Here is a 41,154-nt window from a genome sequence, read left to right on the forward strand (position 1 = left end):
GCTTGTTTTAGGATGTTGACGATTTGGTTGTCGCTAAAGCGTGTCTTTTTCATAGGATTCTCCTGCTGGTGTATTTTAGCAGTTAATCTCTATTTGTAAGTGTTCTTATTTATTGGGGGGATTACCAATCCAGAATAAAAGAGATACAACCCATATCATGAAAGAGTTTAGGTAAATTATTCTCCATCCACCCTTGTCGTAGAAACTTAGCCTGTGCCCACTTTTTCTCGATAGGGTTTAAATCAGGACTGTAGGGTGGTAGCCATAGAATACGATGACCATGTCTATTCAGTAATCTCTGAATACGTTTATTTTTATGAAACTGAGCATTATCCATGACAATCACGCATTTAGTCTTGAGACTTGGAATTAGCGTGAACTTACACCAGTCATAAAATATATGGCTGTTGATATTCTGTTCAAAGTAATCAAGTGCAAACAGCATCTTTTCATACAGAGCACCGATAACGTTAGTTCGCTTTTTGGCTTGCCAGTTGTAGCGATCAATACAAGGGCTACCGATTGGTGCATAGCCATAAGGTCTGATAGTTTCAGCCTCAAAGCCGCTCTCATCCATATAAACAATGGGATAGCCTTCCTGCATTAAACTATCAAGCTTACTCTGATACTTAGCTCTTTTTATCGGGCAGGCTTTTGGATGTTCCAAGGTCTTTTTTTTGACTGATACCCAAACGCTTTAAGGCAATCTCAATGCCTGATTTGCTACAACCCAAACGCTGTGCTCGCTCGTACATGTAATCGTCTGGATACTGTTCAACGTCTTTTAATAATGCTTCATTCGGTATTTTACTGGGTGGTTTATCCCGCGTTTGTTTGATAGTTGGGTTTTTCAGCCAGCGTTGTAATGCAGTTTTGCTAACGTTATAGAACATACAAGCTTGACGGATAGTCATATCTTGGTTTTTGACGCTCTTAATCACTTGCGCTCGAAAGTCTGCTGAATAGGTCATGGATTCTTCTGCTACTTCGCTTATTTTAAAAGCATTGTATCTTATTTATAAAAGACTGACTATAATAGGCTTAAATTTTTATCCGTCTATCAGCAATTGCAAAGGCAACTTAGGTAAATAAGTTTCCGTTTGCGATGATGTATTATTTGCTTCAAGTGACAATACATTTTTTGCTAGTAGTAAAATCGTCCAAGGTAGCAACTGATGTTCAAGTTTCTGTACCCGTGACTTTAAGCTCTCTACGGTGTCGTTGATATCGACATCTAATACGGCTTGAGTCAATACCTGTCCTGCATCAAGCTCCGCTGTCACTTTATGAATACTACAACCGTGACGACGTTCACCCGCTTGTATGACTCGTTTGTGAGTATCTAAACCCTTATAAACTGGAAGTAGAGAAGGGTGAAGATTAATCATGGGCGCTGGTACATTATCGATAAATGAGCCACTTAATACACGCATAAACCCAGCCAAGACGATTAAGTCAGGTTGCCACGCTATTAGCTGCTCGTTGGCATGGGTTTCAAATGTTTTGATGCCCATACGTTTACCACTAGCAACGTGTGACAATACTGCAACTGGAATATTGGCATCTTTAGCACGTGTCAACGCATAAGCATCTTCACGGTTACTAATGACACCAACGGTTTCAATCGGTAGCGCCCCTGCTTGCATGGCATTGATTAATACTTGCAGGTTGCTACCACTTCCTGAGACTAGAACAGCAATGCGTAATGGTTTGATAGGCTGGCTTGCAATATCAATTGACATTAACGATACACCACTGCATCCGCCTGGTCATCAGTGCTGCGTTTGACCATTTCACCTATTTGCCAAGCTGTTTCGCCTGCATCAGTTAAAGTCTGGATAGCAGCTTCTGCTTTGTCTTTTGGCATAACGATGACAAAACCAACGCCGCAGTTAAAGGTACGGTACATCTCGCTCTGTGCGATATTACCTTGGGTCTGTAGCCAAGTGAATAGCTCTGAGAACTGCCAGCTATTGGTATCGATGCTAGCCGCTAGATTATCAGGTAGTACACGTGGCAGGTTGTCCGTTAGACCACCACCCGTGATGTGTGACATCGCATGTAAAGCTGAGCTACCAAGCGTATCTTGTAATGCTTTGATTGCTTTTACATAGATACGAGTAGGAGCCATTAAAGCGTCTTGAATAGGCTGACCGTCTAGTTGCTCATCGCTACTCGTAACATCCACACCGCTAACTTCGATGACTTTACGAACCAATGAGTAGCCATTTGAGTGTGCGCCACTTGAGGCAAGTGCAATCAGTACATCGCCTTCTGCGACATTTTCACCAGTGACAACTTCTGCTTCTTCAACCACGCCTACACAGAATCCAGCTAGATCGTAATCGTCATCTTGATACATGCCTGGCATTTCAGCAGTTTCACCACCGATAAGCGCACAGTTAGCTAGTTTACAACCATCACCAATACCAGTCACGACAGTCGCCGCTACATCAACATCCAGCTTACCAGTTGCATAGTAGTCTAAGAAGAATAGTGGCTCTGCGCCGCAAACCAATAGGTCATTGACGCACATCGCGACCAAATCAATACCAATCGTGTCATGACGGTTCAGCTGTAGCGCCAGTTTTAGTTTGGTGCCGACGCCATCAGTGCCAGAAACCAATAATGGTGAGGTATAACCTGTTGGTATGCGGCACAACGCACCAAAACCGCCAAGTCCACCCACGACTTCAGGACGAGTAGTGGCTTTTGCAACGGACTTGATTCGCTGAACCAAAGCATCGCCTGCATCGATATCAACACCGGCATCTTTGTAGCTTAAAGAAGGCTTGTCACTCATAGTCATCTCACAGTTGGGGATAGATAATTGGGATTAGAAGGTAAAGTAATTGAGCACGCAAAAATCAGCGTTATAAAGTTCAAAAGCAAAGTTTAAAGACAGTGCGCGCATTATACCCAAAAACAGACCGTACTCGCAAAGCAACTTGCCAATATTTGACTAAGATTTGCATTAAGTGGCAAATAAGCGGTTAAGAAACAAAAAATGACTGATTTTTTGTTGTACTCTGCGATAATAGAACGCTAAATTTATTGTCGATAATGGCTTTAATACAAGTCCAAATATGATTGACAGAATAAAAACTAATAAACATAAATTTATTAAAAATTAGACTTTTTAGGAATTTTAAGACGTCTCAGTTTAGCTAGCTAAAACTAATGAGAAAAGAAGGAAATTCGCCTAGTGACACATTGTGATGACTATAGTTATATCATTTAGAAATCGCTATTACTGACTGACTCACGGGCACTTTTTCAAACCTGTCACTTTTTTTAACCTCGTCCAACTATAGGATTATTTGCCATGATGAACCAACCAATAGATCCTTTTTTTCGGCGTTTATTTATTGTCGTGGCATTAGTTGTTGCTGTGTTTCTCTTGTATTTAATGATGCCAGTCATCGTACCTTTCGTTTTTGCCTTTATGCTGGCTTACCTATTTAATCCTCTAGTCAAGCGCCTATCGAAATACATTAAGCGCTGGGTCGCGATTATTATTGTCTACTCGACGATTACTCTGGGGATGGCGTTATTATTATGGTGGTTAGTACCGACACTATGGCATCAGCTGCAAGCGGCGTGGGATTATTTGCCAAAGATATTTAATTGGTATAACCAAGTCGTGCGAGAGTGGTTCAATAGTAATACTCGTATCAAACTGCCTGAACTAGAGTCGAAAGAATTTTCCGATACCCTCGTCGATTATATGCAAACGAACTATAAGTTCGCTGATGCTAGCACCATGATGAGCCAAATACTGACCTCAAGTATGAACTTCATCAATAATGCAGGTCTTATTGTATTAGTGCCTATTTTGACCTTTTACTTCCTCTTTAATTGGGATCAGCGTTTGCATAACTGGAAGATGGCGATACCAGGTGCTTACTGCCAAAAAGTGACTGAAATAGCTAAGGAATGTGATCTGGCATTAATGGCATTTATCAAAGGTCAATTGCTGGTGATGGTATTGCTAGGCGCTATTTATGCTGTACAGTTACAGCTCATTGGATTAGAGCTTGGGCTTATCATTGGTATGGTAGCAGGTATTGCCAGTTTTGTGCCGTACTTAGGGTTTGGTATTGGTTTTATCGCAGCTATTATCGCCTGCCTATTTCAGTTCGGATTGGACTGGACGTATTTGTCATTGGTCGTAGGTGCGTTCTTGATTGGACAAGCTGCAGAAGGTTATATCCTACAACCATTGCTGTTAGGTGATAAGATTGGTCTATCGCCATTGTGGGTCATATTTGCCGTATTGGCGGGTGCAAGTCTATTAGGTTTTGTCGGTATGCTTATTGCCTTACCAGTGTCCGCTGTCTTAAATGTGCTGTTCCGCCATTTATACAGCTATTATCGAACCACTGATTTTTATAAAGGCCGTAAACAACTGGCACTGTTTGAAAAAAGATAATTATCTTATTATTGAACATGCTAGATAAATATTGATATGCAATACTAGGATAGGAACGCAATGATTGATAAGGCTTAATGGGTAAAAGACTTGTCAGTCATTTTGTAAATATGTTATATATATAGGCGCAGTGTTGATAGTATCAACCGTTTTGGTACCAGTTTTGCTAACGTTGTTTTCGACAAAGTGACTGACCTATTTTTGCAAAGGATATAGGGCCATTAACTACAGTTGTATCGGCTAGTATTGATAATAATGAATACAGCTCAAAACAATCTATCTTTTTTATTATATTTTTCCATTGCACTACGTAACACGAGTTGATGATTCATGGCAGAAGCACAGCTAAGTCTCAATCTGGACATTAAGCACGATGCAAGTCTTAGCGACTTTGCCGGTCCCGGTTGGATGTCGATTATTGATGCAGTACGGCAGTTACATGTCGGCCTGATCGGTCAACTATATCTGTTTGGTAGCCCTGCTACAGGTAAGTCTCATTTGCTGTCTGCTATTTGCGAGTCATTTGTCGAGATGGACAAATCGGCTATCTGTTTGTCCCTTAATGAGCTGATTCATACAGATGTCCACGTACTATCATCTTTAGAAAACTTTGATCTTATCGCCATTGATGATTTGGAAGTGCTTGAGCAAAGCAGTCAGTGGCAAGAAGCTTTATTTCACCTGATCAATCGTAGTCGAGAAGGGCAACGCCAGTTGTTGTTTGCCGCTAATAAACCCGCTGATGATTTACCATTTCAGTTAAGAGATTTAATGACGCGTTTGGCACAAGCACCAACCTTTAAAGTGCCTACTGGTCATGATTTTGCAGATAGACAAGCACTATTACAGTCTATTTTGCGTCGGCGCGGATGGCAGTTTGACGATCGAATTATTGATCACTTACTAACTGATGGACCGCATCGTATCGGTGCGATGATGGAAGTACTTAATTATATTCAACCAATGTTCTCTAACCTTGGTCGCAGTAACATCTCAAAAGCAGTCATAAGTGATGCTCTGCGTACCATTGATGAGCAAACGCTTGCCGCAGAGTTGGCGGATATCGCTCAAGAGACGCAAGTAGATAACGACACGCCTGATCAAGACCAACATACGATGCCACTTGATTTTTAGCAGCAAAACTCTTAGCAGTAAGACCTTTAGCAGCAAAAAATGAATAGCCGTAAGAATACGAATCTTTTGTCCAACTCGCTTTTACTATTAATGGAATAACTTATGAAATCGAATGCTTCTTTGCTAAAAAAATTAACGATAGGCACGTTGTTGGTAGGTGCTGCCTCGGTCTCTATGTTGTCACAGGCAGCAGTGACTCTACAGGTTGATGACCATATCAAAGTAACCGCTATTAATGGGCAGGAAATTCAGCAGAGCGCTTTTCAGCCGCTGCAAAAAACATTTACGTTACAGCCTGGACAACATGCTATTACTGCTAAGTATGACCGTTTATATAACTTGCGTCGTGATGAGCATGATTATTTGCGTTCAGGTAATGTCAGTGTGACGGCACAATTGGCCGACAATCAAACATATCGTTTGACTATGCCTAATCAACCAGAAGATTATGAAGCTGCTAAAGACTATGCCAAGCAGCCTACGCTCGCTGTGCAACAAAACAATACTGTCATTGCTAGCCAGCAAAGTATGGCCGGTAACCAAGGTGGTCTATTTTCAGGCCTTGGCAAAGCGCTAGGCGGCGTGTTCGGCGGTGCAGGTGATGCAGAGTTACAGAACCAACGTGCTATCGCCTCTTTAGATCAACCAGTAGTAAATTCTACTAGCAACGTCAACACTGGCACGACCACTGTTAAGCAAACATCTAGCGTAAATACTTCTACTAGTACGTTAGATGCGTTTATGCAAGTATGGCTACAAGCCACGCCTGCTGAACGTGAAAAAATGCGTCAATGGATCAAAAAATAAAACAGTCTTTTCTAAAAGATAGACAATAAAAAAGCACCTAATTAGGTGCTTTTTTATTATTTAGTATTTGATGATCATTAGGCTTATTAAAATTTAGCCTAGTAAAATCTAACGATTCTTAACCCAAAAACGCGTTATACATCCATACCAGTTTTTCTTGCTCTTGTACGTAGGCATCGATTAGGTCAGCTGAACCTTGGTCTTCGCTCTCTTCTGCTAACGCTGATACTTGGCGTTGCTCTGCAATTAACGCTTGTAAGCCAGTGACTACGCCTTTGACACAGCTTGTGCCATCTTTGACGTTTTTGTCTTCGCTGATGCTAGTATGCTGTGTAAAATCACTGTAAGCGTGGAGTGGTGTACCACCCAAAGTCAAGATACGCTCAGCGATTTCATCAATTTGTAATTGTAGTGACGTATATAGCTCTTCAAATTGTGGATGCAAAGTAAAGAAATGCTCACCTTTTACATTCCAGTGATAGCCACGTACGTTTAGATAAAACACGTGATACGTCGATAGTAGGTTGTTTAACTTGGCGATGACTTCGCTCATGTCTGCTTTTTCTAGACCGATCTGGTTAGTAGCATTGTTAGAATTGCTCATAGTATTGTCCTTATAGTGTGAGTGTAGTTATATGATAATAAATAAAGAAGAATAAAGACTCTAATCAATTGAAATACAGCGAAAATACTTTAGTTTTTATCTGTACCTATCAATATAAACTCTATCTCTTCCTTTGATGCTTATAATAATAGCAAACTATTATTAATAAGTTAAATTTAATAAATACAATTTTACGATTGGTTTTATAAAACTAAAACCAAGTCTCTTTACTGTTTTTCTAAACGATAGAGAGACCTCATTACATTTACGCTGGTGGCTGCAAGTTTTCAGGATTTAAGCCTTTAACGGGAACCACTTCTTGTAAATGTTGACGTATCGTATCGATAGGAAACTTCTGTGCTTGCAAGCGTTTCGGTACGATTTGGCTACCTTGCTGACCTTTTAGCTCAAACATCATAAAGATATAGTCATCAGTCTCATCCCAACTCTTGATAGAGGTCCAAGGAATAATTGCTTGCTGAGTTGCGCCTGCACGCATTTGCATACCGCGCATTTGCGAGTTTTTCATCATATCAGGCTGGTTGCTTGGCATCGCCATGACTAGACCATGCTTTTGTACACCTAACTTCATTTGGCGCATTTCATCTGGCATCTCTTGGTCGGCCACTTGTTTGTCAAATTCTCTTTTTACGTACCATTTAAAACCTAAAGTACGTGCCAATAGATAAATCACCACACCAACCAGCATCAACCAAAATATAATGGTTGAATAGCCTGTCACAAAGATAAGTCCTGCAATAGCGAGTACCACAACCACTGCCATGATGATCCACTCTTTGGTCTTAAAGCTTGATAAACCAAAAGAAGGGCTGGCACTGGCAAACAGTTCATACTGTGCTTGGTGAAATTCAGCCTCAGTTAGGTTTAAGGCGACAGGTTGGAGCGTGTAGGGGTACAGGGCCATAAAGGTTTCTCAAATACTTATATTAAAAGCGTTGGATTAAAACTGCCAAAGCGAAGCAGCGATGCTGTACTTGGCTAGAAGTGAATAAAGGTATGCGCTTATCTTACCGAAAAGTACTCCTAAATGAAACATATAAGCAAGACTGTTCACGGATAGATGTCATATTAATGACGTAGTTCACGCTCTATACTCAGCTTACTAAGACTAGACGAAAGCAAAAGTGAGAAATTAGAATTAGAATAACTTGCGATAAGCGATTGGCATAATGAACAAAAGCTAGTGAAAGTCAGCCAAAAACAGGGAAAAGCAGTCAAAGGTATCCAAAACATGGTCAAATCTGCCGTGTCTTGGTATTATAGCGTCTACAAGATATGTTGATATAAAACATAACGTCATAGCCGGTTATCACAAAGACTGTGATAGCGATGCGCTAGGCAATTACTCTATAAATAATACTTTTAAACCTTTTACTCACCTTTAGTGTTACAGGCAACTACTATGATTGATCCGAAACTCTTACGCGGCGATTTAAGCGACCTACAACAGCAGCTAGCCACCCGTGGTTATGAGCTTGATATGGAGTTCTGGCAGACGATTGAAAACGAGCGTAAGTCTCTACAAGTCAAAACCGAAGAGTTGCAATCGCGCCGTAATGCTGGTGCAAAGCAAGTAGGTGCCCTAAAAAAATCAGGCGAAGATGCCAGTGAGCTATTGGCTGAGATGCAAAGCGTTAGCGGTGAGATTAAAGCTGCGGAAGACGAGCTACGTACGCTACAAGAGCGTATCACTCAAGCAGCCTTGCAAATTCCAAATATTCCTGCTGCAGATGTACCAGTCGGTACGTCAGAAGATGATAACGTAGAAGTGCGTAAGTGGGGCACGCCGCGTACGTTTGATTTTGAAATTCAAGATCATACTCATATCGGTGAGACACTTGGTATGCTGGACTTTGAGGCAGCGACTAAGTTGACTGGTAGCCGTTTTAACGTGCTTAAAGGACAATTGGCGCAATTGCATCGTGCACTAATTCAATTCATGTTGAACACGCACACGATGAAGTACGGCTATCTTGAGACCTATGTGCCTTATATCGTTAATAGCGATAGCTTGAAAGGTACGGGTCAGTTGCCTAAGTTTGAAGATGATTTATTTAAATTGAGCAATCACACGAATAACGATGAAATGGATTTTTATTTGATCCCAACTGCTGAAGTACCAATGACCAACTTGGTACGCGGCGAGCGTTTAGATATTAAAGAACTCCCATTAAAATTCACCGCGCATACACCATGTTTCCGTAGTGAAGCTGGTTCGCACGGGCGTGATACCCGTGGCTTGATTCGTCAGCATCAGTTTGAAAAAGTTGAAATGGTCAACATCGCTACCGCTGAGCAATCTGATGAGTTGCTTGAGGCAATGACAGGGCAGGCTGAATATATCTTGCAGCAGCTTGAGTTGCCATACCGCACAGTACAGCTATGTACTGGCGATATGGGTTTTGCCGCACAAAAGACTTATGACATCGAAGTATGGTTACCAAGCCAAGATACTTATCGTGAAATCTCTAGCTGCTCTAACTGTGGTGACTTCCAAGCGCGCCGTATGGGTACTCGTGTCAAAGATGGCAAGCAAACCAGCTTAGCTCATACTTTGAACGGTTCAGGTTTGGCGGTTGGTCGTACGCTACTAGCAGTGATGGAAAATCATCAAAACGCTGATGGCAGCATTACGATTCCAGAAGTATTACGTCCGTTTATGGGCGGTGCTGAGACTATTTCAGTTTAATAAATTGAATATAAGTAATGAGCTGCTTGTCACTTAGGTCACTCGCAGCTTATTATTTATAACTTAAATAAAAGTCCGTCAGTGTTTATCGTTTAACAAAACTGATGTGAGTCATTGCTAAATATAAACGGTCTTGTCATCGCATTTTTGGCTAGGCTCATAGCAAATATGTTAATATTGCATTTTTATTTTATAGCCTATCCATTGAGGACGCCTGTTGTGTTTTTGATGGATTATCCTCTGAGTAAACTCTCCTCTTATCTTTATACGACTCATTCGAATATTAGGACACTCTATGCCAGCTCCAATTAGCGAACGTAAACTAGCCAATGCCATCCGTGTACTGTCGTTTGACGCGGTTCAAAAAGCCAACTCTGGACATCCGGGTGCGCCAATGGGTATGGCTGATATTGCCGAAGTTTTGTGGCGCAAATTTTTGAAGCACAATCCAGCTGATCCTAATTGGCACAACCGTGATCGCTTTGTACTGTCAAACGGTCATGGCTCGATGCTTATTTATTCGTTGCTACATTTATCAGGTTACGATGTGAGCGTTGATGACCTAAAAGGTTTCCGTCAGCTGCATTCAAAAACCCCAGGGCATCCTGAACTTGGTTATACGCCTGGTGTAGAAACGACGACTGGTCCACTAGGACAAGGTATTGCTAATGCCGTTGGTTTTGCAATCGCAGAAAAAACCCTAGCCGCACAGTTCAACCGTGACGGTCATAACGTCGTCGATCATCATACCTATGCGTTCTTAGGTGATGGTTGCTTAATGGAAGGTATCAGTCATGAAGTTTGCTCATTGGCTGGCACGCTAGCTCTTGGCAAATTAGTATTCTTCTATGATGATAATGGCATCTCAATCGACGGTAATGTCGAAGGTTGGTTCACTGATGATACTGAAGCGCGCTTTGAGTCGTACGGCTGGCAAGTGATCAAAGTTGACGGTCACGATACTGATGCAATCACGCAAGCGACTGAGCAAGCGATTGCAGAGACTGCTAAGCCAAGTCTAATCATTTGTAAAACCACGATCGGTGCTGGTAGCCCGAATAAACAAGGTCTAGCAGCCAGTCATGGTGCACCACTTGGTGATGACGAAATTGCTCTAACCCGTGATGCGCTGTCTTGGAAGCATGCTCCATTTGAATTAGATGACGAAATCTATGAAGCGTGGGATGCCAAAGCCAAAGGCGACGTCCAGCAAAAGAATTGGGACGCAGACTTTGAAGCGTATAAAAAAGCCTACCCAGAGCTTGCAGCAGAATTATCACGCCGCCTAAATGGCGAATTGCCTGCTGACTTTGCTAGTCAAGCGCAAGCCTATATTCAGCAAACTCAAGAAGCGGGTGGGGATGTTGCTAGTCGTAAAGCCAGTCAAAACGCTATCAACAGCTTGCAGCCATTATTGCCAGAACTATTGGGTGGTTCAGCCGACCTAGCTGGCTCGAACCTGACGCTATTCAAAGGTGCTAAAGGCATCGAAAAAGATGCTGACGGCAACTATATCTATTACGGTGTACGCGAGTTTGGTATGACTGCGATTGCCAATGGTATCGCATTGCATGGCGGCTTTATCCCTTACGTAGCGACGTTCCTCATGTTTATGGAATACGCACGTAACGCAGTACGTATGGGCGCACTCATGAAGCAGCGCGTCATCCACGTCTATACCCATGACTCTATCGGTCTGGGTGAAGATGGCCCAACGCATCAGCCAGTTGAGCAATTAACTAGCCTACGTACCACGCCAAACCTACGTACATGGCGTCCGTGTGATGCGACTGAATCTGCGAGTGCTTGGGTAGAAGCAATCAAATCAGAAAACAACCCATCAGCATTGATCTTTAGCCGTCAGAGCTTGCCACATCAAGCACGTGATAGCGAGCAAGTCGCTAACATCACCAAAGGTGGCTATGTACTGGCAAAAGAGCAAGGCGAGCTACAAGCAATCATTATCGCCACTGGTTCAGAAGTTGGCTTAGCGATGGAAGCGTATGAAAAACTAAGCGCAAATGGTGTTGGCGTACGTGTAGTGTCTATGCCATGTGCTGAGATTTTTGTCGAGCAAGATGCTAGCTATCGCGAAGCGGTATTGCCTGCCAATATTCGTGCTCGCGTCGCAGTAGAAGCCGCGCATGTAGATTACTGGTATAAGTTCGTTGGTCTAGATGGCAAAGTCATCGGTATGACGACTTATGGCGAATCTGCTCCTGCTAGCGACTTGTATAAAGAGTTTGGTATCACGACGGATGCTGTGATTGAAGCGGTAAATAGTTTGGTGTGATAGACCTAACTTAGTTAGTGTTTAAAAAAAGAGTCATCAGAGAAATCTGGTGGCTTTTTTTATGGCTTAATCTTTGATTTTTCTTTTGGTCTGCTTTCATCAATATGGCTATCGGTAAAATAACTGCTGCAATCAGTACTAAATTCTGTGCCTCAACATGATGATTTAGTGGTAAATTAGAATAGACTGATTGCTCACGAAGCTAAGTTTCACGGCTTGTGCAGCTCTCATATAAAAATAAATTATATGACTACAGAACTGGAAAAATTAGATGGATAGTATCGAACTGGCAAATGCTATTACATGGCTAAAACAGATTGAACTAAGTGAAGGCTTGATAGCAGCCTGCATAATCGGAATATTTGGACTGTGCGGTATTCTCATTACTCAGAGAGCTGAACGCAAGAAGGAGTATGAAGCCTTTTTGAGAATAAAGTTTGAGGAAGTGGTTTTTAGACTGGTTGATTTTGCAGCCATTATTCAGGAAGTTCAATCCAAAAGTTTTTCAAGCAATTGCGATGAAGCTTTAGACGTTGATGAATTTTATAGAGAAGGTGGCAAGATAGAAATATTAATAGCTTTATATTTTCCAGAGCTTGAGAAAAAATATGAGTTGTTTTTAAATGCAGGGGGAAACCTGATAAATGCACAGCATGAACATGAAGTTAATCCTAGCGATAGTACTTTAGATGTACTTAAACAGCTTGATGAAGAATATGATCGGGTTTATAAGAGTTTTTATAAACATATCAAATCATGTTCTTCTGCCTATGCCAAGCCTTTAAAGCATCGTAAGAGAGTGCTGATTAATTAAATTTAAAGAGTTTTGGTATTACGCTTAGCACATTCTATAACCATTCTAAAGATCGCTATTATGTCCCTAAAATCCTCCTTCAAAGGCTTCTTAGGTGAGACCGTCATCAACGTCGCTATGTGGCTAAAGCTTGAAAAAGACGTCTACCACCGTTTAAACGGTATTACCTTGCCAAGAGCCAATGGTGGCAGTACCCAAATCGATCATATCATCGTTTCTGTATACGGCATCTTTGTGATTGAAACCAAAAACTATAAAGGGTGGATATATGGTAGCGAGAACCAAAGACAGTGCACGCAATCATTCCCGAATGGAAGTAAATTCAAATTCCAGAACCCACTGCGCCAAAATTATTTGCATATCAAGACGCTCGCAGATTTATTGGACTTGGAGCTGAGCTACTTTCATTCGATGATTGCTTTCATCGGTGAGTGTGAGCTGAAAACTCGTGATGAGTTGCCTGAACATGTATTGACGAGTGGGATAGTGTCTTATGTAAAGAAGAAACAAGATAAGCTACTGACTGAAGACGAGGTCATATCCATCGTTGAGCAGATTAACAGTAATAGATTTAGTAAATCTTGGCGCACTAATAGAGAGCATAAAGCCTATCTAAAAGACAAGCATAGCAATCCAAGCCAGAATACGAATAAGCAGCCTAGCGGTAACGCTAATGATAAACCAACTGCTAAAGTGGCTCATGAGTCTATACCAGAGCCGATAGTAAAAGAGACCGCTAAACGAGCTATTCTAAAAAGTAGGGAAGTGCATCGATGGTCGGGTCAGACTGACATTGAATCTAGCGATTTACCAATTGATAGTATGGACATTCAGCAGGCAGATATTCAGCATACAATTACATCGCACGATATTGCTGATAAGGTTTTTCTTACGCCGTTTGAGATCGTAGAATCTGAGCCAAAAGTTAATGAACCTGCGACAATTGAGGTGATAGACCATACAGCTGATTTAATTCAAACGCCAACCTGCCCGAGATGTAACGGTGAGATGATCAAGCGCGTGGCAAAAAAAGGCCTGAATCAAGGTCAGACCTTTTTTGGTTGTAGCAAATTTCCTAAGTGCCGCGGTGTGGTTAATATTGATTAGTCGTTAGTTACCTTAATCTTATTCACCTTAACCATATATTTCTTCTAAACGTAAACAAGCAACCAATCGACCGTCCCATTCGCGCAGTTGCGGCTCTATTTCGCTGCATTGCTGCTTGGCATAGGGACAGCGTTTATGTAGGGCGCAACCACTTGGTGGATTGAGCGGACTTGGCAGCTCACCTTGTAGGGTTAAATCATTCTTATGACCATTTACCGTTGGGGCAGCAGCCAATAGGGCGATGGTATAGGGGTGCTTTGGCGCATTATAAATCGCTTCTTTGGGGCCGTGTTCAACAGCTTGACCCAAATACATCACCATCACATCATCAGCGACGTGGCGCACGACCGACAAATTGTGCGAGATGAAAACGTAAGCGGTACGATACTCATCTTGCAAATCCATAAATAGATTTAAGACTTGCGCCTGAATAGATACATCGAGTGCGGAAGTTGGCTCATCAGCGACGACGATTTTAGGGTTGAGCATCATGGCGCGGGCGAGGGCAATACGTTGACGCTGACCACCCGAAAACATATGCGGATAACGACCAGCGTGTTCGGGACGTAGACCGACATGTCTCATCATCTCGTTGATTTTGTCGCGCTTTTCCTCTTTAGACAGTTTGGTATGGATATCCAATGGTTCTGTCAATTGATAGCCAATGGTATGACGCGGATTTAAGCTACCATAAGGATTTTGAAAGACCATTTGAATTTCGGTACGCAACTCTTTTAGTGCCTTTCTGCTATAGCCAGTGGTGCCTTCATCGTTGATAAATAGCTCACCATGTGTGGGCGCTTCAATCAGTGTCAACTGGCGGGCAAGGGTAGATTTTCCGCAGCCTGATTCACCAACGACGGCCAGTGTCTTGCCAGCTTCAAGTTCGAAAGAGACACCATTGAGCGCTTTCACGTACGCTTTTGCTTTGCCCAGACCTTGTGATACTGGGTAGTGCTTGTGTAGATTGTCTGCTTTTAGGACCACTTTATTACTCATACTTGTGACTCCAAGGTAGCAGCGTGAGAGGGGCGAGAAGTAATATTAGAATCAATACAACGCACCTTGCCATTGGGTGTATCTAAAATAGGTGGCGGTACTTCGCAAGCAGGTTCTTTATACGGGCAACGAGGAGACAGTAAGCAGCCGCTTGGGCGATCGTATTGACTTGGCACGACACCGGGCAAGCTGTTTAGACGGTCTTGACCGATAGCGAGCTCTGGGATGGCTTGCAGTAATGCCTCGGTATAAGGATGAGCAGGATTTTGGAAAATCTCCGGTACGGTACTGGTTTCTACCACTTGTCCCGCATACATGACCGCGACATCACGCGAGTTTTGTGCGACCAGTCCCAAGTCGTGGGTGATCAATACCATCGCCATTTGTTTTTCGCGTTGCAATCGGCTCAGCAAATCCATGATCTGCGCTTGTACCGTGACATCGAGCGCAGTGGTTGGCTCATCTGCGATAAGCAGTTTTGGCTCACAAGCAATGGCCATCGCAATCATAACCCGTTGACTCATACCGCCTGATAGCTGATGCGGATAGACTTTGAGACGGTTTTTGGCATCGGGCATTTCGACCAACTCTAGCAGTTCTAAGATGCGTGTTTGTACTGCTGCGCCTCGTAAACCAAGATGCTTGCGTAGAACTTCACCTAGCTGCATCTCAACCGTAAAGCTTGGATTTAGGCAAGACATCGCATTCTGAAAAATCATAGAGATGTCTTTACCAATGATGCCGCGTCTCTCTTTGGCTGACATACTGAGCATGTCTTTATTGTCAAAGACCACTCGCTGTGCGCGAACGGTCGCAGAAGGTGGCAACAGCCCCATCAGCGCCATCATAGTGACTGACTTACCTGAGCCAGATTCACCCACGACAGCGATGACCTCACCTTGGGTTATCTTTAACGATACATCATCGACTGCGCGAAAGGCACGCACTCCTTGTCCAAAAGTGACAGACAGGTTCTCAATATCTAACAACAATGGTGAGTCTTTTGTTGATGCACCATTCATAGACGTATGAGTGATAGGCGTATTAATTAATGGTTCAGTCATCTTAAGTCACCTGCTTTAATTTAGGATCTAGCGCATCGCGTAAGCCATCACCAGTCAGGTTAATCGATAGTGCAGCTAAGAAGATAGCGACACCCGGCCAGATTGCTAGCCAAACATTACTTTGAATATATTGACGTGCCGTACCTAGCATCGCGCCCCATTCGGCATCAGGTGGCTGTACGCCAAAGCCTAAGAAACCAATCGCACCCGCTTCTAAAATAGCAGACGAGAAAATCATCGTTGCCTGTACGATAAGCGGTGCCATACAGTTGGGCAAAATAGTAATGAACAACAATCTGAGCACGCCAGCGCCCATCACTTGTGAGGCAATAAAATACTCACGTTGTAGCTCTACCATTGCTGTGGCACGAGTCAGACGAATAAAAGGCGGTGTACAGACCAGTGCGATCGTAATAATCGTATTGGTCATAGATGGCCCTAAGATAGCGGCAATGATAATCGCCAATAGCAAGCTCGGATATGACATCAGAATATCATTGACCAACATGACCGCCTTGCCCCAGACCTTTGGCCAAAATGCTGCACTCAGACCTAAAGAAATACCAACCAACATCGCCAGAGTCGTTGCGCTTAGACCGATAAATAATGAATAACGCGCGCCATACATCACTCGAGACAATGTATCTCGGCCTGCATCATCAGTGCCTAGCCAAAACATCGCATTGCCGCCATCTAAAAAGGCAGGTGGCAATTGCTCTTGACCGGTGAACAGCTCGTAAGGATCGTGAGGGGCAATAGCAGGCGCAAGTATGGCAACTAGAACCATCAATGCCAATACAATAAAACCAAGTACCGCGCCTTTATTTCGGCAGAACGTCGATAAAAATAGCTGCCAAGACGATGGCGGTGTGGCGGCCATGAGGTTGACATCAGAGGGGAGAGCAGAAGGCTTCATGAGCATTTCCTATAGTGGCTAGCGCAGTGACATTTTTTAGAATCTTATTCCCAAAAAAGTACTAAGCATTGCTAAAACATCACTTGAGCGCCAATCATCACTATTTATAATGTGAGTATTTATTAATGTTAAATTAAGAAGTATGGCGAATACGTGGATTGATCAGACCATACAAAATATCAATAAATAAACTAACCAAAATCAGAGCGGTGGCGACCAATAAGATACCATTTTGTACAATAGGGTAGTCACGAGTGAAAAATCCATCGAGGAGCCAATTACCAACGCCCGGCCAGCTAAAGATAGTCTCAGTGATAATCGCGCCCGCAAGCAACGTCGCCATCTGTAGGCCGACGACCGTAACCACAGTAATCAAGGCGTTACGCATTACGTGGACCAGTATCACTCGGCGTGGAGATAAGCCTTTGGCTCGCGCTGTACGCACATAGTCCTCATCCAATACCTCTAGCATCGCAGAGCGTGTCATCCGCGCAATCATCGCCAACGGAATGGTCGATAAGGCGATAGAAGGTAAGATAAAGTGTTTGACCACGTTCCAAAACGCGCCAGGCTCTCCCGAGCTTAGTGAGCCAAGTAACCATGAGCCATACAGTGGCTGCACATCTAAAAACTGTGCGACAGATATCACCCCAGCGACGGGTAAAAGACCTAAATAATGAGCGAAGATACCAGTCAGGATGGGGCCCAATAAATAGATGGGCATAGAGTATCCTGCCAACGCGCCTGACATTAGGGTGTAATCAATCCATGTACCACGGCGCAAGGCAGCAAAGATGCCTAAGCTGACACCAGTGACACTAGCGATGACAATAGCGCATAATGCCAACTCTAAAGTCGGAACAAAGTGGGCAAAGAAGTCTTGTAATACGGGCGTACGAGTACGAAAGGACTGACCAAAATCACCCGTTAAGATACCAGTCAAATAATCCCAATACTGGGCAACAAGCGGTTTGTCTAATCCTAGCCTTTCTAACGCACGAGCATGTAGCTCGGGATCGACCATACGCTCGCCCATCATAATCTCGACGGCATCTCCGGGTACGAGACGAATCAGAGTGAAAGTCGATAGCGTTAGGCCAAGATAGACGGGTATTAAAATGGCAATACGACGCAGAATATAAAGTAGCATGGGCTGCTCAATAGTTGTGGTTCAATGATTAGAGTATTAGCGATGATGAAGAGATCCGTGACAAAGCGCTTAATTCATATTGTTCATATCATTTATATAAATTCGGCTGGAGCAGAGTATCTGACCCAGCCGAATTTATATAAATGAATAAAATGAATAAATCGCGAATGTCGTAACGGAATTAATCAGTCAAGGTTATTCAACTTTTACACCATCGAAGCGTATTGAGCCAAGTGGGCTGATTTTATAATCGACCACATTTGGTGCGGTGAATACCGTCACTACCGAATGCGCCATTGTCGTCCAAGGAAGCTGCTCTTTGAATATCTGCTGAGCTTGCTCGTATTCACTGACACGCTCATCTTGATTGTTAATCTGACGGGCGTTGGTCACCAAATTATCGAAGTCTTTGTTACACCAGCGCGAGTAGTTATTGCCACCGACTGCGTCACAAGACAGTAATGAGCCAAGCCAGTTGTCTGGATCACCATTATCGCCAGTCCAGCCGGCTAGAATGACATCAGGCTCGCCTTTAGCAGCGCGTTTTAGGTACTCGCCCCACTCATAAGTCACAAGCTTGGTATCGACGCCAATCTTCGCCCAATCTGCTTGTAGCATTTCAGCCATTAGCTTGGCATTTGGGTTGTACGGACGCTGAACTGGCATATACCATAGATTGATAGAAAGATTATCCGCGCCAGCTTCTTTGATTAGTGCTTTTGCTTTTTCGACGTCGTAAGGCGCATCTTTAAGTGACTCATCATAGCCCCACTGCGTTGGCGGCATTGGATTGGTTGCCTTGAGGCCTTCGCTCTGATAAACCGCATTGATAATAGCGTCTTTGTTGATCGCCATATCTAATGCTTGACGCACTTTAAGATCGCTCAGTTGAGGTTTTTCTACGTTATAACCGACATAGCCGACGTTGAAGCCAGGCTGATCGAGAACAGTGGCCTTACCTGATTTTTTGACAGATTCGATTTCGGCAGGTTTTGGATAAGCGGACACATGACATTCGCCAGCTTGCACTTTCTGTGCACGAACTGCCGAGTCTTTAGTGATGACAAACACTAGGTTGTCGATATAGATGTCGTCTTTATTCCAATAGTCTGGGTTTTTGGTATAACGAATTTGCGCGTCTTTTTGATATGAGGTAAAGACGAAAGGTCCAGTACCGACTGGCTTAGTATTGATATCAGCAGCATTGCCAGAGGCTAGCAATTGATCTGCGTACTCAGCAGAACCAATATAAGCAAAAGGCATCGCTAGGTTCTGTAGGAACGGCGCATTGGTTTCGCTAAGGGTAATTTTTACCGTATAGTCGTCAACCTTTTCGATATTAGAGATAATATCAGGTAGCCCCATGCCGACCGAATATGGGAATTCAGCAGGATAAGCTTTGTTAAATTCAAAGTCTGGGTCAGTGATACGTTCTAGCGTAAAGACAATGTCATCTGCGTTGAAATCGCGAGTTGGAGTAAAGTAGTCAGTTGTACCGAACTTAACCCCTTTGCGTAGATTAAAGGTATAAGTCTTGCCGTCTTCGCTAATATCCCAGCTCTCCGCAAGTCCTGGTTGAATCTCAGTTTCCGCTCTTTTGAATTCTACCAAGCCATTATAAATAGGGAAGGCACTCGCATCAAAATCCGTACCTGAAGTATATTGCGCTGGATCGAATCCAGCAGGGCTACCTTCTGAGCAATATAGCAATGTTTTGGCGGCTTTGGCATCTGAGCTAGCAGCAGAATCGTTGGTGGTTTTGTTGTCTCCACTACAGGCGCTGATACCTAAGACAAACGTCGCCAACATCGTAAGTTTGAAGAGTGATTTTTGCATTATTACATCCTATGTAATGGTAGGTAGGTACTCATGTATCCATATGTTCGTACTCGAGCATGAATACGATGAGAAAGCGTTTAGTGACCTCTAAAGTATCTATCTATGCAGTATTTTATATATACAAAATAAAACATATTAAAGGTTGTTATAACTTTAAATTATATAGATGGAAACTAAAAATATAAATAAGTCGTTCGAATATACTCTCTTAATCTGTGATAATGCAAGCTATAAATAGACTAATTTTGATAAAAAATGTACGGTTTTGCCGTATTTAGCATCAATAAGATATTAAATACTAGATTCTATGGCTTTATGTTTGTTAAATCTAAATAATTAAGAGACATACTTCTAGATTGCTAACCAGTTACAATTTTACTAAGTGTAAACAATTAGAAAGAATAAAGTTATGTCTCTTTAAAGCAATCAGCTATAAGCCGTTTACCCAATACAGTGTTAAACAGGGCTATGATTTGTTCTAATTAAATCGGCTATTTTTTCGGCAATCATGATAGTTGGCGCGTTGGTATTGGCGCTAATAAGCGTTGGCATCACTGAAGCGTCGATAACTCGCAATCCGCTCACACCTCGTACCTTTAATTCTAAATCGACCACAGAGCTGTCATCTGAGCCCATGCGGCAAGTACCTACTGGATGGTAAATGGTGTCAGATTTATTTCGGATATAACCGAGCATACCGTCTTTTTCGAGGTAAGGGGCAGGGTAGTCTTCAGTGATGTACTTAGCGAGTGCGGACTCTTGCATAATGGCTCGAGTGCGCTCGGCACCAGCTACCATGTACTCTACGTCTTTTGGATGCGACAGATAGTTTGGATCGATCAAGACAGCATCGGAGGGGTCGGCTGAGTCCAATCTGACAGTACCTCGACTTTCAGGCCGTAAGTAGCAACTGTGACAAGAGACAGCAAATCCGCGTCTGAGATCGCGACCGTGCTCTATCACGCGCGAGATGACAAAGTGCAGCTGTGTGTTTGGCCACTCTTTTGGGTCATCACCGACGCTAAAGAACGCACCCGCCTCTGCATAGTTGGTAGACAGTAACCCTGTACCGTCTTTTCTCCACTGCCGAATGCTTTTGGTCAATGTCGAAATCGATGCCATGCCAATACCGATGACGTCAGTAGTATTGACCTCGTAATCAAAGACGACGTCTAAGTGATCCTGCAAATTGCCACCGACTTCAGGTGCATTTACCACTACATCGATACCATGAGACTGCAAATGATCTGCAGGACCAATACCTGAGAGCATCAGGACTTTGGGTGAACCAAATGCGCCACCTGATAATAGGACTTCATGACGCGCCGTGACAGTATGTTCGACACCGTCTTTTTCGTAGACGACGCCTGTCGCTTGATTGTCTTCGATAATGACGCGGTTAGCCTGTGCATGAGTGATAACAGTCAGGTTGGCACGGTTTTGTACAGGATGTAGATAGGCGGCCGCAGCGGAGCAGCGTTGACCTTGTTTTTCACCATGGAAATGAGTGACTTGATACAACCCTGTACCGTCTTGCTTTTCGCTATTAAAGTCAGGGTTGTGATCTAGGCCGTTGGCAATCGCAGCTTCTACGAATGCTTTTGAGATGTCTCGTGGACTGAGTAGGTCGCTAACATGCAGCGGCCCGCTATCACCATGTAGGTCATCGCTACCACGAACGTTGTTTTCAGCTTTGATAAAGTAGGGCAGTACATCGTCAAATCCCCAGCCAGTACAGCCTTGCTCCACCCAGCGCTCATAATCTAGCTTACTACCACGTGTATAGATCATGGCATTGATAGCTGATGATCCGCCCAAACATTGTCCACGCGGCTGAAAACCTTTACGGTTATTAAGGTGCTCTTGCGGGGTGGTGTGAAAGCACCAGTTGTTCAGTTTGAGCGGTTTGCCAGGAACCATCAGAATAAGTCCAGCAGGCACACGTACTACTAGATCTTTGCCCTCACCGCCGTATTCTAATAAACAAACACTGATATTTGGGTTTTCAGTGAGACGGCTAGCGAGCACGCAACCCGCCGAACCTCCTCCGACGATGACATAGTCAAATGTTGTGTCAAATTCCATTTTATATTCCTTATAGCATCCATGCTAATTAAAATAGGGTACGCTTTACAGTAACTATTATTCTGCTGAAATAATAAAATAAAAATGACTCTGCGGTATCTGTTTGCGTCAATATCGTAGGACAAGCTAAGACTGTTATATTCGGTACATCGTCTGGAATTAATGCTACTTAATGTTGCGTCAAACGTCCTTATATCGCACAGATTTCTGAGCGTACGATAAAGCGTTTGCCTTCAGGGATTTCTAACGAAAAACTCGCACCGCGACCATTGACGACATCAATGGTCAAATCGGTATGCTGCCATAGATTGTATTGTGCGCGTCCCATATAAAATGGACAGTCAACAAGCTCACCAACCAGCACATCCTGACCGCCTACCTTAAACTCTCCTAATGGATAGCACATCGGCGAGCTACCATCACAGCAGCCACCTGACTGATGAAACATCAGCTTTCCATGCTTGGACTTTAGTAGCTCAATCAACGCCTTACACGACTCTGTTGCTGCCAGTTTCATATCGTACTCCTTCTTATGGCCCATCCATGGTTTATATAATTGCTCTCTAGTATCAGTATGCCACAGTCAAATCAAAAAGGTCGCATCATCTTCAGACACATCACAACTGGCATATGACTAAAAAGATACGACCTTCGGCTGATAATTGACAGTTGGAATAACTACGTAATAAGCTTATAACACTGTCATTTTACTATCCGTTATTGATTATAGTCGATGACGATACGACCTTCGATTTTGCCATTACGCATCCGCTCAAAAATATCATTGATGTTCTCTAATGGCTCAGCTTTGACGGTCGCTTTGACTTTGCCAGCCGCTGCCATATCTAGCGACTCTTGTAAGTCAAGACGTGTGCCAACGATAGAGCCGCGTATGGTGATACCATTGAGTACAGTATCAAAGATTGACACCGGGAAGTCGCCAGTGGGGAGTCCGTTACATACTAAAGTACCACCGCGACGTAACATGCTTAAGGCTTGATCAAAAGCTTTTGATGATACTGCAGTGACTAACACGCCATGAGCGCCACCGATTTCTTCTTGTAGCAACTCGCCTGGGTCTGTATTTTTGGCATTTACCGTCACTGTTGCCCCCAGCTTTTTGGCGAATTCAAGTTTTTCGTCATCAATATCAACAGCAGCAACATTGAGCCCCATGGCAATGGCATATTGTACAGCCATGTGACCAAGGCCGCCGATACCTGAAATAACAACCCAGTCGCCTGGCTTGGTGTCGGTCATTTTAAGACCTTTATATACCGTGACGCCCGCACATAAAACAGGGGCAATCTCAATGGAGTCGACACTCTCAGGAATAATGCCAACATAGTTGGCATCTGCAAGGACGTATTCTGCAAAGCTACCGTTCACTGAGTAACCAGAGTTTTCTTGCTTTTTACATAAGGTTTCCCAGCCACCCAAGCAATGCGTACAGTGACCACAAGCAGAGTATAGCCATGGCACACCAACGCGGTCACCTGCTTTGACATGAGTTACGCCGTCACCGACCGCCGTGATCACGCCAACACCTTCATGGCCTGGGATAAATGGTGGGCTTGGCTTAACAGGCCAGTCCCCCTCAACCGCATGCAAATCAGTATGACAGACGCCTGAGGCGTGCATTTTGACAACTATTTGCCCAGCACCTGCGGTTGGAATGTCGACTTCTTCGATTTTTAAGTCTTGACCGAACTCATGTAATACAGCGGCTTTCATTTTGTTAGTCATAATAAGCTCTCTTTTATGGGTGATTGATAAATGTTGATATAAAAAGTTGTTGCGATATTGCATTCAAAATATGCAAACACCTTATTTTGAACGCAAGACTGCTACAAATTTTTCCTGCTGTGCGCCTAAGCGCATTAGAGGATATAAAAATTCGTCTCAGTTTTTTATTTAGATCGTTGTAGCGAGCGGGCTATGTAACACTTGTGATAACCCGCTCCATGATTAGAAATGATGGTTTAGAAGAAGCCCATTTTTTTCTGACTGTACGACACCAGCATGTTTTTGGTTTGCTGATAGTGGTCGAGCATCATTAAATGGTTTTCACGTCCGATACCAGATTGTTTGTAACCACCGAACGCCGAATGTGATGGATAAATATGATAGCAGTTGGTCCATACGCGGCCTGCTTGGATACCACGTCCGAAGCGATATGCCTTGTGTACACTACGGGTCCATACACCAGCGCCTAAACCATACAAGGTGTCATTGGCAATCTGCATGGCTTCGTCATCGTCTTTAAAAGTAGTCACGGCAAGGACAGGTCCAAAGATCTCTTCTTGGAACACGCGCATATCGTTGGTGCCCTCAAAGATCGTTGGCTTGACGTAGTAACCGTCTGTCAAGTCGCCATCGTGCTTAGCTTGCTCTCCGCCGACGAGCACTTTTGCGCCTTCTTTTTTACCGATGTCGAGATAAGATAAAATTTTCTCTAGTTGGTCTGAGCTGGCTTGCGCGCCAATCATGGTGTCGGTATCGAGTGGGTTGCCCATTTTGATGGCCTCGACACGGGCGATACAGCGTTTGATAAACTCATCATAGATGCTCTCATGAACGAGTGCCCGCGATGGACAGGTGCAGATTTCACCTTGGTTCAGTGCAAACATCACTAGACCTTCGACCGCTTTGTCCAAGAAGTCATCGTCCTCATCCATAACATCGGCAAAGAAGATGTTAGGGCTTTTGCCACCAAGCTCTAACGTCACTGGAATGATGTTTTCGCTCGCGTACTGCATAATGAGGCGGCCAGTGGTAGTCTCACCTGTAAAGGCAACTTTATTGATGCGCGGATTTGACGCAAGTGGCTTACCCGCTTCGACCCCAAAGCCATTGACGACGTTCAGTACACCCTTTGGTAAAATATCAGCGATGCCGATGGTCTCTAACATGAACAGAATAGAAACTGGCGTTTGTTCGGCTGGCTTTAGAACGACACAGTTACCAGCAGCAAGGGCAGGTGCTAGCTTCCATACGGCCATTAGGATAGGAAAGTTCCAAGGAATGATTTGACCGACGACACCAAGTGGCTCATGAAAATGATAAGCCACAGTGTCTTCGTCAATCTGACTGATACCGCCTTCTTGTGCGCGAATGGCGCTGGCAAAATAACGGAAGTGATCAATGGCTAGAGGGATGTCGGCTGCGAGTGTCTCACGAACAGGTTTGCCGTTTTCGTAACATTCGGCAATCGCAATCGCTTCTAGGTTGGCTTCCATGCTGTCAGCAATTTTGAGTAACAAGTTGGCACGTTCAGTAACACTGGTCTTACCCCAAGCATCTTTGGCAGCATGTGCGGCATCTAGTGCTTTTTCAATATCGGCTTCTTTTGAGCGGGCGACTTGGCAAATAGTTTTACCATCGATGGGGCTTGTGTTATCAAAATACTCTCCATCGATAGGAGCGGTCCACTCACCATTAATAAAGTTATCGTATTTTTCGCGGAACTGAACAGGGCTACCTTCCGTATTGGGATTTGCATACAGCATGAAACACTCCTTGTTGTGTTGTTTGTTTTATCGGATAATACAAGCGCAATTTTATCTATCCTAATATCTGTTATCGCAAAACAATATCAGTTGATGTTGTGATTGATTAACATCAATTGCTCTCTGTACACGTTCCATACTACTCAGCTTCTGCTGATAATCATACTAAAATTTTATAATGACTGATGAGTTAACACATAACAGGAAGTTTGCTTTAATGGCCATGATTTTATTGCTGTAAAGCCTAGAATGCATAGGCTTGGTACTTATGATCAAAGCAGATACTTTACGGACAAAATTAAAAGATAAGCTATTGATTTTTTGCATTTATAAAAAATAAAGCATTTTTTATCTATATTCTATTGACAATTGTTTGTTTTATTGTCGATACCTCAAGGTTGCACAGCCTGCAAATTTTAGGTGATTTTAGGCAAATGTTGCGTTTTTTTCCATTATGATGATGGTTTTATTATTCTCTTTTTTCACATTACTGGCTGGTTTGAATCTATGCGTCAATCTTCTGCTCTCGATATCTTAAAAACAGGTCAAAATGTCTTTTTAACGGGCTCAGCAGGCTCAGGTAAGACCTATACGCTCAATCAATATATTGATTATCTACGCGCTCGCCGTGTGCCTGTTGCGGTGACTGCCAGTACCGGTATTGCTGCCACGCACATGAACGGTACGACGATACATAGTTGGTCAGGTATCGGTATCAAAGATGAGCTGACTGATCGAGATTTATCCACCTTGTCACGCAAGCAGTTTTTAGCAGACAGGTTGAAGGATACAGCGGTCTTGGTCATTGACGAGATATCAATGCTACATGCCAAGCAGCTTAACTTGGTCAGCCAAGTCCTCAAGCATGTCCGCAAAAATAACAAAGCCTTTGGTGGTATACAAGTCGTTGTCGCAGGAGACTTTTTTCAGCTGCCGCCCATCGGTAGCAAGGGCGAGAGCAATCGTGAAAAATTTGCCTTTATGTCTGAGGCGTGGCTCGATGCCAAATTCCATATTTGCTACTTGTCTGAGCAGCATAGACAAGTCAGTGACGCGGCGAATGGCGGGCTTGATCTAGATGATATTCTCAATCAAATCCGTCGTCAGGAAGTGACGTTTGAGGCGATTGCCGCTTTAGAGAACACGCATGACCAAAGCGTCGATATCAAGCGTACCCGTCTCTACACGCATAATCTCAATGTCAATAAAATCAATGACAAAGAACTAGCGTCTCTAGATGGCGAGATGATGCGCTTTGAGGCGACGACCACTGGCGATAGCAAGCTGGTTGAAACCTTGAAAAAAACCGTACGTACGCAAGATGAGTTGATTCTAAAAGTTGGCTCAAAGGTCATGTTTATCAAAAACAATGCCGAGCTTGGCGTGTCTAATGGGACGATGGGTGAGCTGATTGGTTTTGCTGCCGTCAAAGTGGATGACAGTAAAGACAACAGTGAGGCATTGATCGAAAATAACATTGATGCGGACCGTGAAGATACTGACGAAACCACGGATAAACAGACGACCAAGGGTAAAAAAAGTGCTGCTAAAAAAGAAGCCGATAAGCCAAAAGCAAAGAAAGCGGCGACGCAAAAAATGCCTGTGGTTAGACTAAACTCCGGACGTGAAGTCATCGCTGAGCCTGAAGAATGGATCATCGAAGATGAAACGGGCGATGTGCTGGCAAGTTATTTACAAGTACCGCTCTGTCTAGCATGGGCAATCACCATTCATAAATCGCAAGGCATGACCCTTGACGCGGCTGAGATTGATTTATCGCGTACCTTTGAGCTTGGGCAAGGCTATGTGGCCTTGTCACGTCTCAAGTCGCTGGCAGGATTGCAGCTGCTGGGTATGAATGACATGAGCTTGCAACTTGATCCATTAGCACGCGGCGCAGACAAGCGATTTTTGGTGCTGTCTGACGAAGCTGATGCCAACTATGCCATGCTCGATGAAGAAAGCATGCAGCAGGCACATGAGAAGTTTGTCTTAAAGTCAGGTGGTACGCTCAGTCAATCCGTGATTGATGCCTATGCCGCGCTGCAAAAAAAGCGCCGCGAACAGCAGCAAGCGCAAATAGATAAAAAGCAAAAACAGGGCAATCAGGTCTCTGATAAGTCAGAAAGCACCTTGCGTGCAACCCGAGTGTTATTGGAGGAGAGTTTGACCATTGCGGAGATTTCAGAAGCACGTCAATTGTCACAATCGACCATCATGCGCCATATCGGTGAGCTAAAATCACAAGATCCGAGTCTTGCCTGCGATCATCTGCGTCCAGATGATGAGGTGATGACAGCCGTAGGTAATGCCTATGTCGCCATTAAAGTCGCCAATAATCCAAATGACTTCAATGATGACGGTAGCATCAAGCTGCGTCCGATATATGATCATCTCAAGCAAAGCATTGACTACAATACCATTCGCCTCGCATTGATTTTTATCACCCCATAGTTTTGCTGCCTATAATTTTATTGCCTATAACTTTGTTACCTTTATTTTTATAGGCTTTAATTTTACTATTTTTTAGTATTCAGCAATCATTAGCGCACTCAACGTGATAACGCTCAGTTTTTACCCCCATTTATAGCGATACCCTTTATGTCCGATGTTATGCCTGATTTTTCGAGCGCTACTTATCAATTGACCTCTGACCCGATAGCGGCGACGTATCGTACCACTGGTGAGCACTCACAGCCATTGAGAGTGGCTATCAATGGTTTTGGTCGTATAGGGCGCAATGTACTTCGTGCTTTGTTAGAGCGCTTTGAAGTGTTGGGCCGTGCGATTCATGTAGTGGCAATTAATGATTTAGCGCCAGCGGATATCTTATTGCATTTATTGAAGTTTGACAGCACACATGGCCGCCTCAGTCGATTAGGGGTCAATGCTGAGATTGTAGAGAGTGAGTCAGGTGATATGAGCAAGACTGAGCTCTGTCTCACCAAAAACAATCTGACCTATTGCATTAATATGCTCTCAGAGCCCAATCCACAAAACCTACCTTGGCAGTCGCTAGGGGTCGATGTGGTTTTAGAGTGTACTGGGCATTTTCGCTCGTATGAGCAAGCGACGCTACACATCCATGCAGGCGCACAGCAAGTAATCATTGGTGCAGCACCATTCGATGATGTGGATGCTTGTATCGTTATGGGGGTCAATACAGATGCGCTCACGCTTGATTTACCGATTATCTCCAGCGTTTCTTGTACCACGCAGGCACTGGTGCCGCTGATTGACACATTGGATAAAGCGTTCGGCGTCAAGTCCGCTATGATGACAGAGATTCATGCAGTTACCGCCGATCAGACGGTGCTCGATCAAGCGCATCGAGATCCCAGACGGGCGCGTGCTTCTGGCTACAATATTATCCCAACGACATCCAGTAGTATCGCTGCGACAGAACGGGTGCTACCAGCCATGGTCGGCAAAATAAATGGTCATTCGATACGGGTGCCCACTATCGATGTGGCTGCGATTGATGTCACCTTTGTATTTGATACGCCAGATGTCGATGTCGAGACAGTACGAGAGGTACTTAAATCTGCCAGTCAGGCACATTTGCATGACATTATGGCTTATACCGATGAGCCATTGGTATCTAGTGATTTTATCCATCAGACTGAGTCGCTTATCATTGATGGTCAGCAGCTTATGCAAGTAGGCGGTCAATATAAGGTTTTTGCATGGTACGATAATGAATGGGGCTATGCCAATAGGCTGCTCGATATGTGCTTACATCTGGCCTCAAGCAAGCGATAATGCTCCAATTTACAAGTATTCGAAAATTAATTGAATTTTTTTAGATTAGGGGCTTGCATTATAAAATGATATCTATATAATGATGCACCAATGGAGACGTGGCAGAGCGGTTGAATGCACCGGTCTTGAAAACCGACAAGGGTTAATAGCCCTTCGAGAGTTCGAATCTCTCCGTCTCCGCCAAATTCAAAAAAGCCCCAATCAGCAATGATTGGGGCTTTTTTTATGGTATTGATAAAAGTATTAATTAGTACCTTCTATAAAATACTCAATAGTAGGTTGTACAGCTACTTCACCAGTGAGTTTTCAAATTCGATTGTCTGATCATCTACTAAGGCAAGCGTGCCTTTATTAATCTCGATAGTGATGCCACTAGCATTTTTGATAGCGCGCATGACATTGATATCCTCAATGCTGCTTTCAATAATGACCTTGCCAGACTGTTCTGGTGCGATAGGTGGATCAAACGTTGTCAAAGGCACATTAAAGTTTTTGCCCTTTGTAAGATTGGCATCTTTCATGGTCAGCGTTCCTTTAAAACTTTTTATCGCGCCTTTGCCATGATTGGATAGAATAAACTGCATTTTGACTTGATTTAAGCTATCGCTATCACTGGTTTTCACAGGAAGCAGGGCGACAGGATACATCTGTGCAGTAGCATTAGCTGCCTGACCTTTGACGATAGGGCTTTTCTTACCCGTTGGGTTGTTTGGATGCAGACGCTCGTATTCACGCTGTTGTATCAGCGCTTGCTTGATAGTGGTGCGCGGCATGGCTCCTGATTCATAAGCATCGCTCAATTTCATACGCAGCATATATCGGCTGAGTACTTGTTGATCGGCCTCAGACAACTGCTCAAAAGTTTGCCCTAACTTTTTTTGCCATTGGTCTGAGTCTGTCGGTATGGTTGTCTTACTTGGGTCAGTCTGCGGCGATGAGCAGCCAGTCGCAATCACTAGCATTGCTACCGTCATGGTTGAAAACAAAGTTTTGTTGAAACACTGATGTAAGCCCGTCATCGTACCCCTCCTTGCAGATCTTTATTATGTTGAAACCTTATAAATAGTCACGACTATATCCTTAATATACCTTGTTTAAACATCTGTTGTGTTTAGTTATGGCTAACTACAGTCGCAAATATCGCAGAGTACTTAAAAACGTATTTATTGTAGATTAGATGGAAGAAGGGCATAACAAGAGGAGAGTTAGAAAAATATCAATAATGCTTTAACTTTTATAACAGCCACAAAAAAGACCAAGCTCGCTTTAGCAAACTTGGTCTTTTTATTTTAATACTATTTAGCAGCGATACTATTAATTAGCAACGATATTATTAATTGTTTAATCGTTGTCTTGTAACTCAGATAGCGGATGAGTGATGTTGTTATTATGCGTCACTACAATCGCTTCATCAATAATATGTTGGCTAACGCCGCGCTTGCGTAGCGTTTCGATGAATACTTCATCATGGGCAAGCGTATAATCCTGATGGTCACGATCCAAGCCCTGACGAATATAAAGACGAATAAGCCCTTGAATGCGCTTAAAGCCCAAGTCTGATGACGTCGTTTCTAATAGGCCAATCATTTCTTCAGACAAACGAATACTAATCGGGCGCATGATTTTTTGCGGATGATCAGAAAACTTATTTTTTATACGTACAGGTATCATAATAAACCATTACTTTTAGTGAGTAAGAGCGAAGCACTCAAACAAAAACGAACCCAATCGAAACTAATCTTACCATACAACAAAAATGTCTAAAAGAACACCACAGCCGTGCTAATATTATTAGAAGTAAATATAAAAGACACAGCAATAAAAAAACCTCCATCAAATTATGATGAAGGTTTTTAGTATATGGCTCTCCAACCTGGGCTCGAACCAGGGACACACGGATTAACAGTCCGTTGCTCTACCAACTGAGCTATTGGAGAATAGCTGGTCATAACAGCAAGTTATTGACGCTTTATATTAAAGCAGTTAATTAGCTTGTTTGCGTTATGTGGGGCACATTTTAGCCAAGTCACTACAGGCTGTCAACCTTATTATGCGTTTAATTATAAATATTATCGCAATTATTGAAAATTAACGCCTATCCCTTATCAGATAGGCTATTTCAAGGCAGAACTCAATAGAAAATGACGATAAATGTGTTTTAAAAATAAAATGTGCTTTAGAAATAAAAAATATTTTCAGAAAATTTTATACGGCACCTGGACAAACGATAAGAATATAGAACCAGACGTAGATTCGGCAAAGTAAAACTGGATTTAAGGCTTTGTGTTTTTGAATACAAGGGTGGTGCGATACCGTTTGACACAATAAAGTTGCAAGACAGCCCTTCACATTGGCAGTAGATTTCTATAAAATACCGACCATGTGGTTTCTTTGCTATGTTTTTTCATAGCATGCGTTGAACGAAAGCGGGTGTTCTAAAGATGAGTCCTACTACTATTGCTTATGGTTACTTAGCCATTGCCATCATTTGTGAAGTGATCGGCACTACTTTTTTGATGAAGTCAGAGCAGTTCACCCGTTTGGTGCCAACTTTGATGATGGGCGCGCTCTATGCGGTTTCATTTTATCTAATGGCTCAGACGCTTAAGACCATACCGCTAGGTATTGCGTACGCGCTGTGGGGCGGACTCGGAATCGTACTGACATCGCTTGTTGGTGTGGTGCTATTCAAGCAAAATCTTGATACAGCAGCAGTGGTCGGTATCGCGATGATCGTCGGCGGTGTTGTTGTGATGAACTTATTGTCTAATTCTGTGGTGCATTGATATGGAAAATGCTTATAAGCGTAAAAAACAGCCAGAAGTCATTCGTCGTGCGTTGTTAGATCAAGCAGCACGTATCACATTGGAGCAGGGCTTATCTAAAGTGACGTTTCAGGCAGTCGCTGATGCGGTTGGGGTGACAAAGGGTGGGGTGATGCATCATTTTTCTACCAAAAATGCACTCGTGCTAGAAGTGTTTAATGATGCAATGGCTAAGTTTGAGGCAGAAGTAAACGCAGCAATGGCTGACGACCCTGTTAAGTACGGTTCATTTACCCGGGCTTATATAGATGCCACTATCAGCCTCGGCGAGCAAGGGCAGGAAGAGTATGACAATCAAGCGACCTTATATGTGCTGATGCTAGGCGATAGTGAGCTGCGTGAGTTGTGGGCTAAGTGGGCGAATGAGCAACTCAAAAAACATGCAGCAACGGATAATACCGAGACGTTATGTATGGTTCGCCTTGTCGCTGACGGTATTTGGCTCTCAGACTTTTCAGGTATCGATATCGCAGACAAACAGTCATTACGTGATCGCTTGATAAAAATGACACAACGAGACTTTGATTTATAAGAAGATACTAATTTATAAAACGATTCTGATTTATAAAATAATTTTTATTTCACTATTTGGTGGTGTATCAAAAAGTATGCTGATTAAAATTCGAACAATTTTTGAAGCCTTTAAAGCCCTATAGAATCAGGGAACTTAGCATGGATTTCTTATTGACTTTTATCGCTAGCATACTTTTTGATACACCACCCACTATTTAAAGACTAACTTTCGTTAAAGACCTAAGTTTCGAAACTTAACTAACGACGACATTATATGGTAAGAGCCTATTTATAGCTGATTTTGCCAATCGTCCTGAGGAGAATTTATGACTGATATTAATAATTTGACAGATATTATCGATTTAGGCCAAGTACAAACAGCTTATATCAATGGTCGCTATCTGGCTGTTGATGAAACGCTGACTACTTTTGAAGATATCAATCCAGCCACTGGTGAAGTATTGGCAACGATTCAGCAAACCAGCAATGAGCAAATTGACGAGGCGGTAAAAGCCGCACATAAAGGTCAAAAAGTTTGGGCGGCGATGACAGCAGTTGAGCGTGGTCGCATTTTATCAAAGGCTGTTGAGATATTGCGCGATCGCAATGATGTGTTGGCACTACTTGAGACCAAAGACACAGGTAAAGCCTACTCTGAGACGAAGTATGTCGATATCGTTACTGGCGCTGATGTCGTTGAATACTATGCAGGTCTGGCACCGATGATTGAGGGTCGTCAGATTCCATTGCGTGATACTAGCTTCGTCTATACTCGTCGCGAACCACTTGGCGTGGTCGCAGGTATTGGCGCATGGAACTATCCGATTCAAATCGCGATGTGGAAAGCAGCACCTGCACTGGCTGCTGGTAATGCGATGATTTTTAAGCCATCAGAAGTGACACCATTGACGGCACTAAAACTGGCAGAAATATTGACAGAAGCTGGATTGCCAGACGGTGTATTTAACGTGGTGCAAGGTAACTATGAAGTGGGTCAAGCGCTAACTGAACACCCAGATATCGCAAAAGTATCGTTCACAGGTGGCGTACCGACTGGTAAAAAAGTCATGTCGAGCGCGGCAAGCTCATCTCTAAAAGACGTAACTTTAGAGCTTGGCGGCAAATCACCATTGATCATATTTGATGATGCAGATATCGATACCGCTGCTGACATCGCTATGATGGCCAACTTCTACAGTACTGGTCAGGTATGTACCAATGGTACGCGCGTATTTGTCCCGAAAGCGCTACAAGCGAAGTTTGAGCAAGCCATCCTAACCCGTGTTGAGCGTATTAAACTAGGCGACCCTATGGACGAGAACATCAATATGGGTCCACTGGTGAGCTTCCCGCACATGGAGCGCGTGCTTGGTTATATCGAGCAAGGTAAAAAAGGCGGCGCACGTCTGCTAACAGGTGGCGAGCGCGTTACAACGAACGAGCTTGCAAACGGCGCATTTGTCGCACCGACAGTATTCACTGATTGCACGGACGATATGACTATCGTACGCGAAGAAATCTTTGGCCCAGTGATGTCGATATTGACGTACGAGACCGAAGAAGAGGTTATTCGCCGCGCCAATGATACCGATTACGGTTTGGCAGCTGGGGTTGTGACTGCAGATCTAAAACGCGCGCATCGAGTCATTGCTCAGATAGAAGCTGGCATCTGCTGGTTGAATACATGGGGCGAGTCGGCAGCACAAATGCCAGTAGGCGGCTATAAGCATTCTGGTATCGGCCGCGAAAACGGTATCGAAGCACTCGAACACTATACTCAGACCAAATCTATCCAAGTAGAGTTGGGTGCGTTTGAATCTGTCTTTTAATCAATCTTATTGAGAAAAATGAAGCCAGTAAGGTTGCTTATTAGCTTTTATTTAGCCTTTTTAGGACACCTTACTGACCCTAAACGATTTATGTTTTTTCAATATTATGGAGTATGTTATGACATCAACCACACCTGAGTATGACTATATTATTGTTGGAGCAGGCTCAGCAGGAAATGTGCTGGCCACGCGTCTGACCGAAGATGCCAGTATTAAAGTACTGCTGTTAGAAGCAGGTCGTCCAGATTATCGTTTTGACTTCCGTACCCAAATGCCAGCTGCGCTTGCTATGCCGCTACAAGGGACGACTTATAACTGGGGTTATAAGACAGATCCTGAGCCATACATGAATAACCGTGTCATGGACTGTGGCCGCGGCAAAGGGCTAGGTGGCTCATCATTGATTAACGGTATGTGCTACATCCGTGGTAATGCGCTAGATTTTGATGATTGGTCTAAAATAAAAGGCCTGTCAGACTGGACGTATTCGGATTGCTTACCGTACTTCAAAAAGCTAGAAAACTGTGACGCTGGCGAGAATGACTATCATGGCGTGGGCGGTCCTGTTGAAATGACTACCTCAAAACCAGGGGTCAATCCACTGTTCCAAGCTATGATTGAAGCGGGCGTACAAGCGGGCTATCCACGTACCGAAGATCTAAACGGCTATCAGCAAGAAGGTTTTGGTCCGATGGATCGATTCGTGACGCCTAATGGTCGCCGTGCATCAACGGCTCGCGGCTATCTTGATCGTGCCAAACCACGTAGCAATATTACGATTTTGACGGGTGCATTGACTGATGTAATTTTATTTGACGGCAAACGCGCCGTCGGTGTCAAAGTCGAACACGAAGGCCAGACCAAAAATTTCCATGCCGCTCGTGAAGTGATTGTCTCATCTGGTGCGATTGCCTCACCGCAACTGCTACAGCGTTCAGGTATCGGTCCTGGCCAGTGGCTAAAAGATGCTGGCGTGACTGAAATATTGGATCTGCCAGGTGTCGGTAATAATTTACAAGACCATTTAGAGCTATATATGCAGTATGAATGTAAACTGCCAGTGTCAATCGCGCCTGCCAATAAATGGTGGAATAAGCCTGCGATTGGTGCAGAATGGTTATTCAATGGAACAGGTCTTGGTGCGTCTAACCAATTCGAAGGTGGCGGTTTCATTCGTACCGATGAGAAGTTCACCCATCCAAACATTCAGTACCACTTCTTGCCACTAGCTGTACGCTATGATGGCCGTAGTGCTGTGAAATCACATAGCTTCCAAGCACACGTTGGCTCACTGCGCTCACCAAGCCGTGGCCGCGTCAAGCTAAAATCACGTGATCCGAAAGCGCATCCAAGTATCTTGTTTAACTACATGTCACATGATCAAGACTGGCAAGAGTTCCGTGCTGCAATGCGTATCACGCGTGAGATCATGCATCAGCCAGCGCTCGACCCTTATCGTGGTCGCGCAATTGCACCGACCGATGATTTGGTCACCGACGCTCAATTAGATGAATATGTACGCAATCATAGTGAGACGGCTTATCATCCGTCTTGTACCTGTGCGATGGGTGAAGATAACGATTCGGTAGTGAATGGCGAAGGTCTGGTACATGGTATCGATGGCTTGCGAGTCGTCGATGCGTCTATCATGCCAAACATTATTAGTGGTAATCTCAATGCTACAACTATTATGTTAGCAGAAAAAATCGTCGACAAGATGAGAGGCGTACAGTTGCCACGTTCAACGGCAGATTATTACGTGGCTAATGGTGCACCGCTGCGCTCAGAGCCAATGCGCGATTATCTCTCGTCGGTGTAGGCTGCGATATAAACCTGCATGCAGGATACTGAATGAATAACGATATGAGAAAATTTCAACAAAAGGGCCTTTCCAAGTAGAGGCCTTTTCTATCAGCGCTAACGTATTAGAATAATGAATACCGTTCAGGTTGAATTTGTTTATAATTTTATTAGCTTTTTATTTATTGGTACTGCTTTGTCCGTCATGCGGTTGGTTCCACGTTATACGGTTATAGATCATCAGTCTACTATTAGATGATGCCGGACAAAGCAATATCGGACCCTATTTAATTTACCTATTGAGGTCTTTTATGTACAGTTCGCCATCACAAGATGTGACGAAACCTCTGACCCTAAACAAAACCGTGTTTATGGGCTCAGCTATTATTTCTATTTTATTGATAATCTGGACCATCGCTTTTCCAGATTATAGTGAGGCCTTGTTGAGCGCGAGCATGACTTGGGTATCAGACAAGTTTGGCTGGTATTATATGTTGGTGGTTGCCGCTTATAGTATCTTTGCGTTGTTTGTTGGTTTTTCTAAGTACGGTGATATAAAGCTTGGTCAAGACCACGAAAAAGCACAATTTCCGTTTTTAGCGTGGGCGGCCATGCTGTTCTCAGCGGGTATTGGTATTGACCTGTTGTTCTTTGGTGCCTCTGAGCCTTTGATGCATTATTTGACCCCGCATACAGGCTTAGAGCCTGCTAGTGCTGAGGCCATGCGCGAAGCACTTGCTCAGACTTTCTTGCATTGGGGTCTACACGGGTGGGGTATTTATGCACTAATCGGTATGGCGCTGGCTTACTTTGCTTATCGCAAAAACATGCCACTCGCGTTACGCTCGCCGTTGACACCGATATTTGGTGAACGTTTAATCAAAGGTTGGTTAGGCGATGGTATTGATACCTTCGGTGTCGTCTGTACGTTGATGGGTATTGCAACCAGTTTAGGTATTGGGGTATTGCAGGCCAATGCTGGCTTGACCCATGTGTTCGGTATCGAATCTAGCAAAACGGTTCAGGCGCTCATCATCGTAGGTGTTGTCGCGGCTGCTGCTATCTCTGCGATGACAGGTGTCGAAAAAGGCGTTCGTCGTCTATCTGAATTCAACATGCTGTCGTCAATACTGTTGTTGCTTGCCATATTGGTTATGGGCAATACGGTGTATCTATTAAATACCTTTACTCAAAATATCGGTCAATATTTCCAAACCATCATTTATAAAACCTTTGACGTTTATGCTTATGACGGTGCTGCTGGTGCCGAGTGGAAATCTTGGTGGACGATATTTTTCTGGGCATGGTGGGTAGCTTGGGCACCATTTGTAGGTCTATTTATTGCACGTATTAGTCGTGGCCGTACGTTACGCGAGTTTGTATTTGGCGTGATGTTTATTCCACTTGGGTTTATTTTTGCATGGTTCTCTATCTTTGGTAATTCAGCGATAGACTTGGTTGCTAATGGCGCAACAGAGCTTGGTGAAATCGCGGTTAATGATGCGGCAATGGGTATGTTTGCGCTGTTTGAGTACTTCCCTTACAGTGAAGTATTGTCATTTGCTGGTGTGGTTATTGGTCTTATTTTCTTTGTGACTTCTGCTGACTCAGGCGCGTTAGTACTAGCGAACTTGAGCTCAAGAGGTATGACCAATGATACCGATGCTCCTGTTTGGTTACGTCTGTTTTGGGCAGCAGCCACTGGTCTTATTACGTTAGGACTGCTATTTGCAGGTGGTTTTGCCTCATTGCAATCTGTTTCTGTCATTGCAGGTTTACCATTCTCTATTATTCTTGTGCTCTACATGATGTCTATGTGGAAGTCGCTAAAAGAAGAAGGCAATAAGCGTAAAGCCAGTACAATCGGCACGGCAAATGTGTTGGACAGTGGGAAGAGCTGGAAAGCGCGCTTGCAACGTATTGTGAGTTTCCCAGGACATGCACAGGTTGAAAAATTCTTGCATACGGTCGTGATGCCAGCGATGTCTGAGGTCGAAAAAGAGTTTAAAGCAGGTGGTCTCAAAACTTCTTTGGATACCAAAAACCTTGCCAGTATCGGTGAAGGTATCGATGCAGGCATGGACCAAGATAGTGGTCAGGTAGACGGTCTAAAACTGCGTGTCGGTCATGGTGATGAAGATGACTTTATTTATGAAGTCAATCTGATTAAAGCTCATCGTCCTAACTTTACATTGAGCACATCTACCAAGCATGCAGAGTACTACTACCGTGCGGAAGTTTTCTTAAGTGAAGGCTCGCAAGAGTATGACTTGGTTGGCTACTCAAAAGAGCAAGTATTGGTTGATATCTTAAATCAGTACGAACGCCATTTGCAGTATCTGCATTTAGAGCGTTAATCCGGTACACTTTTTAAGTGAAACTATCAGTAAAAATGTCCCCATAAGTTGAACGCAGCTTATGGGTTTTTTTATGAATAACCATTTATAAATAACTATCGTTTGGGTTGAGGGTATATCCCAAATAAGTGGCAAACAAGCGCCGCAAATATAAGGTAAAATTCATTAAGATTAAATTGATCGACTGATACGCATCTACGTATTAGCAAAGGATACATTTGTGACCAAATTAAAGTACATAGCGCATTACTCAGAGCAGATTCAGATTCAAGCTGCTCAGCTTATCAATGATGGTAGGTTGGGCGAGTATCTGGAAAAAAAGTACCCGACTCAGCATCAAATCCAAAGCGACAAAGCGCTTTATCAGTATATAAATGAGATAAAAACCCAATACATGCGTAAGATTGGTCAGCTATCAAATGTCAGCTATAGCAGTAAGCTCAAGGTTTTAAAGCATGCCCTAGGTATTCATACGACGCAGTCGCGCGTACAGGGAAGTAAGCTCAAATCGCACAATAGCATCACGGTAGCTAGCCTATTTAAAGACGCGCCGCCAGAGTTTTTGCGCATGATAGTGGTGCACGAGCTTGCCCATTTCAAAGAGCATGAGCATAACAAAGCGTTTTATCAATTATGCTGCCATATGGAGCCTGAGTATCATCAATTTGAGCTGGATACGCGACTGTGGTTACACTGGCGAGAGTTTTAACCCTAATATAGTCTTAATATAGTCATTCCACTATAAAAGTATTACGGCGTTAACCTCGCTTGAAGTATCAAATATACCTCTGCACTCGGTTGCCTTGTACTACTTTTAAATTGAATCGACTATAGTATGAATAACAACCTTGATAAGGTTCATAGTGATGTTAATAACAGCCGCATAAATATCGTGCTCTTCTCTGTAGCAATCATCTGAGCCGTTAGGGCGTGTCCTCAATTCAATTGATCATATCGAAACGGGCTAAAAATGGCTAAATTTTGCCAAACATCGTTAAATAGCTGGTTAATATCCCGATATGATCTGCGCTATTTTCCTTGTTTGACTGCAATTTATCTCATTTTTATCACCATTTTTAAAATGAGGACACGCCCTAGAATTACGTTATAATCCTAACCACACACGATATAGTCCATAAAAGGTTGTAAACAATGATTAATACCAAAATATATAAAGCCATTTACACCTTAGCTGAAGAGTTATTAGAAGCGGATCGCAGAGGCAATCAAGAGAAATTTGATTCGCTGTATGCTGAACTAAACGCCATTTGTACCGATAATGAGGGCACTGATAAAGACCATCCAGAACAATGGGAAACGCTTGCTGACTTCACAGAAGATTTGGACGCAGCACTGGTCATTTATGACAAAGCATTGGCCAAGGCTACTGCCATTAACTCAAAAGATCATATGTCATCGATTGCTTTTTCTATGGCGGTGCTACAGCTTGAGACAGGCGAAAAAGAAGCCGCTATCCAAAGCCTACAAAATGCCAAAGTCACAGCCAATAAAATTGAAGACAAAGAGTTCAAGGTTGAGATTGATGAGATGCTTACTAAGCTATTGGCAGAGTAGTTTTGATTATAGTCAATCCTCTACAAATTAAGTACGGTGCCAGTCTCGCCTAGCTTACTACTTGTACTACTTTCACTCGGCTTCCTTGTATCCAAGTTATATTGAACCGTCTATAAATAGGGTAATCCGATATGCAAGACATACCTGTGGTAATCGTTGGTGGTGGGTTGAGTGGATTATATGCCGCCTTCTTATTAAAGCAAAAGGGTATAGCGTATAGACTACTAGAGGCGCGTGATACCTTAGGTGGCCGCATTGCAGTTGCTAAGTATTCAGATGCGCATGCTACTAATAACAGTACTGATATCGATCAAGCAGAATCAAGCGCAGCATTTAATTTAGGGCCGTCATGGTTCTGGCCTGATTATCAAACGCAGTTAAGTACACTTATTGAATCGTTAAATTTATCACGTTTTGCGCAGTTCGAAGAAGGCGATATGATGGTTGAGCGCGCTGCCAATCAGCCACCTGTGCGTATGCAAGGTTACAAAAGCGCACCACCTTCTATGCGTCTAGTCAGTGGTATGGCTGCTTTAACTGATGCGCTATATGCTCGCCTAGATGCTAGTTGTATTATGACCAGTCAAACGGTAAGGCAGTTGAACAAGACGTCTCAAGATATTGAAGTACAGAGCGAAGATACTTCTGGACATGTGACCGGACATGTGACGACGTTCCGAGCGCAGCATGTGCTACTTGCGTTACCGCCTCGATTGGTAGAAGGTCGGATAGTATTTCAGCCAGCGCTACCGCAAGACTTAAGTGGACAGTGGCGTGAGACAGCTACTTGGATGGCGCCCCATGCCAAATACGTCGCTGTTTATGAGTCACCATTTTGGCGAGGTGTTGGTCTCTCGGGTGCCGCGCGCAGTGCGATAGGGCCGCTTACTGAGATACATGATGTGTAGTGGTCAACTAATTTAGGACACCTGATAAGAGGTTTTTGTTAAAGTAGCGTTTCTCTTTTTCTAGCGGTGTTAAATAGTCATTAAAACGGTGTGGTCTCACTGACTGATAATAGCCCCAAATA

Annotated in this window: 34 protein-coding genes and 2 tRNA genes; 18 read left to right on the forward strand and 18 right to left on the reverse strand. The window is 43.5% G+C overall.

Features of this window, described 5'->3' with window-relative positions; translation table 11 throughout:
- Positions 1-121: 121 nt before the first annotated feature.
- The 4 genes from JMX07_RS13620 to purM all read right to left on the reverse strand — a co-directional run bounded on the left by JMX07_RS13620 (position 122) and on the right by purM (position 2,803).
- Positions 122-667, reverse strand: a complete 546-nt coding sequence (locus JMX07_RS13620) for an IS630 family transposase (protein WP_227684815.1) — start codon at positions 665-667, stop codon at positions 122-124.
- The gene (locus JMX07_RS13625; protein ID WP_227684817.1) at positions 630-971 is read right to left on the reverse strand and encodes an IS630 transposase-related protein; all 342 of its coding nucleotides are present in this window, start codon (positions 969-971) and stop codon (positions 630-632) included. Before JMX07_RS13625 ends, JMX07_RS13620 begins: the two co-directional genes overlap by 38 nt.
- Positions 972-1,049: 78 nt before the next feature.
- Positions 1,050-1,742 (reverse strand): phosphoribosylglycinamide formyltransferase, encoded by a 693-nt coding sequence (purN, locus tag JMX07_RS11670; RefSeq protein WP_201608099.1) that lies wholly within the window; start codon positions 1,740-1,742, stop codon positions 1,050-1,052.
- On the reverse strand, positions 1,742-2,803 hold the full coding sequence (gene purM, locus JMX07_RS11675) for a phosphoribosylformylglycinamidine cyclo-ligase (RefSeq protein ID WP_201570979.1): 1,062 nt from the start codon (positions 2,801-2,803) through the stop codon (positions 1,742-1,744). The genes purN and purM overlap by 1 nt, the downstream gene beginning before the upstream one ends.
- Before the next feature lie 522 nt (positions 2,804-3,325).
- On the opposite strand from purM, the gene JMX07_RS11680 reads away from it, so the two are divergent.
- From JMX07_RS11680 to JMX07_RS11690, 3 genes are all read left to right on the forward strand, one after another.
- Positions 3,326-4,432, forward strand: a complete 1,107-nt coding sequence (locus tag JMX07_RS11680; protein ID WP_191114044.1) for an AI-2E family transporter — start codon at positions 3,326-3,328, stop codon at positions 4,430-4,432.
- 330 nt (positions 4,433-4,762) lie between these two features.
- Positions 4,763-5,566: a DnaA regulatory inactivator Hda gene (hda, locus tag JMX07_RS11685; protein ID WP_160022557.1), complete on the forward strand. Its 804-nt coding sequence runs from the start codon at positions 4,763-4,765 to the stop codon at positions 5,564-5,566.
- A 102-nt stretch (positions 5,567-5,668) separates the two neighbouring features.
- Positions 5,669-6,373, forward strand: a complete 705-nt coding sequence (locus JMX07_RS11690) for a DUF2057 family protein (protein ID WP_201608100.1) — start codon at positions 5,669-5,671, stop codon at positions 6,371-6,373.
- Between the two features lie 118 nt (positions 6,374-6,491).
- On the opposite strand, the gene JMX07_RS11695 is transcribed toward JMX07_RS11690, so the two are convergent.
- Both JMX07_RS11695 and JMX07_RS11700 read right to left on the reverse strand, forming a co-directional pair.
- On the reverse strand, positions 6,492-6,977 hold the full coding sequence (locus JMX07_RS11695) for a Dps family protein (RefSeq protein ID WP_101206316.1): 486 nt from the start codon (positions 6,975-6,977) through the stop codon (positions 6,492-6,494).
- A 265-nt stretch (positions 6,978-7,242) separates the two neighbouring features.
- A complete protein-coding gene (locus tag JMX07_RS11700) occupies positions 7,243-7,902 on the reverse strand; it encodes a YcxB family protein (protein WP_201608101.1) in 660 nt (219 codons plus the stop codon).
- Between the two features lie 498 nt (positions 7,903-8,400).
- Between JMX07_RS11700 and serS the strand changes: the two genes are divergently transcribed.
- The 4 genes from serS (at position 8,401) to JMX07_RS11720 (ending at position 13,901) form a co-directional block, all read left to right on the forward strand.
- The gene (gene serS / locus JMX07_RS11705; protein WP_201608103.1) at positions 8,401-9,687 is read left to right on the forward strand and encodes a serine--tRNA ligase; all 1,287 of its coding nucleotides are present in this window, start codon (positions 8,401-8,403) and stop codon (positions 9,685-9,687) included.
- Positions 9,688-9,982: 295 nt separating this feature from the next.
- Positions 9,983-11,980 (forward strand): transketolase, encoded by a 1,998-nt coding sequence (gene tkt / locus JMX07_RS11710; protein ID WP_201608105.1) that lies wholly within the window; start codon positions 9,983-9,985, stop codon positions 11,978-11,980.
- 271 nt (positions 11,981-12,251) lie between these two features.
- Positions 12,252-12,794, forward strand: a complete 543-nt coding sequence (locus JMX07_RS11715; protein ID WP_201608107.1) for a hypothetical protein — start codon at positions 12,252-12,254, stop codon at positions 12,792-12,794.
- A 60-nt stretch (positions 12,795-12,854) separates the two neighbouring features.
- Entirely contained in the window at positions 12,855-13,901 is a 1,047-nt protein-coding gene (locus tag JMX07_RS11720) for an NERD domain-containing protein (protein ID WP_201608109.1), read from the forward strand.
- A gap of 27 nt (positions 13,902-13,928) precedes the next feature.
- On the opposite strand, the gene JMX07_RS11725 is transcribed toward JMX07_RS11720, so the two are convergent.
- The 9 genes from JMX07_RS11725 to JMX07_RS11765 form a co-directional block, all read right to left on the reverse strand.
- Positions 13,929-14,900, reverse strand: coding sequence for a peptide ABC transporter ATP-binding protein (locus tag JMX07_RS11725; RefSeq protein WP_201608111.1), 972 nt, complete (start codon positions 14,898-14,900; stop codon positions 13,929-13,931).
- Positions 14,897-15,964, reverse strand: coding sequence for an ABC transporter ATP-binding protein (locus JMX07_RS11730; RefSeq protein WP_201608112.1), 1,068 nt, complete (start codon positions 15,962-15,964; stop codon positions 14,897-14,899). The genes JMX07_RS11725 and JMX07_RS11730 overlap by 4 nt, the downstream gene beginning before the upstream one ends.
- A gap of 1 nt (position 15,965) precedes the next feature.
- Entirely contained in the window at positions 15,966-16,880 is a 915-nt protein-coding gene (locus JMX07_RS11735; protein ID WP_201608113.1) for an ABC transporter permease, read from the reverse strand.
- A 133-nt stretch (positions 16,881-17,013) separates the two neighbouring features.
- Positions 17,014-18,030, reverse strand: coding sequence for an ABC transporter permease (locus JMX07_RS11740; protein ID WP_201608114.1), 1,017 nt, complete (start codon positions 18,028-18,030; stop codon positions 17,014-17,016).
- A gap of 195 nt (positions 18,031-18,225) precedes the next feature.
- Positions 18,226-19,866, reverse strand: coding sequence for an ABC transporter substrate-binding protein (locus JMX07_RS11745; RefSeq protein WP_201608115.1), 1,641 nt, complete (start codon positions 19,864-19,866; stop codon positions 18,226-18,228).
- A 459-nt stretch (positions 19,867-20,325) separates the two neighbouring features.
- Positions 20,326-21,954 carry a GMC family oxidoreductase gene (locus JMX07_RS11750; RefSeq protein WP_201608116.1) on the reverse strand — a complete coding sequence of 543 codons (1,629 nt, stop codon included), beginning with the start codon at positions 21,952-21,954 and terminating at the stop codon, positions 20,326-20,328.
- A 190-nt stretch (positions 21,955-22,144) separates the two neighbouring features.
- Entirely contained in the window at positions 22,145-22,471 is a 327-nt protein-coding gene (locus JMX07_RS11755) for a DUF779 domain-containing protein (protein WP_201608117.1), read from the reverse strand.
- 200 nt (positions 22,472-22,671) lie between these two features.
- Complete coding sequence (adhP, locus tag JMX07_RS11760; RefSeq protein WP_185156614.1) at positions 22,672-23,700, reverse strand: alcohol dehydrogenase AdhP; 1,029 nt, start codon at positions 23,698-23,700, stop codon at positions 22,672-22,674.
- Between the two features lie 236 nt (positions 23,701-23,936).
- Positions 23,937-25,463 carry an aldehyde dehydrogenase family protein gene (locus JMX07_RS11765; protein WP_102093685.1) on the reverse strand — a complete coding sequence of 509 codons (1,527 nt, stop codon included), beginning with the start codon at positions 25,461-25,463 and terminating at the stop codon, positions 23,937-23,939.
- 507 nt (positions 25,464-25,970) lie between these two features.
- On the opposite strand from JMX07_RS11765, the gene JMX07_RS11770 reads away from it, so the two are divergent.
- From JMX07_RS11770 to JMX07_RS11780, 3 genes are all read left to right on the forward strand, one after another.
- Complete coding sequence (locus JMX07_RS11770; RefSeq protein WP_201608119.1) at positions 25,971-27,917, forward strand: AAA family ATPase; 1,947 nt, start codon at positions 25,971-25,973, stop codon at positions 27,915-27,917.
- Between the two features lie 159 nt (positions 27,918-28,076).
- Positions 28,077-29,225: a type I glyceraldehyde-3-phosphate dehydrogenase gene (locus JMX07_RS11775; protein ID WP_227673244.1), complete on the forward strand. Its 1,149-nt coding sequence runs from the start codon at positions 28,077-28,079 to the stop codon at positions 29,223-29,225.
- Positions 29,226-29,317: 92 nt separating this feature from the next.
- Positions 29,318-29,408: transfer RNA gene (locus tag JMX07_RS11780), tRNA-Ser, on the forward strand.
- Between the two features lie 104 nt (positions 29,409-29,512).
- Here JMX07_RS11780 and JMX07_RS11785 read toward each other — a convergent pair.
- From JMX07_RS11785 to JMX07_RS11795, 3 genes are all read right to left on the reverse strand, one after another.
- The gene (locus JMX07_RS11785) at positions 29,513-30,244 is read right to left on the reverse strand and encodes a hypothetical protein (RefSeq protein ID WP_201608121.1); all 732 of its coding nucleotides are present in this window, start codon (positions 30,242-30,244) and stop codon (positions 29,513-29,515) included.
- A gap of 322 nt (positions 30,245-30,566) precedes the next feature.
- Complete coding sequence (locus tag JMX07_RS11790) at positions 30,567-30,896, reverse strand: hypothetical protein (protein ID WP_057761113.1); 330 nt, start codon at positions 30,894-30,896, stop codon at positions 30,567-30,569.
- Between the two features lie 190 nt (positions 30,897-31,086).
- A tRNA-Asn gene (locus JMX07_RS11795) sits at positions 31,087-31,162 on the reverse strand.
- Positions 31,163-31,666: 504 nt separating this feature from the next.
- Between JMX07_RS11795 and JMX07_RS11800 the strand changes: the two genes are divergently transcribed.
- The 8 genes from JMX07_RS11800 to JMX07_RS11835 all read left to right on the forward strand — a co-directional run bounded on the left by JMX07_RS11800 (position 31,667) and on the right by JMX07_RS11835 (position 41,032).
- Positions 31,667-32,011: a DMT family transporter gene (locus JMX07_RS11800; protein ID WP_101206331.1), complete on the forward strand. Its 345-nt coding sequence runs from the start codon at positions 31,667-31,669 to the stop codon at positions 32,009-32,011.
- Between the two features lies 1 nt (position 32,012).
- Positions 32,013-32,582, forward strand: a complete 570-nt coding sequence (locus JMX07_RS11805; RefSeq protein WP_227684820.1) for a TetR/AcrR family transcriptional regulator — start codon at positions 32,013-32,015, stop codon at positions 32,580-32,582.
- A gap of 307 nt (positions 32,583-32,889) precedes the next feature.
- Positions 32,890-34,392, forward strand: coding sequence for a betaine-aldehyde dehydrogenase (gene betB / locus JMX07_RS11810; RefSeq protein ID WP_201608123.1), 1,503 nt, complete (start codon positions 32,890-32,892; stop codon positions 34,390-34,392).
- A gap of 118 nt (positions 34,393-34,510) precedes the next feature.
- The gene (gene betA / locus JMX07_RS11815) at positions 34,511-36,211 is read left to right on the forward strand and encodes a choline dehydrogenase (protein WP_201608124.1); all 1,701 of its coding nucleotides are present in this window, start codon (positions 34,511-34,513) and stop codon (positions 36,209-36,211) included.
- A gap of 292 nt (positions 36,212-36,503) precedes the next feature.
- The gene (gene betT / locus JMX07_RS11820) at positions 36,504-38,549 is read left to right on the forward strand and encodes a choline BCCT transporter BetT (RefSeq protein ID WP_191114027.1); all 2,046 of its coding nucleotides are present in this window, start codon (positions 36,504-36,506) and stop codon (positions 38,547-38,549) included.
- Positions 38,550-38,769: 220 nt separating this feature from the next.
- The gene (locus JMX07_RS11825; protein ID WP_201608126.1) at positions 38,770-39,258 is read left to right on the forward strand and encodes a M48 family metallopeptidase; all 489 of its coding nucleotides are present in this window, start codon (positions 38,770-38,772) and stop codon (positions 39,256-39,258) included.
- Between the two features lie 443 nt (positions 39,259-39,701).
- Positions 39,702-40,124: a hypothetical protein gene (locus JMX07_RS11830; protein ID WP_057761099.1), complete on the forward strand. Its 423-nt coding sequence runs from the start codon at positions 39,702-39,704 to the stop codon at positions 40,122-40,124.
- A gap of 131 nt (positions 40,125-40,255) precedes the next feature.
- Positions 40,256-41,032, forward strand: coding sequence for an FAD-dependent oxidoreductase (locus JMX07_RS11835; RefSeq protein ID WP_201608128.1), 777 nt, complete (start codon positions 40,256-40,258; stop codon positions 41,030-41,032).
- Positions 41,033-41,154: the final 122 nt, after the last annotated feature.

Origin of the sequence: Psychrobacter immobilis (assembly GCF_904846235.1) — a bacterium.
GTDB lineage: Bacteria > Pseudomonadota > Gammaproteobacteria > Pseudomonadales > Moraxellaceae > Psychrobacter > Psychrobacter immobilis_C.

Excerpts from the sequence above, each read along its gene's own strand:
- tkt (WP_201608105.1), top strand. The coding sequence starts at position 9,983 with ATGCCAGCTCCAATTAGCGAACGTAAACTAGCCAATGCCATCCGTGTA.
- JMX07_RS11775 (WP_227673244.1), top strand. The coding sequence starts at position 28,077 with ATGCCTGATTTTTCGAGCGCTACTTATCAATTGACCTCTGACCCGATA.
- JMX07_RS11735 (WP_201608113.1), bottom strand. The coding sequence starts at position 16,880 with ATGAAGCCTTCTGCTCTCCCCTCTGATGTCAACCTCATGGCCGCCACA.
- purN (WP_201608099.1), bottom strand. The coding sequence starts at position 1,742 with ATGTCAATTGATATTGCAAGCCAGCCTATCAAACCATTACGCATTGCT.
- JMX07_RS11755 (WP_201608117.1), bottom strand. The coding sequence starts at position 22,471 with ATGAAACTGGCAGCAACAGAGTCGTGTAAGGCGTTGATTGAGCTACTA.
- betB (WP_201608123.1), top strand. The coding sequence starts at position 32,890 with ATGACTGATATTAATAATTTGACAGATATTATCGATTTAGGCCAAGTA.
- betT (WP_191114027.1), top strand. The coding sequence starts at position 36,504 with ATGTACAGTTCGCCATCACAAGATGTGACGAAACCTCTGACCCTAAAC.
- adhP (WP_185156614.1), bottom strand. The coding sequence starts at position 23,700 with ATGACTAACAAAATGAAAGCCGCTGTATTACATGAGTTCGGTCAAGAC.
- JMX07_RS11770 (WP_201608119.1), top strand. The coding sequence starts at position 25,971 with ATGCGTCAATCTTCTGCTCTCGATATCTTAAAAACAGGTCAAAATGTC.
- JMX07_RS11680 (WP_191114044.1), top strand. The coding sequence starts at position 3,326 with ATGATGAACCAACCAATAGATCCTTTTTTTCGGCGTTTATTTATTGTC.
- JMX07_RS11730 (WP_201608112.1), bottom strand. The coding sequence starts at position 15,964 with ATGACTGAACCATTAATTAATACGCCTATCACTCATACGTCTATGAAT.
- JMX07_RS11720 (WP_201608109.1), top strand. The coding sequence starts at position 12,855 with ATGTCCCTAAAATCCTCCTTCAAAGGCTTCTTAGGTGAGACCGTCATC.
- JMX07_RS13625 (WP_227684817.1), bottom strand. The coding sequence starts at position 971 with ATGACCTATTCAGCAGACTTTCGAGCGCAAGTGATTAAGAGCGTCAAA.
- JMX07_RS11765 (WP_102093685.1), bottom strand. The coding sequence starts at position 25,463 with ATGCTGTATGCAAATCCCAATACGGAAGGTAGCCCTGTTCAGTTCCGC.
- JMX07_RS11695 (WP_101206316.1), bottom strand. The coding sequence starts at position 6,977 with ATGAGCAATTCTAACAATGCTACTAACCAGATCGGTCTAGAAAAAGCA.
- serS (WP_201608103.1), top strand. The coding sequence starts at position 8,401 with ATGATTGATCCGAAACTCTTACGCGGCGATTTAAGCGACCTACAACAG.
- JMX07_RS11805 (WP_227684820.1), top strand. The coding sequence starts at position 32,013 with ATGGAAAATGCTTATAAGCGTAAAAAACAGCCAGAAGTCATTCGTCGT.
- hda (WP_160022557.1), top strand. The coding sequence starts at position 4,763 with ATGGCAGAAGCACAGCTAAGTCTCAATCTGGACATTAAGCACGATGCA.
- JMX07_RS11800 (WP_101206331.1), top strand. The coding sequence starts at position 31,667 with ATGAGTCCTACTACTATTGCTTATGGTTACTTAGCCATTGCCATCATT.
- JMX07_RS11690 (WP_201608100.1), top strand. The coding sequence starts at position 5,669 with ATGAAATCGAATGCTTCTTTGCTAAAAAAATTAACGATAGGCACGTTG.
- JMX07_RS11740 (WP_201608114.1), bottom strand. The coding sequence starts at position 18,030 with ATGCTACTTTATATTCTGCGTCGTATTGCCATTTTAATACCCGTCTAT.
- JMX07_RS11750 (WP_201608116.1), bottom strand. The coding sequence starts at position 21,954 with ATGGAATTTGACACAACATTTGACTATGTCATCGTCGGAGGAGGTTCG.
- JMX07_RS11835 (WP_201608128.1), top strand. The coding sequence starts at position 40,256 with ATGCAAGACATACCTGTGGTAATCGTTGGTGGTGGGTTGAGTGGATTA.
- betA (WP_201608124.1), top strand. The coding sequence starts at position 34,511 with ATGACATCAACCACACCTGAGTATGACTATATTATTGTTGGAGCAGGC.
- JMX07_RS11830 (WP_057761099.1), top strand. The coding sequence starts at position 39,702 with ATGATTAATACCAAAATATATAAAGCCATTTACACCTTAGCTGAAGAG.
- JMX07_RS11725 (WP_201608111.1), bottom strand. The coding sequence starts at position 14,900 with ATGAGTAATAAAGTGGTCCTAAAAGCAGACAATCTACACAAGCACTAC.
- JMX07_RS11785 (WP_201608121.1), bottom strand. The coding sequence starts at position 30,244 with ATGACGGGCTTACATCAGTGTTTCAACAAAACTTTGTTTTCAACCATG.
- JMX07_RS11745 (WP_201608115.1), bottom strand. The coding sequence starts at position 19,866 with ATGCAAAAATCACTCTTCAAACTTACGATGTTGGCGACGTTTGTCTTA.
- JMX07_RS11700 (WP_201608101.1), bottom strand. The coding sequence starts at position 7,902 with ATGGCCCTGTACCCCTACACGCTCCAACCTGTCGCCTTAAACCTAACT.
- JMX07_RS11790 (WP_057761113.1), bottom strand. The coding sequence starts at position 30,896 with ATGATACCTGTACGTATAAAAAATAAGTTTTCTGATCATCCGCAAAAA.
- JMX07_RS11715 (WP_201608107.1), top strand. The coding sequence starts at position 12,252 with ATGGATAGTATCGAACTGGCAAATGCTATTACATGGCTAAAACAGATT.
- purM (WP_201570979.1), bottom strand. The coding sequence starts at position 2,803 with ATGAGTGACAAGCCTTCTTTAAGCTACAAAGATGCCGGTGTTGATATC.